Below are 54,951 nucleotides of genomic sequence, written 5' to 3'. Positions count from 1 at the left end.
GCCGGCGAGGTCGCCGCGCTTCAACTGATTCGTCTTCGCGCCCGTGCCGTGCTGCGCGACGCTCTGCAGCAGGCTGTTCATCACGAACGCGTTGCGCGGCGTGATCGCGAGCGGCGCGCTTTGCTGCGCGACGAGCGGCTGCGGATGCGACACGACGCGGCCGTAAGGATCGGTGATATCGGCGATCAGATACGGATTCACGCGATAGCCGCCGTTCGCGAACACCGCGTAGCCCGCGGCCATCTGCAGCGGCGTCACGAGACCAGCGCCGAGCGCCATCGGCAGATAGGCGGGATGACGGTCCGCATCGAAGCCGAAGCGCGTGATGTAGCCCTGCGCGTACTTCGTGCCGATATGACTCAGGATGCGGATCGACACCATGTTCTTCGAGCGCTGCAGCGCTGAGCGCATGGTCATCGGGCCGTCGAAGCCGCCGCCGTAATTCTTCGGCTCCCACGCCTGGCCGCCGGTCTCGGCGGCGCTGAAGAAGAGCGGGCCGTCGTTGATGATCGTCGCGGGGGAAAGACCTTTTTCGAGCGATGCCGAGTAGATGAACGGCTTGAAGCTCGAACCCGGTTGACGCCATGCCTGCGTGACGTGATTGAACTTGTTCTTGTTGAAGTCGAAGCCGCCGACGAGCGCACGGATCGCGCCGTCCTGCGGCACCATCGACACGAGCGCGCCTTCGACTTGCGGCAGTTGCGTGATGATCCAGCTGCCGTCTTCGTCCTTCGTGAGCCGCACGATCGCGCCGGGGCGAATGCGCGCGTTCGGCTGCGCCTTCGAACTGAGCGCGAACTGCACGAAGCGCAGATCGCTGCCGCTGATGGTCGCCGTGTTGCCGTCGATGAAGCTCGCCTTGACTTCCTTCGGATTCGCCGACGTCACGACCGCCGCGACGATCTCGCCGTTGTCGGGATGCTCGGCGAGCGCGTCGTCGATGGCCTGCTCGCGGTCATCGTCATTCGCCGGCAGGTCGATATAACCTTCCGGCCCGCGATAGCCGTGGCGATGCTCATAGTCCATCAAGCCCTTGCGCACCGCGCGATAGGCGGCGTCCTGATCGGCGGAATCGATCGTCGTCACGACGTTCAGGCCGCGCGTATACGCTTCCTCGCGGTATTGCGCGTACATCATCTGACGCACCATTTCCGCCACGTACTCGGCGTGCACGCTGAACTCGCGACCCTGTCCCTTCACGACGAGCGGCTGCTTCAAGGCCTGCTCGTAGTCGGCCTGCGTGATGAAATTCAGCTCGCGCATGCGTTGCAGGATGTACTCCTGCCGCACCTTCGCGCGCTTCGGATTGACGACCGGGTTATATGCCGACGGCGCCTTGGGCAGACCCGCGAGCATCGCGGCTTCGGCGAGCGATACGTCCTTCAGATCCTTGCCGAAGTAGACCCGCGCGGCGCTCGCGAAACCATATGCGCGCTGGCCGAGATAGATCTGATTCATGTAGACCTCAAGAATCTGATCCTTGGTCAACGCGCGCTCGATCTTGTACGCGAGCAGCATCTCGTAGATCTTGCGCGTGTAGGTCTTCTCGCTCGACAGGAAGAAGTTGCGCGCGACCTGCATCGTGATCGTGCTCGCGCCTTGCGACGCGTGGCCGTTGGTCAGCGCGACCGAGCCCGCGCGCAGAATGCCGGTGAGATCGACGCCGCCGTGATCGTAGAAGCGCGCGTCCTCGATCGCGAGCACGGCTTTTTTCAGATGATCGGGCACGTCCTGAATGCGCACGACGCTGCGGCGCTCTTCGCCGAATTCGCCGATCAGAACGTGATCCGCCGTATAGATGCGCAGCGGCACTTTCGGCTTGTAGTCCGTGAGCGCCTCGAGCGAAGGCAGATTCGGCATCGCGACGACGAGCGCGTAGCCGAGCACCAGGCCTGCGCAGACGACGAGCGCAAACAGGCTGACGAATAATCCGAGCATGAGCCTCGCCCACCATGGGCGCTTGGCTTTTTTCGGCCTCTCGGGCGGCGTGGACGGCGGGTTGGACGGGGAAGAGGATTGCATAGCACCACCAAAAACAGTCACGCGATTATAGCTGCCCCGATTTAGGACTTTTCCTGACGCTAAAAGCGCACCCGCCTGTCGAGTGTGCTTTCGCATACGTCTGCCGCTGTCTTCAAGATACGCGCGATCGTGTGCGGAAGCATCTTTCTGTCGCGAGCGTTGGCCATTTGGCCGAGTGTTCGCCGCACCCTCGGCTCGCGACAATCTTTCCAACGTCAAGCGCCCGAACGGTTCGGCGCGCGAGCGAATGGAAGGAGTGGGTCATGAGCAGGGAAAACACGTTGCGCGGCACGATGCTGACGGTCACGCGGCGCTATGCGGCGGGCATCGACGTAGGCGAGGATGCGGTGCGGCTCGCGGTCGTGAGCAGACGATTGCGTGCGAATGCGGCGGTGTGCGTCGAACATCTGGAGTCGGCGGCGTTGCCGTCGGGTGCGGTGATCGATGGCGATTTCGTCGATCGCGCGCCGATCGTCGCCGCGTTGCGCGAGGTGTTCGGGCGTCTGCCGGAAAGCGGCGCGTGGCGGGCGCTGCGCTGTGCAATGGGCCTGCCCGCTTCGGCGACGCTCACGACGCAGATTCCGCTCGCACGGCTGATCGACACCCATGGGCCGCTCGCGGCCGCGAGCGGCGGCGATCCGCGCGGCATGCTCGAACCGGCGGTGCTCGCCGAAGCCGAGCGGGTGGCGGGCATCGAACGCGGCGCGCTGGCGGTCGACTGGTCCGTGCAGGCGCGGGAAGACGGTGAGGCGCTGGTTGCGATCGCGGCAACGGCGCGGCGGCACGTCGAGGCGCGCGTGGAAACGGCGGCGGAGGCGGGCGTCGCGCTATCCGCCATCGACGGTGAGCCGGCCGCCGCGTTGCGCGCGATGCGCCGTACCGGTTCCGCCGAGTTGGGTCCAGACGCGCGCTATCTCGTCTGCTGGCTGGAAAGCACCGCCCTGCACGGCTGGCTCGTTGGCGCGCGCGGCGTCGAAAACGAGGTTCGATATCCCGCGCCGGAGCATCGGAGCATCGCCGACGCATTGCACGAGCTCGCAGGCCAGGACGCGCCGCCCGATTGCATCTACGTGGGCGGGCAGATCGAGCTGATGGCGCACGCGAGCCTTCCGCTTCCCGTGCTGGGCAAGACCTTCGGCTGCCCGGCGCTGCCCTTCGAGGCCGCGCCGTATTGCAACGGAGCGGCCGAGATCCAGGCGGCGCACAAGCATTCACCGCGCTTCGCTGTCGCATTTGGGCTGGCCCTGCGCGAGGTGATGCAATGAATGCCGCCATGCTCGATGGATTCAACCTGCTTCCTTATCGCGCGCGAAAACGACGTGAGTTACGGCGCCAGCGGCTCGCGCTGATCGGCGCGGTGAGTCTGGCAGGCTGCGCGGCCGTCGCCGCCGTGGCCGGCTGGGATTCGTTCGAGCGCGCTCGTCTGGATGAGCGGCGCATGGCGCTCGAAGTGTCGCTGCATGCTTCCAGCGCGCAGATCGATGAACACGCGCGGCTCTTGCGCGCCGAAAGAGATCGGCGGCGCGCGCGTGAGGCCGCGCAGCCACTGGCGTTGCCGCGCGACCGCTTCCTGGCGCTGCTCGAAGCGCTTGCCGATGCGCCCGCCCAGCGCGGCGTCGCGCTTGCCCGCGTCTCGCAGCGCACGAACGAGGTCGAGCTTGCCGCGCTCGCGCCCGATTCGCAGGCGGCCGCGCAATGGCTCAAGCGACTGGAGCGTCTGCGTGGCGTGCAGGCGGTGGAAGTGATCGAAATGAAACGACGTGCCGATGCCGCGCCGTCGGCGAAGCGCGGCCCATCGGCGCCGGTCGCAGGGCGTTCCGCACATTTCGAGTTCGTCGCGCTCGTGCGTTACGCGGCGGATCATTCATACGATGAAGCGGCGTCGCGGCAGCCGCACCCGGTCTCGACGACAGCACAGGGGCAACGCCGATGAGCACGATTCCGATGAATATCGCCGTGAAGACGCGCACGCGCGGTGCGCGGTCCGTCTTTCGCCCGCTCGACGAATGGTCGTGGCGCCGGACGGCCGGTGTCGCGCTTGCGTTGGGGTTGCTCGTCTTCGGCTTCGGCGTGCGAGCGTGGCGGATGTCGGACGCGAGCCAGCTCGAAACGAGCCGCGTGGCGTGGACGGCTACACAAGCGAAAGCGCGGGACGCAACGCGCATCGCCAGCGAATTGCCTGGTCTGCGAGCGCGAGCGTCGTCGGGACGTCTGGACCCGGAGCGCTGGAGCGCTGCCGATGCGTTGCGCGCCGTCGCGGATCTGGCCGCGCAGAGCGGTTTGCGGGTCGCGGGAATCGAGCCTGTCGGCGTTAAGGGCGGTGAGCCGATCCCGGAGCGCGCGCTCAAGGTGCGCGCCGACGGCGCGTTCGCCGAGATGCGACGCTTTCTCGACGCGCTCGCCGGTCTGCCGCGGCTCGTCGTGCCCGAAAACGTGCAGATCAAACGACAGGCGGGCGTGCTCGCCATCGAAGCGACCTTGCGCATCTTCGAAACGTTGCCGGCGGTTTCACCCTCGGCGCCGCTGCGCGCGAACGCGTTCGTCGTCGATCCGTTCGGCAGCGCGGAGGCCGCCGCGCAGGGCGGTGACATGCTGCTCGTGGGCACCTTCGTCGGACGCCGTCGCGCGATGGCGCTTCTGCAGAACGGCCCCGACATCGATGGTTTCGCGCCGGGGCAGACGGTCGGCGACGAACGGATCGGGCGCATCGTGCCGCGCGCAATCGAACTCGCTCGCAAAGACGGCGTTTCGCACACAGTGACATTAGCGGAGGATCGCAAGTGAGCGGGTTCTTGACGTTTTCACGCAAATTCGCGGGAATGGGCGCGGCGCTGTTGTTGTCCGCGCACGCGGTTTTGGCCGCCGACAGCGCCGATACGATCATCGCGCCGCTTCCGCCGCTGCCCGAGTCGTTCGACGCAGAGCCTGTCGATCAGCCCGCGCCCGAAGTGCCCGTCGTCAAGAGCGCGGACGCGGCTCCGCTCGCAAAGCCCGCGGCGGACACGGCGGACGCGCTGGAAGGGCCGCCGGTGCCTCTGCCGCAACCCGAACGGCTGAGCGGGGCATCGCAGACCAGCGACGACGGCAAGCCGATCACGCTCGATCTGAAGAACGCAGACCTCGGCGCCGCGCTGCATGCCTTCGCGCGGTTCACGGGGCTGAACATCGTCGCGAGCGAAAAGGTGCGCGGACAGGTGTCGATGAACCTCGCCGCCGTGCCGTGGCGGCGCGCGTTCGACACGTTCCTCGAAGTCCACGGTCTCGCGATGGAACAGCACGGCAATGTGATCTGGGTCGCGCCGCTGACCGAACTCGCCGCGCGCGAGAAGCTGCGCTACGAAGCCCACGCGCGCGCCGCGGACCTCGAGCCGCTCGCGAGCCGCACGTTCGTGCTGCGCTATGCGCGCGCGGAAGATCTCCGCAAGATGCTGTCCGGCTCGGGCAATCAGCGCGTGCTGTCGAAACGCGGTTCCGCCATCTCCGATGCGCGCACGAACCTGCTCTTCATCACCGATCTCGACGCCCGCGTTCAGCAGATCGCGGAACTCATCGCGCTGATCGACAAGCCGACGCCGCAAGTGATGATCGAGGCGAAGATCGTCGAGGGCGAGGCGGGACTGTCGCGCAATCTTGGCGTCAAGCTGAGCGTGGCGTCGCAGAACGATCCGTCGACCGGGTTCACGGGCGGAAAGGACGGCGTGGTATACGATCTGTCGGCGGGGCCGATCAACGGATTCGACGCGGCGACCGCCGGGCTCACGCTATTCGTCGCGCAGGCGACGCGTCTGCTCAATGTGGAATTGAGCGCGCTGGAGGCCGAGGGGCGCGGACAAATCGTCTCGCGGCCGCGCGTCGTGACGGCGGACCGGGTGAAGTCCGTCGTCGAGCAGGGCATGGAAGTGCCTTATCAGGCGAAGGTCGGCAACGGAATGTCGGGCGTGCAGTTTCGGCGCGCAACGCTCAAACTGGAGGTCGAGCCGCAAATCACGCCGCATGGCCACGTCATTCTCGATCTCGACATCACGAAAGACAGTCTCGGCGAGCAGACGGCGAACGGGCCGGCCATCCATACCAAGCATGTTCAGACGCGCGTGGAAGTGGAAAATGGCGGCACCGTGGCGATCGGCGGCATTTATTCCGATGACGAGCGGGAAGACACGACCGGCGTGCCGGGATTGTCGAAACTGCCGCTGATCGGCTGGCTGTTTCGTCACGACGCGCGGCGCAGCTCGAAGAGCGAGCTTGTCATTTTGATTACGCCGCACGTGATCGCGTCGAGCGGGTAAGCCCGCCACGAGGGCTGCGCGACTCGACAAAGCGGGCGGTTTGCCCTTAAGCTGCCGCACGAACAAATTGCATCGAACTGGAAGGAAACCGAGTTGCAGGAAGGGCACGCGAACGCGAACATTTTTTTCGTCGGACTCATGGGGGCAGGTAAAACCACCGTGGGCCGTGCGGTTGCGCGCCGTCTGCAGCGCTCGTTCATCGATTCGGATCATGAGATCGAGGCGCGCACGGGCGCTCGCATCCCCGTGATCTGGGAACTCGAGGGCGAAGCCGGTTTTCGCCAGCGCGAGGCAAACGTGATCGACGAGCTGTCGCAGCGAAGCGGCATCGTGCTCGCGACCGGCGGCGGCGCAGTGCTGCGCTCCGAGAACCGGGAACATCTGAAGAATCGCGGCATCGTCATCTATCTGCGCGCCAATCCGCACGATCTCTGGCAGCGCACGCGGCGAGACAAGAATCGTCCGCTGCTGCAGACCGAGGATCCGCGCGGCAAGCTCGAAGCACTCTTTCAGGCGCGCGATCCGCTGTATCACGAATGCGCGCATTTCGTCGTGGAAACGGGGCGGCCGACCGTGAACGCGCTCGTCAATATGGTCCTGATGCAACTGGAGGTCGCCGGCGTCGTCAAGCCGGCGTAAGTCAAATGTCCGCCATGATTACCGTCAACGTCGAACTGGGCGAGCGCGCCTATCCCATTCATATCGGTGCGGGCCTGATCGGCCGCACGGAACTCTTCGCGCCGCATATCAAGGGCGCGTCCGTGGCGATCGTCACGAACTCGACCGTCGATCCGCTTTACGGCGACGCGTTGCGCGCGGCGCTCGAACCGCTCGGCAAGAAGGTGACGACCGTCGTCCTGCCGGATGGCGAGGCGCACAAGAACTGGGAAACGCTCAATACGATCTTCGATGCGCTCCTCACCGAACGCGCCGATCGCAAGACGACGCTGATCGCGCTCGGCGGCGGCGTCGTCGGCGACATGACGGGCTTCGCTGCCGCGTGCTACATGCGCGGCGTGCCGTTCATCCAGGTTCCGACCACGCTGCTTTCGCAAGTCGATTCATCGGTCGGCGGCAAGACGGGCATCAATCATCCGCTCGGCAAGAACATGATCGGTGCGTTCTATCAGCCGCAGGCGGTGATCGCGGACATCGGCGCACTGCACTCGCTGCCGGAGCGCGAACTGGCGGCGGGCATCGCGGAAGTCATCAAGACGGCCGCCATCAAGGATGCCGGGTTCTTCGACTGGATCGAAACCAATATCGACGCGCTGAATCGCCGCGACGACGGCGCGCTCGCGCACGCGGTAAAGCGATCGTGCGAGATCAAGGCGTCGGTGGTGGCGTCGGATGAGCGCGAAGGCGGCCAGCGCGCGATTCTCAATTTCGGCCACACCTTCGGCCATGCGATCGAAGCCGGACTCGGTTACGGCGAATGGCTGCACGGCGAGGCCGTCGGTTGCGGCATGGTGATGGCGGCGGATCTGTCCGTGCGCCTCGGCAAGCTCGACGAAGCCGCGCGTCAGCGCCTCGTGCGCGTGATCGAGGCGGCGAAGCTGCCGGTCACGGCGCCGAAGCTCGGCGACGACCGCTATGTCGATCTGATGAAGGTCGACAAAAAGGCCGAAGCCGGCGAGATCAAGTTCATTCTGCTAACCCGCTTCGGCGCGACCGAAATCACGAGCGCGCCCGATCAGGCCGTGCGCGCGACGCTCGCAGCCAGCGTCTGATCCGCGCGAGCGGCGGCTAGAACCACGACGAAGCGGAGCAGCCGGTGAGCGAAAAAGACCAGCAACTTCCGGCGGCCACGCCGTCGACGCTCGCGCTCGAAGCGCATCTCGCGCCGTATGCCGCGCACGCGTCGCAATCGCGCGGACGGCGCTTCGCCGAAACGCCGCCGGCGGCGCGCACCGAGTTTCAGCGCGACCGTGACCGCATCGTGCATTCGACTGCTTTTCGCCGGCTCGAATACAAGACGCAGGTCTTCGTCAATCACGAAGGCGATCTGTTCCGCACGCGCCTCACGCATAGCCTCGAAGTCGCGCAGATCGCGCGTTCCGTCGCGCGCAATCTGCGGCTGAACGAGGATCTCGTCGAGGCCATTTCGCTCGCGCACGATCTCGGTCACACGCCGTTCGGCCACGCCGGACAGGACGCGCTGCACGAATGCATGCGCGATCACGGCGGCTTCGAGCACAATCTGCAAAGCCTCGCGGTGGTCGATCAACTGGAAGAGCACTACGGCGCATTCAACGGCCTGAATCTGTGCTTCGAGACGCGCGAGGGCATTCTCAAGCATTGCTCGCGTGAGAATGCGCGCAAGCTCGGCGATCTCGGCGAGCGCTTTCTCACGGGCAAGCAGCCGTCGCTCGAAGCGCAGATCGCGAATGTCGCCGACGAAATCGCGTACAACAATCACGACGTGGACGACGGATTGCGCTCAGGGCTCATCACGCTCGAACAGCTTTCCGAAGTGAGCCTCTGGCACACGCATTTCGATGCGGCGCGCGCCGACTATCCGGACATCGAAGGGCGCCGGCTGATCCACGAAACCATCCGTCGCATCATCAATACGTTGATCGTCGATCTGATCGAGACGACGAGCCGCAATCTCGAACGCATCGCGCCGCAATCGCTGGACGATGTGCGCAATGCACCGCCGCTCGTCGCGCATAGCGACGAAGTCGCGGCCCAGGCGGCGCAGCTCAAGCGTTTCCTGTTCAAGAACCTGTACCGGCACTATCGCGTGATGCGTATGGCCAACAAGGCGAAGCGCGTCGTGACGGGCCTTTTCGAAGCCTTCACCGACGATCCTCGTCTCTTGCCGCCCGCCTATCAGGCGCGCGGGCCGGTGACGGAGGAATCGGCGAACGACGCGCCGTCATCGAGCCACGACAGTTCGCAGGCGCGGCTGATCGCGCATTACATCGCGGGCATGACCGATCGTTACGCTTTGAAGGAGTATCAACGCCTGTTTGTCATCGACAACAACTAATATCGCGCGTTTCCAAGCGCGAAATTCTCAGAAGGAGACTCATCGATGAGCTGCAAGCCCTTGTTCCGCACGATCTCGGCCGCGGCCGTTCTGGCCTTCGGCGCCAGCACCGCCGCGCAAGCCGCAACGGAAATCCAGTTCTGGCATGCGATGGAAGCCGCGCTCGGCGAGCGCGTGAACGACATCGCCAACGATTTCAACAAGTCACAGAGCGATTACAAGATCGTCCCCGTGTTCAAGGGCACGTACGACCAGGCGCTCGCGGCGGGCATCGCGGCGTATCGCAGCGGCAATGCACCCGCGATCCTGCAGGTCTACGAAGTCGGCACCGCAACGATGATGCAGGCGAAGAAGGCAGTCATCCCGGTCTACGACGTGTTCAAGCAGGCCAGCGTGCCGTTCGATGAAAAGGCCTTCGTGCCGACGATCGCGGGCTACTACAGCGACGCGAAGACCGGCCATCTGATCTCGATGCCGTTCAATAGCTCGACGCCCGTTCTCTATTACAACAAGGACGCGTTCAAGAAGGCCGGCCTCGATCCGAATCAGCCGCCGAAGACCTGGGCCGATGTCGAAGCCGACGCGAAGAAGCTGAAGGCCGCGGGTTACTCGTGCGGCTACTCGTCCGGCTGGCAGAGCTGGATCCAGCTCGAAAACTACAGCGCGTGGCACGCCGCGCCGTTCGCGACGAAGAACAACGGCTTCGACGGCCTCGACGCCAAGCTCGAATTCAACAAGCCGCTTCAGGTCGCGCACATTCAGTTCCTGCAGAACATGGCGAAGGAAGGCACCTTCACGTATGTGGGCCGCAAGGACGAGCCGGTGTCGAAGTTCTATAGCGGCGACTGCGGAATCATCACGAACTCGTCGGGCTCGCGCGCGACCATCGCGAAATTCGCCAAGTTCGATTACGGCGTCGGCATGATGCCGTACGACGCGAGCGTGAAGGGCGCGCCGCAGAACGCGATCATCGGCGGCGCGAGTCTGTGGGTGTTGTCGGGCAAGGACCCGGCCGTCTACAAAGGCGTCGCGAAGTTCCTCGCGTATCTGTCGACGCCGGAAGTCGCGGCGAAGTGGCATCAGGACACGGGCTATCTGCCCGTCACGCAAGCCGCGTATGAGCTCACGCAAAAGCAGGGCTTCTACGACAAGAATCCCGGCGCCGATATTGCGATCAAGCAGATGCTGAACAAGCCGCCGCTGCCCTACACGAAGGGCCTGCGTCTCGGCAACATGCCGCAGATCCGCACGATCGTCGACGAAGAGCTCGAGCAGGTCTGGGCCGACAAGAAGACGCCGCAACAGGCGCTCGATGCGTCGGTGCAACGCGGCGACGAGCTGCTGCGCCGCTTCGAGAAAGCCGGCAACTAAGCTCACGCGCCCGCGTGTAAGAGCGCGGGCGCATCGGGAAATCAAAGCATGGAAAAACGCTCTCGTTTCGATACGAGCGTCCTGCCGTATCTGCTCGTCGCGCCGCAACTCGCGATCACCGCGCTGTTCTTCCTGTGGCCTGCCGGCGAAGCGCTCTGGCAGGCCACGCAAAGTCAGGATGCGTTCGGCACGTCGAGCGAGTTCGTCGGGCTGGCGAACTTCCGGCAGTTGTTCGCGGACCCGCTCTATCTCTCGTCGTTCAACACGACGATGATTTTCTGCGCGCTCGTCACGGTGTCGGGCCTCGTGATCTCGCTGCTGCTCGCCGCATGCGCCGATCGCGTGACGCGCGGCGCGAAGGCGTATCAAACGCTGCTCATCTGGCCGTATGCGGTCGCGCCCGCCATCGCCGCCGTGCTGTGGTCGTTTCTGTTCAATCCGAGCATCGGGCTCGTGACCTACGCGCTCGGCAAGCAGGGCATCGTCTGGAATCACGCGCTCAATGGCACGCAGGCGATGTTCCTCGTCGTGCTCGCGTCGGTGTGGAAGCAGGTCAGCTACAACTTCCTGTTCTTCTACGCGGGACTTCAGGCGATCCCGCAATCGCTGATCGAAGCCGCCGCCATCGACGGCGCCGGGCCCGTGCGACGCTTCTTCGGGATCGCGCTGCCGCTCTTGTCGCCGACGTCGTTCTTCCTGCTGGTCGTGAATCTGGTCTACGCGTTCTTCGATACCTTCCCGGTCATCGATGCCGCCACCGGCGGCGGTCCCGCGCAGTCGACCAAGACGCTCATCTACAAGATCTTCGCGGAAGGCTTCCAGGGACTCGACATCGGCAGCTCCGGCGCGCAGTCGGTCGTGCTGATGGTGATCGTCGTCGTGTTGACGGTGATCCAGTTCCGCTTCGTCGAACGCAGGGTGCAATATTCATGATCGAGAACCGTCGCGGCTTCGATATCTTCTGTCACGCGGTGCTGCTGCTCGGTGTCGCGCTGATCGTGTTTCCGGTGTACGTCGCGTTCTGCGCGGCCACGATGAACGCGAAGGAAGTGTTCAGCGTGCCGCTCTCGCTCGTGCCGAGCACGCATCTCTTCGAGAACATCGCGTATATCTGGACGCACGGCAGCGGCAACGCGGCGGCGCCTTTCGGCCGCATGCTGGCGAACAGCCTCGCGATGGCGCTCGTGATCTCGATCGGCAAGATCGCCGTGTCGATCGTCTCCGCGTATGCGATCGTGTTCTTCCGCTTTCCGATGAAGAACCTCGCGTTCTGGCTCATCTTCATCACGCTGATGCTGCCGGTCGAAGTGCGCATCTTTCCGACGGTGCAGGTCGTGTCGTCGATGCATTTGTCGAATACGTATGCGGGATTGACGCTGCCGCTGATCGCCTCCGCAACGGCGACCTTCCTCTTCCGTCAGTTCTTCATGACGCTGCCCGATGAACTGATGGAAGCCGCGCGCATCGACGGCGCAGGGCCGCTGCGCTTCTTCTGGGACGTCGTGCTGCCGCTTTCGAAGACCAACATCGCGGCGCTCTTCGTCATCACGTTCATCTACGGCTGGAACCAGTATCTCTGGCCGATTCTCATCACCAACGAAGTGTCGCTGCAGACGGCGGTCGTCGGCATCAAGAGCATGATCGCGTCGGGCGATACCGCGACCGAATGGCATTACGTGATGGCGGCGACGCTGCTCGCGATGCTGCCGCCGCTCGCGGTCGTCCTGACCATGCAACGCTGGTTCGTGCGCGGACTCGTGGACTCAGAGAAATAACGGAGAAGGCTGATCGATGGCCGCATTGAATCTCAAAAGCGTCAAGAAAACGTACGACGGCTCGAACTACGTGCTGCATGGCATCGATGTGGCGATCGAGGACGGCGAGTTCGTCGTGATGGTCGGTCCGTCCGGCTGCGGGAAGTCGACGCTGCTGCGCATGGTCGCGGGTCTCGAAAGCGTGTCGGAAGGCGCGATCGAAATCGGTGGCAAGGTGGTGAACAAGCTGGAGCCGAAAGATCGCGATATCGCGATGGTCTTTCAGAACTACGCACTTTATCCGCACATGAGCGTCGCGCAGAATATGGCGTACGCGCTGAAGATCGGCGGCGCGGACAAGAAGACCATCGACTCGCGCGTCGCCAATGCCGCGCGTATCCTCGAACTCGAACATCTGCTTGCGCGCAAGCCGCGCGAACTGTCGGGCGGTCAGAGGCAGCGCGTCGCGATGGGCCGCGCGATCGTGCGCGAACCGGCCGTGTTCTTGTTCGACGAACCTTTGTCGAATCTGGATGCGAAGCTGCGCGTGCAGATGCGGCTCGAAATCCAGCGGCTGCATGCGCGTCTCGCAACCACGAGTCTCTACGTGACACACGATCAGATCGAAGCGATGACGCTCGCGCAGCGCGTCATCGTCATGAACAAAGGCCACGCCGAACAGATCGGCGCGCCGACCGAAGTGTACGAACGTCCGGCGACCGTTTTCGTTGCAAGCTTCATCGGCTCGCCGGCGATGAATCTGCTCGAAGGCCGCCTGTCCGACGACGGATCGAGCTTCGAGGTCGCGGGCGGGGGGCCGAAGCTGCCGGTCGCGGGCGCGAGCGGCGTGACGGGCGCAATGCACGGGCGGGAGTGGATCGTCGGCATCCGTCCGGAACACATGACGCCCGGCGGCGAGAACGCGCCGGGCGCGACGCTCGACGTCGATTCCGCTGAACTGCTCGGCGCGGACAATCTCGCGCATGGCAAGTGGGGCAAGCACGATGTGGCGGCGCGCTTGCCGCACGAGCATCGTCCGCAGCGCGGCGAACGGCTCAGCGTGTCGGTGCCCGCGCGGCATCTGCATTTCTTCGATCCGGCAACGGGGCTGCGCGCCAACTGAATGGAGCATACGCGATGAGAATCTGGCCTTATCCCGCGATCGTCGCGCATCGCGGCGGCGGCAAGCTCGCGCCGGAGAATACGCTCGAGGCGATCGACGTCGGCGCGCGCTTCGGCCACAAGATGATCGAATTCGACGCGAAGCTCTCCGCCGACGATATCGTCTTCCTGCTGCACGACGATGCGGTAGATCGTACGTCGAACGGGCGCGGTGCGGCGAAAGCGATGACCTATGCGCAGTTGCGCGCGCTCGACGCGGGCGCGTGGTTCAGCGCCGAGTTCGTCAACGCGCGCATGCCGACGCTCGTGCAGGTCCACGAGCGATGCATGAAGCACGGGTTGGCGGCGAATGTCGAGATCAAGCCGAGTCAGGGCCGCGACGTGGAAACCGGCGTGCTCGTCGCGCGTGAGGCGGCGCGCTTGTGGGCGGATGCTGAAGTCGCGCCCCTACTGTCATCGTTTTCATACGCGGCGCTGGAGGCGGCGCGCGATGTCGCGCCCAACCTTCCGCGGGGCATGCTGTACGAGCGCGTGCCCGCGGACTGGCGCGCGCAGACTTCGGCGCTCTCGTGTGTATCGTTGCACGCGAACCATCGGACGCTCGACGAAACGCTCGTCGCGCAGATCAAGGATGCGGGTTTGCGCATCCTCGCCTACACGGTGAACGACCCGGCGCGCGCGCTTCTGCTCGCGCAATGGGGCGTCGATGCGATCTGCACGGATCGCATCGACATCATCGGCGCGGATTTTCTGGAAGCGCCGTCCGGCTGAAACGTCAGCGAACGCGAGCGAGCAGGACGCCCGCGACCAGCGCCAGCCCACCGACGAGCGCAATCGTCTGCCAGGGCTTTTCGTGGAGGTAGGCGTCGGCGTCTTCGAATGCGGCGCCGGCGCGCTCGCGTAGCGCAGCGTGGGTGTCGTTCAGACGTGCGCGGGCGCTGTCGATGCGATCGCTGATTTGCGCGCGAAGCGCAGCCGCGTCGGCCGATGTGCCTTCGGATAGCGTGCTTTCGAGTTCGCTCAGAAGCGTGCGGAGTTCGGAGCCGATATCCTCGGCTGCTTCACGGCCATGCCGTGCCATGCGGCGTGCACGGCGGCTCGTCGTGGTCCATGAATCTCCGATGGCGTCTCGCGTATTAGGCAGTGCGTTCATAGATCGCTCCGTCGATGGATGAGTCGTGGATAGCCCGCGTGAATCGGCGGGAAAACCCATCATGCAGCAAATTCAATGCCGGTGCCCCGACCTTGCGCATAGTTTCGGTAAGCGCGACCGCGAATGATTTTTCGCAGCGCGTCGACGCGTAAGAACTGCAAGCAATTCCTTCTTTCGAAGGTCACATTTACAAGCGCGATGAAAAGATAACGCCGGCATGTATGAATCATGCCGGCGTTATCTTTCTTTTTTGCAATGACGCTTTTATCGTCGTTGGATGTCTGTGAGCAGTTTGATTTTAGAAACGATAGCCTACTCGCAAATATGTGACGATCGGGTTGAGCGTGATTTTTGCCTGCGACTGGACATTGAGTGTGCCGACAGGCGTTTGAGCCTGTGTGCTCAGTTTCGCGGTGGCCTTCAAAGGAATGAAGGACACGGAAAATCCGGCGAACCAGTGTTCTGTGAAATTGTACGTCGCGCCGACATTAAACACGGGCGCCCACGAACTATCCGTGTCGACGGTGGTCGGACCATGCAAGACCGAGCCTTCGAATTGCTCATTGGTGATCTTCGCGTCGGTGAACCACGTGCGCGTCACGCCGATGCCCACGAAAGGACGGAACTTCGCCGTGGGCGCGTTGAAGAAGTATTTGAAGAGCAGCGTCGGGCTCCACTGCTTCGCGCTGCCGACCTTGCCGTACTGGGAGAAGGTACCGGTGCCTTCGAGGTCGAACGTGGGGGGAATACCCATTTCGAGTTCGGCGGCAATGTGGTCGGTGGCGAAGTAGCCTACGGTGAAGCCGGCGGTATCAGCGCTCGAGATGCCTGCGCCCGAACCGGGAACATCGATATTGACCGGAGATCCGCCTACACTTGTTTCTTTGAGCGGACCACTGCTGTCTTGCGGGGCGAAGTGAAACCAGCCGGCTGTTGCATAGAAGGACCCGGCAGATTGCGCATGTGCCGCAGTGGACACACACGCTAATGCCGCGATCCCCGTGATGACTTGTTTTATTTTCAATTTGTGCTCCTCCGAAAAAGCACGCTCATTATGAACACAACATTTCACATAAACCATAGCGTCGCCGTAGAGCATTTTCCCTAGGGCAGAGAGCGGCTTAGGGGCCTCGTTGCACGGCAATTGCATGTGTTTGTTCACGCTGCCGCAACGGCTCCGAAAGGCCCCCGATCGGGGTAACACAAACGCGACCAACGGAATATCCAGAATGGCACGGCTTGCACGACTCTACGTTCCCGAACAGCCGCAGCATGTCATCCTGCGTGGTCTCGACCAGCAACCCGCCTTCGTCGACGACCAGGACTACGAGCTCTTCATCGACTGCTTGAGGACTGCTTCACGTGATCATCACCTCTCGATTCACGCTTATGCGCTGATGCCGCAAGCGGTGCATCTGCTCGTCACGCCGCGTGACGAATCCAGCTTGCCCAAGGCGATGCAGGCGGTCGGACGTCGCTACGTAGCGCATTTCAATCGCCGTTACATGCGGCGCGGCACGCTCTGGGAGGGCCGCTATCGCGCGACGGTCATCGAAGGCGAACGCTATTTCTTGCTCGCCACGCGCGTCGTCGAAATGGCGCCTGTGCGCGCGCAACTCGTCGCGGCGCCGCAGGACTACAAGTGGTCCAGTTTCCGTCATCACATCGGGCTCGCGCTCGATGGCCTCATCACCGACCATCCGCTCTTCTGGTCGCTCGGCAACACGCCGTTCGAACGACAGCACGCGTACAAGGAATTGTGCGAACAACCGCTCGACGAGCGCGAGGCCAACCGTCTCCTGCAAGCGACACTCAAAGGCTGGGTGCTGGGCAGCGACGCCTATCGCGAATGGGCGTCGCATGCGGCCAATCGTCGGGTGTCGCCGCTGCCGCGCGGCCGTCCGCGCAAGATCCGCGAAACCCCGCAGCCGCAATAACGGCGTTCGACTGCACTCCCGAAGCACAAAACGAAACGGCGTTTCGATTTTTTCGAATCACGCCGTTTCTTTTTAACACATAATGATGCGACCCCAATATGATGGGGCGTGTTTGCACCATATCGATAATTGGTGCCATATCATCAAGTTTTATTTGCCATCACTTTGATTCGTCGCGTATATTTCGATTTCCGGCGTTTGCCGCGGTGCAGCGTGCCGCGCACGACCGTGCTTCGTGACACATCAGGTTGAAAAAAGTCGTCGCAAGCGACAAGAAAATGGTTCAACGGCCGAGCGAGTCGGCCCCTCACAGTAGAGACGGTGTCCCCATGAACGATCATCAGCAACCGGCAGCCGGTTCGCTTCCCGCCGCGCAGGGCATGTACGACCCTGCGAACGAACACGACGCCTGCGGCGTCGGCTTCGTCGCCCATATCAAAGGGAAAAAGAGCCACGAGATCATTCAGCAGGGTCTCAAGATTCTCGAAAATCTCGATCACCGTGGCGCGGTCGGCGCCGATCCGCTGATGGGCGATGGCGCCGGCATCCTGATTCAGGTGCCGGACGGCTTCTATCGCGAGGAAATGGCCAAGCAGGGCGTGACGTTGCCGCCGGCTGGCGAATACGGCGTCGGCATGATCTTCCTGCCGAAGGAGCACGCATCGCGTCTCGCGTGCGAGCAGGAGCTCGAGCGCACGGTGAAGGCGGAAGGCCAGGTCGTGCTCGGCTGGCGTGACGTGCCCGTCGATTCCAGCATGCCGATTTCGCCCACGGTGAAGGCGAGCGAGCCGCTGATCCGCCAGATCTTCATCGGTCGCGGCAAGGACATCGTCGTGACGGACGCGCTCGAGCGCAAGATGTACATCATCCGCAAGACTGCGAGCCATCGCATCCAGGCGTTGAAGCTCAAGCACGGCAAGGAATACTTCGTGCCGTCCATGTCGTCGCGCACGGTCGTCTACAAGGGCCTGCTGCTGGCCGGTCAGGTCGGCGTGTATTACCGCGATCTGCAGGACGAGCGCGTCGTGTCGGCGCTCGCGCTCGTGCACCAGCGCTTCTCGACCAACACGTTCCCGGCGTGGGAGCTCGCGCACCCGTATCGCATGATCGCGCACAACGGTGAAATCAACACCGTGAAGGGCAACGTCAACTGGCTGAACGCGCGTACCGGCGCGATCGCGTCGTACGTGCTCGGCGACGATCTGCCGAAGCTCTGGCCGCTGATCTATCCGGGCCAGTCGGACACGGCATCGTTCGACAACTGTCTCGAACTGCTCGTGATGGCCGGCTACCCGCTCGTCCACGCAATGATGATGATGATCCCGGAAGCGTGGGAACAGCACACGCTGATGGACGACAACCGCCGCGCCTTCTACGAATACCACGCCGCGATGATGGAGCCGTGGGACGGCCCCGCCGCGATCGCGTTCACGGACGGCCGCCAGATCGGCGCCACGCTGGACCGCAACGGCTTGCGTCCGGCGCGCTATCTCGTCACCGACGACGATCTCGTGATCCTCGCGTCGGAATCGGGCGTGCTGCCGATTCCCGAATCGAAGATCGTCAAGAAGTGGCGCCTGCAGCCGGGCAAGATGTTCCTGATCGACATGGAGCAGGGCCGCATCATCGAGGACAAGGAGCTGAAGGACAACCTGTCCAACGCGAAGCCGTACAAGAGCTGGATCGATGCCGTGCGCATCAAGCTCGACGAAATCGAGCCGAAGGCGGAAGACGTCGAGACGCAACGCCGCGAAGCCGCCGCGCTGCTCGACCGTCAGCAGGCGTTCGGCTACACGCAGGAAGACCTCAAGTTCCTGATGGCGCCGATGGCGCAATCGGGCGAGGAAGCCGTCGGCTCGATGGGCAACGACTCGCCGCTCGCGGTCATGTCCAACAAGAACAAGACGCTCTACAACTACTTCAAGCAGTTGTTCGCGCAAGTGACGAACCCGCCGATCGATCCGATCCGCGAAAACCTCGTCATGTCGCTCGTCTCGTTCATCGGCCCGAAGCCGAACCTGCTCGACACGACCAACATCAACCCGACGATGCGCCTCGAAGTGTCGCAGCCCGTGCTCGACTTCAAGGACATCGCGAAGATCCGCGCGATCGACAAGTACACGGGCGGCAAGTTCAGCTCGTATGAGCTGAACATCTGCTACCCGGCGGCGTGGGGCAAGGAAGGCATCGAGGCGCGCATCGCGTCGCTGTGCGCGGAAGCCGTCGACGCCGTGAAGTCCGGCTACAACATCCTGATCGTGTCCGATCGCAAGATGGACCGCGACAACGTCGCGATCCCGGCGCTGCTCGCCACGTCCGCGATTCACTCGCATCTCGTGCAGCACGGCCTGCGCACGAGCACGGGTCTCGTCGTGGAAACGGGCTCCGCGCGCGAGACGCATCACTTCGCGCTGCTCGCGGGCTACGGCGCGGAAGCCGTTCACCCGTACCTCGCGCTGGAAACGCTCGCCAACATGGCCGAAGGCCTGAAGGGCGATCTGTCGGCGGACAAGGTCATCTACAACTTCACGAAGGCGGTCGGCAAGGGCCTGTTGAAGGTCATGTCGAAGATGGGCATCTCGACGTACATGTCCTACACCGGCGCGCAGATTTTCGAAGGCGTCGGTCTGTCGTCGGAGCTGGTCGAGAAGTACTTCAAGGGTACGGCGACGAAGGTCGGCGGCATCGGCATCTTCGAAGTGGCGGAGGAAGCGATTCATCTGCACCGCGAGGCGTTCGGCGACAACCCGGTCCTCGCGAACATGCTCGACGCGGGCGGCGAATATGCGTACCGCGTGCGCGGCGAAGAACACATGTGGACGCCGGACGCGATCGCCAAGCTGCAGCACTCGGCGCGCAGCAACTCGTATCAGACGTACAAGGAATACGCGCACATCATCAACGACCAGACGAAGCGTCACATGACCTTCCGCGGTCTGTTCGAGTTCAAGGTCGAGCCGACGAAGGCAATTCCGCTCGACGAAGTCGAATCGGCGAAGGAAATCGTCAAGCGCTTCGCCACCGGCGCGATGTCGCTCGGCTCGATCAGCACGGAAGCGCACGCGACGCTGGCTGTCGCGATGAACCGCATCGGCGGAAAGTCGAACACCGGCGAAGGCGGCGAGGACGAAACGCGTTATCGCAACGAGCTGCGCGGCATCCCGATCAAGAACGGCGACACGCTGCAATCGATCATCGGCAAGGAAGTCGTCACCGACATCCCGCTGAAGGAAGGCGATTCGCTGCGCTCGAAGATCAAGCAGGTGGCGTCGGGCCGTTTCGGCGTGACGGCGGAGTATCTGTCGTCGGCGGATCAGATCCAGATCAAGATGGCGCAGGGCGCGAAGCCCGGCGAAGGCGGTCAGTTGCCGGGCCACAAGGTGTCCGATTACATCGGCAAGCTGCGTTATTCGGTGCCGGGCGTCGGCCTGATTTCGCCGCCGCCGCACCACGACATCTATTCGATCGAAGACCTCGCGCAACTGATTCACGATCTGAAGAACGTGAATTCGTCGTCGAGCATTTCGGTGAAGCTGGTGTCGGAAGTCGGCGTCGGCACGGTTGCCGCAGGCGTCGCGAAGGCGAAGGCGGATCACGTCGTGATCGCCGGTCATGACGGCGGCACGGGCGCGTCGCCCTTGTCGTCGCTCAAGCATGCGGGCACGCCGTGGGAACTCGGCCTCGCCGAAACGCAGCAGACGCTGGTGCTCAACCGTCTGCGCGGCCGTATCCGCGTGCAGGCCGACGGTCAGATGAAGACCGGCCGCGACGTCGTCATCGGCGCGCTGCTCGGCGCGGACGAATTCGGCTTCGCGACGGCGCCGCTCGTCGTCGAAGGCTGCATCATGATGCGCAAGTGTCATCTGAATACGTGCCCGGTCGGCGTCGCGACGCAGGATCCGGTGCTGCGCGCCAAGTTCTCCGGCCAGCCGGAGCATGTCGTCAACTTCTTCTTCTTCGTCGCGGAAGAAGTGCGCGAAATCATGGCGCAATTCGGCATCCGCAAGTTCGATGACCTGATCGGCCGCGTCGATCTGCTCGACATGAAGAAGGGCATCGAGCACTGGAAGGCGAAGGGTCTCGACTTCTCGCGCATCTTCTATCAGGTGCCGGTGGGCGAGGACGTCGCGCGCAAGCATGTCGACGTGCAGGATCACGGTCTCGACAAGGCGCTCGATCACACGCTGATCGAGAAGTCGAAGGCGGCGATCGAAAAGGGCGAGCACGTGTCGTTCATCCAGCCGGTGCGCAACGTGAACCGCACGGTGGGCGCGATGCTGTCCGGTCTGATTGCGAAGACGCATGGCCACGACGGCCTGCCCGACGACTCGATTCACATCCAGTTGAAGGGCACGGCGGGCCAGAGCTTCGGCGCGTTCCTCGCGAAGGGCGTGACGCTGGATCTCGTCGGCGACGGCAACGACTACGTCGGCAAGGGCTTGTCGGGCGGGCGCATCATCATTCGCCCGACCAACGACTTCCGCGGCAAGTCCGAGGAAAACATCATTTGCGGCAACACGGTGATGTACGGCGCGATCGAAGGAGAATCGTATTTCCGCGGCGTCGCGGGCGAGCGCTTCTGCGTGCGTAACTCGGGCGCGACGGCGGTCGTCGAAGGCACGGGCGATCACGGCTGCGAATACATGACCGGCGGCACGGTGGTCGTGCTCGGCGAGACGGGCCGCAACTTCGCGGCGGGCATGTCGGGCGGCATCGCGTTCGTGTACGACCCCGAAGGCGCGTTCGCGGGCAAGTGCAACAAGTCGATGGTCGCGCTCGATCCGGTGCTGCAGCAGGCCGAACAGGAGCGCACGGTGGATCGCACGCTGTGGCACACCGGCAAGACCGACGAAGCGCTGTTGAAGGGCCTGATCGAGCGTCACTTCCAGTTCACCGGCTCGCCGCGTGCGAAGTCGCTGCTCGAGAACTGGGACTCGGCTCGCCGTCAGTTCGTCAAGGTGTTCCCGACCGAGTACAAGCGCGCGCTCACCGAGCTCGGCGCGAAGAAGGGCAAGGAAGCGGTCGCGGCGTAAAGCCCGGTCTCACAAGTCATAGAAAGGCTCTCCGGTGCGCGTGCATCGGAGAGCGCGATCCTCACCAAATACAGAGAAAGAAATGGGCAAGGCAACCGGTTTTCTCGAGTTCGAACGCCGCCACGAGGCGTACGAAGCACCGCTGACCCGCGTCAAGCATTACAAGGAATTCGTCGCCGCGCTGACCGATGAAGACGCGAAGATTCAAGGCGCGCGCTGCATGGACTGCGGCATTCCGTTCTGCAACAACGGCTGCCCGGTCAACAACATCATTCCGGACTTCAACGATCTCGTGTTCCAGCAAGACTGGAAGAGCGCGATCAACGTGCTGCACTCGACCAACAACTTCCCGGAATTCACGGGCCGCATCTGCCCGGCGCCGTGCGAGGCGGCGTGCACGCTCGGCATCAACGACGATCCGGTCGGCATCAAGTCGATCGAGCACGCGATCATCGACAAGGCTTTCACGGAAGGCTGGGTCGTGCCGCAGCCGCCGAAGCACAAGACGGGCAAGAAGGTCGCCGTCGTCGGTTCGGGCCCTGCCGGTCTCGCGGCCGCGCAGCAGCTGGCGCGCGCGGGTCATGAAGTCGTCGTCTTCGAGAAGAACGATCGCATCGGCGGTCTGCTGCGCTACGGCATCCCCGACTTCAAGCTGGAGAAATGGCTGATCGACCGCCGCATGCGTCAGATGGAAGCGGAAGGCGTGTCGTTCCGCACCAACGTGTTCATTGGCAAGGATGCGCTGCCGGACTACATCGCGAATACGGCGAAGGAAACGATCACGCCGGACGAGCTGAAGGAACAGTTCGATGCGGTCGTGATCGCGGGCGGTTCGGAAACGCCGCGCGACCTGCCGGTGCCGGGCCGCGAGCTCGAAGGCATCTATTACGCGATGGAATTCCTGCCGCAGCAGAACAAGGTCAACGCGGGCGACAAGCTCTCGTACCAGTTGCTCGCGAAGGGCAAGCATGTCGTCGTGATCGGCGGCGGCGATACGGGTTCGGATTGCGTGGGCACGTCGAACCGTCATGGCGCGAAGGACGTGACGCAGTTCGAGTTGCTCGCGCAACCGCCCGAGGAAGAGAACAAGCCGCTCGTGTGGCCGTACTGGCCGATCAAGCTGCGCACGTCGTCGTCGCATGAAGAAGGTTGCGAGCGCGACTGGTCGGTCGCGACGAAGCGCTTCGAAGGCAAGAACGGCAAGGTCGAGAAGCTGATCGCGGTGCGCGTCGAGTGGAAGGGCGGCAAGATGCAGGAAGTGCCGAACTCCGAATTCGAACTGAAGGCGGATCTCGTGCTGCTCGCGATGGGCTTCACGCAACCGGTTTCGCCGGTGCTGGATGCGTTCGGCGTCGAGAAGGATGCGCGCGGCAACGTGCGCGCCGCGACCGAGGGCGACAAGGCGTATTACACGTCGGTGGACAAGGTGTTCACGGCGGGCGACATGCGGCGCGGTCAGTCGCTGGTCGTCTGGGCGATTCGGGAAGGACGCCAGTGCGCGCGGTCGGTGGATGCGTATCTGATGGGATCGAGCGAGTTGCCGCGGTAACGGTCCGGCGCGTCATGAAAGCGAAAAGGCCACGCGAATTGCGTGGCCTTTTTGTTTCGGACTCAGGCGACGCGCATCCGGTGGCGAATCTTCTTTTCGAGCGCGATTTTTGCATCGATCGAGTCGACCATGTCGTTCGCGGCATTCATGAGTCGGCGCAGGTCGACACTAGGAATTGCGCTGGCATCTTGAAAGACCACGATCGAGTCGAAGCGCTCGATGTACTGGTCTATGTGTTGCAGCACGATGGTCGCGGTGCGCGCGCGTTCCTGATTCGGAACGCCGAATACGAATAGCGGCGTTTGCGAGCCTTTCAGAAAAAAGTCGATTGGATAATCGGCCGCATGGGGGACTTCCGGCGCCCGGTAGTTTTCGATGACACTTTCGGCGCCGACGATTTCCGTGAGATTCAGCTTGAGATCGTCGAAGAAGGTCGATGCAACGCGTGCTTTGCTCCAGCTTCTGAGATCGTTGACCCGGAGCAGCGCTTGTCCATAACGCAAAAGCGAAATGCCGAGAAGCGGCTCATCCGTTTCCGACACTATCTGGCCGTCGTCGGCGAGCCGTGCGCCATACTCGGACAGCATCTTGTCGAGCAGTACGCGCCTCGGACCGCGCATCAAGGCAGAAGTATCCGAATCGTATGAGATGCGCATCAACGTAGCGCCGGCGTCTTCGAGACGCCAGCCGCCCATTGTCTGCCGCAGCCACACGGTCACGTAATCGCCGTCGGGCTCGAGCAATGGCATGGAAAGCCGCAGGGCGTCGCCGTCTCGCGCGACTTCGAGTTCGGAACACCACGATTCGCACAGCAGCCGCTTCACCGCCTCGGGTGTGTCGTGCACCATGTCAGAACTCGAGCTCGGGTTGAAATGGGTTGAATGCGTGCGGTGCGATTTCGAAATCCCTGCAGAGCGAATCGAACGCGCTTTCAACGGAATTGTAGTGTGAGACGGGCTCGGCGTATCCGTCCGCATCGAGTCCGGCTTCGATATAGCGATGTGTGGCGAGATGCCTGTGACAGCCAGCCGGAACCTTCGTACGCTCGACGATGTTTCTATGCGGATGATACGGGCCGTTATAACGGACCAGGACGAGTGTCGCTTCGGGCGACCAGACCCGCGCGAGTCCCACCGAGTACACGGTTTCGTTGGTTTCTGAAATGCGCACGAAGAGTCGATATGCCTGCGTGGCATCGCGAGCGTCGTGAAGCGTGAAATTCTTCTCCCGATGTCCGCCCTTGCGCACCCATCGCGCGCGCGGGTTGACGATCACCTTCGGCGCACGACGCATTGCATCGAGATCGTCGTCGGTCAAGAGTTCGAGGTCCATCTGCAGTCTAGAGTGACGAAGATCCGACAGTCTAGGACGCGACAAGTCGATCAGATCAACCGCAACGACAAATAGGAAAAACCGCACCGATGATTGCTCAGGGGTGCGGTTTATCGATCGAATCACGGAGCGAAAAAAGCTTCAAACCTCGGCCATCGCCCTCTCGATCTCGATCTTGTAATCGTGGAACATCGCCACCGACTCGCGATGCGCCACGCTCAGGATCGCCGCCTTCGGCAGCCGCTCGACGAGCGTGTTGTAGATATGCAGCTCGTTCTCGGCATCGAGCGCGCTGGTGGCTTCATCGAGGAACGCGAAGTCCGGCTTGTGCAGCAGCACGCGCGCCGCAGCGAGCCGCTGCTGTTCGCCCGGCGACAGGCTCCGCGCCCAATGCGCGCTTTCCTCCAGCCGATCCACATAAGCTTCGAGATTGCACAGACGCAGCACTTCACGCGATTCGTCGTCGCCGAACGTGCCGCCAGGCGAGGGATACGCAAGCGCCGCGCGCAGCGTGCCGATCGGCAGATAGCTCATCTGCGGGATGAACATCATCTTCGCGTCGACGGGGGCGTCGATCGTGCCGTCGCCGAACGGCCACAAGCCCGCGAGCGCGCGCATCAGCGTGCTCTTGCCCGATCCCGAAGGACCGACGACCAGCCAGCGCGATCCCGGTTCGATCGACACATTCGCCACGCGCGAAAGCGGCGTGCCGTTGGGCAGCGCGAGCATGAGGCCTTTTGTGGTGAGCGACGGCGTGCTCGTGAAATGCAGGTTGATGCCGCCGTGCTCCGTCGCCGGCGACGTTTCCTCGCGGATGTGCGTCGAGCGCATCACGCGCTTGAATTCGCGAAGACGATTGACGGTGGCGCGCCATTCGACCAACGTCGAATAACTGTTGATGAACCAGGAAAACGAATCGCTGACAGTGCCGAACGCCGATGAAATCTGCATCAGCACGCCGAACGAAAACGCGCCCGCGAAGTAGCGCGGCGCGGCGACCATGATCGGAAAGATGATCGCGATCTGTCCGTAGAAGGAAAGCACGAAGGTCATGCGCTTCGTGTACTTCATGATCATCCACCAGTTGTCGCGGATGCGCTGGAAGATGGTCTTCGCGTTCGCGGTTTCGGTGGCGATGCCGTCGTAGAACGCGATCTGCTCGGCGTTCTCGCGCACGCGGATCAGGCCGAAACGGAAATCCGCCTCGACCTTCTGCTGCTGATAGTTGATCGACACGAGCGGATGGCCGACCTTCTGGATGATCAGCGAGCCGAGAATCGCATAGAGCGCGGCGGCCCACACCATGTAGCCCGGAATCGTGATCGGCGTGCCGCCGAGCGAGAAGGTCAGCGCGCCCGCGATGGTCCAGAGAATCGTGATGAAGGTGACGAGCGTGACGAGCGTCGAAAGCAGGTCGAGGGACAGCGAAAGCGTCGTGGTGGCGAAAGACTGCAGGTCGTCGGAAATACGCTGGTCGGGGTTGTCGGCCAGGCGGTCGCGCTCGATGCGGTAAAACGCCTTGTCCCCGAGCCATTGCTCGAGAAACCTGTTGGTGAGCCATTGCCGCCAGCGGAACGCGAGCATCTGCCGCAGATATCGCCCGTACACAGCGAGCAGGATGTACGCGAACGCGAGGCCCGTGAAGATCAGCAGCAGATGCGGAAAGTCCTTGACGTTCTTGTTCTGCAGCGCGTTGTAGAAATCCGCGTTCCAGCTGTTGAGCCGGACGTTGATCCACACGACCGTCATGTTGATCGCGATGATCGCCACGAGCAGGCCCCAGGCGATTCCGCGCTCCTCCGACACCCAGTAGGGCTTGATGAGGCTCCAGGCCGAGACTTCGTCGGCTTTCTGCTGCGTGCTTTCGGTACGAGTGTTGATCATGAGTTTCCTGCTGATGCGTCTTCGAGGCGCCCGATTGTTCCGTCCGCGGCCGGGCCGCGCGCGGCCTTGTCCGGCCCGGCAAATTGTTCCGGGGTTCTCTTAACGCTCACTTAATTTCGCGCAATCGTTCGGAGAACCATGTTCGCGGCATTGTGCCAGAGTGCCGCCGCGCACGATAAAAGGCGGGCAATCCCGGTTTGCAGCCGCTTCGCCTTTCATGTTTTAATGGTCCTCGACGAAACAGGGGTGCTTCGCGTGCATCGGCGGCCGGAACGGTCGGCAGCGCGGCGAGGCTGAGAGAGACCCTTTGCACCCGATCCGGGTAATACCGGCGAGGGAAGTTTCCGGAGAACGCGCGATCCTCGCGCCATTCCTCCAGTCTCTTCCAGTACTTTCTTTCCGCCCGGCGCGTTTCATTCGATGTCGGGGCCGGTCTCTCCGCTGATTTCGTCCTTGTGATGTGGCGCCGCGCCAGCACGGTCGAGATCGCGTACTTCGTCTCCTTCGTGCGGTGCAGCGCCACGCGTACGGAGACATCGAATTGATCAAGAGAATCGAACAGGGCGCCGTGCGCGGGCCGGATTTCGCAGTCATCGGCGGCGGGCTCGTCGGGCGGCTCGTCGCCTGGCAACTCGCGGGCACGGGCCACGACGTCGCGCTCTACGAACGCGGCGACGCGGCCGGCACGCAATCGGCCGCTTGGGTCGCCGCCGCCATGCTCGCGCCGCTCGCGGAAGCCGCGAGCGCGGAGCCGCTCGTCGTCGGGCTCGGAGCGGCGTCGCTGGAGCGCTGGCCGCGCATCGTCGGGCAATTGCCCGAACCGGTCTTCTTTCAGCGCAACGGCACGCTCGTCGTCTGGCACGGCGCCGATCGCGCGGAAGCGCCGCTCTTTGAGCGCCGTCTGAAGGCCAACTCCCCCGCCGATCTGCTCGATGGCGGGTTCGTCAAGCTCGCGGGCGCGCAGGTCGCGCAAGCCGAACCGGCGCTCGGGACGCGCTTCGCACAGGGCTGGCTGCTGCCGAACGAAGGGCAACTGGATAACCGCCAGGCCCTGAGCGCGCTCGCAGCCGGACTTGCGGCGCGGGGCGTGCGCACGCACTGGAATACCGCCGTCGACGCGATGCCCGATGCCCGCTGGATCATCGATTGCCGCGGTCTGGGCGGCAAGCCCGCGTGGCCCGCGCTGCGCGGCATTCGCGGCGAGGTCGCGCGCGTGCATGCGCCGGGCATCGGTCTGACGCGGCCCGTGCGGCTGCTGCATCCGCGCTACCCGCTCTATATCGCGCCGAAGCAAGACGATCTGTACGTGATCGGCGCGACGGAGGTGGAGGGCGAGGACATGTCGCCGGTGAGCGTGCGCTCGGCGCTCGAACTTCTCAGCGCCGCGTTCGCGGTGCATCCGGGCTTCGGCGAGGCGCGCATCCTGGAGTTGAACGCGCATTGCCGGCCGACCTTGCCGGATCATCGGCCGGCCATCGTCTGGGACGGAGCGCGAACCTTGCGCGTGAACGGACTGTACCGGCACGGCTTCATGATCGCGCCGGAAGTGGCGGATGCCGCGTGCCGTCTGGCCGACGCGCTCGTTTCCGGCGACGTTGCCGATGCCGACACTTTTTCCGATTTCCGCGGCGCCGCGCGCTGGCCAGAACTGCTGCACGGCGAGTTCGCCGTCGCGCCCGCGCTTTCGCAATGAGCAAGAGACAACAGACATGAACATCCACATCAATCAGCGCGCGTTCGATTTGCCCGACGCCGCCACGGTCACCGAAGCGCTCACCGCGTTCGGCGCGAAGCCGCCGTTCGCGGTCGCGTTGAACGGGCAGTTCGTCGCGCGCGGCGAGCACGCCACGAAAACGCTCGCCGCCGGCGACAAGCTCGACGTCGTGTCGCCCGTCGCGGGCGGCTGAATTCAGAACCGAAGGATCCCACCATGACCATCTCCACCGCTGACGTTCTCACGCTCTACGGCGAGACGTTTCCGAGCCGCGTGCTGCTCGGAACCTCGCGTTATCCATCGCTGCAATCGCTTTCCGACTCCATCGACGCCGCGCGGCCAGGCATGGTCACCGTCGCGCTACGGCGCCAGTCGGAGACCGGCGAGGCCGGTTTCTTCGATGTGTTGAAGCGCCACGGCGTCGCGCTCCTGCCGAACACGGCGGGCTGCCAGAGTGTCGACGAAGTGCTGACGACCGCGCACATGGCGCGCGAAGTCTTCGAGACGCCGTGGATCAAACTGGAGCTGATCGGCGACGACTACACGCTGCAGCCCGATCCGATCGGCCTCGTCGAAGCCGCGGCGAAGCTGATTCGCGAAGGTTTCAAGGTGCTGCCGTATTGCACGGAGGATCTGGTCATCGGCCGGCGCCTGCTCGATGCCGGCTGCGAGGCGCTGATGCCGTGGGGCGCGCCGATCGGCACCGGCAAGGGCGTGACCAACCCGTACGGATTGCGCACGTTGCGAGAGCGTCTGCCGGATGTGCCGCTGATCGTCGATGCCGGTCTCGGCGTTCCGTCGCATGCGTGTCAGGTCATGGAGTGGGGCTTCGACGGCGTGCTGCTCAACACGGCCGTATCGCAGGCGACTTTTCCGCCGCAGATGGCGCGCGCCTTCGCGCTCGGCGTCGAGGCGGGGCGCACCGCGTTCCTCGCCGGCCCGATGGCCGAGCGCGACAGCGCGCAGGCGAGCACGCCGGTCGTCGGCATGCCGTTCTGGCACCAGGACGGAGGCGCGGCATGAGCTTGCTGAATCGCGAAGTTTTCTGGCCGCCCGCCGATGAACTGATCGAAGTCGCCGAGCGGATTCGCGCGCGTCTGGGCGAATGGCCCGCGGCCGAAACGCGCTGGCGCATCTGCCTGACCGCGCCGGAATCGCCCAAAGCGGACGATCTGATCGTGTTCACCGAGCCGCATGACGCGGATACCGAGCGGCTCGCGAAAAGCGGCGCGGCGGCGCTCGAAGCGCGCGACGGCCGCGTCACGCTGCGTCGCGGCGACGAGCGTTTCGCGCTGGAAGGCGAATGGTCGGACGATTGGCTCTCGGCGCTCGCCGCCTTTCTCGATTGCAACTTCGAGCCACACGACGCGCTCACGCTCGCGCTCGCCTGGCGCGCGGGCGACGAGAACAAGGTCGACGCCTGGCCGGTCGATTTCGCGACGTTCCCGCGCGTCGCCGATTTGCCGGCGGCGCCCAAAAACGGCTTCCCGGCGTGTCCCGACCGGCTCGGCCTGTACCCCGTGCTGCCGAGCGCCGACTGGGTCGAGCGCGTTCTGGATGTGGGCGTGGGCACGACGCAACTGCGGCGCAAAACGACCGACACGACCGATTTGCAACGCGAGATCGCACGCTCGGTCGAAGCGGGAAGCCGGCACGGCGCGCGGGTTTTCATCAACGATCACTGGCGCGAGGCGGTCGCGGCAGGCGCGTACGGGGTGCATCTGGGCCAGGAGGACGTGCAGACGGCCGACCTGAACGCGATCGCGAAAGCAGGCGTGCGGCTTGGTTTGTCGACGCACGGCTATTACGAAATGTTGCGCGCGCTGCATTTCAGGCCGAGCTATCTCGCGCTGGGCGCCGTCTTTCCGACCACGACGAAAGTCATGCCGACGAAGCCGCAAGGCCTCGCGCGCCTCACGCGCTACGTGCAGTTGCTGTCCGGCCGCGTGCCGCTCGTCGCGATAGGCGGAATCGATGCGAACGTCATGCCCGACGTGCTGGCGACGGGTGTCGGCAGCGCGGCGGTGGTGCGTGCGGTCACCGAAGCGCCGGACACCGCCGCGGCGGTCTTTTCGCTGCAACAGATGTTTGCAAGTCAACGGTGAATATTCCCAAAAACAAGGAGAGGCAGGACTAGGCAAAGCACCGATTGCGCGCAGGCCCTATAATTCGGCGTTTTGCGTCAACCGAATCTCTCACCCAGTGCCTGCTTCCTCCGAGACTCTGCTAGAGCTGCGCGACGTCGATTTCGGCTACGGCGACCGGCTTGTTCTGTCGAACCTGAACATGCGTTTCACGCGTGGGCAGGTTGTCGCGGTCATGGGCGGCTCAGGCTGCGGCAAAACCACGACCTTGCGTTTGATCGGTGGCCTCGTGAAGGCGAGCCGCGGCCGGGTCATGTTCGGCGATCAGGACGTCGGCGCGCAGACACGCGACGGCCTGTACGCGCTGCGCCGAAAAATGGGCATGCTGTTCCAGTTCGGCGCGCTGTTCACGGACCAGACCGTGTTCGAGAACGTGGCGTTTCCGCTGCGCGAGCACACCGACTTGCCCGAAGCCTTGCTTCGCGACCTCGTGCTGATGAAGCTGAATGCGGTCGGCCTGCGCGGCGCGCGCGATCTCGCGCCGTCGGAGATTTCGGGCGGCATGGCGCGCCGTGTGGCGCTCGCTCGCGCAATCGCGCTCGATCCCCAACTGATGATGTACGACGAGCCTTTCGCCGGTCTCGATCCCATCTCGCTCGGCATCACCGCGCAACTCATCCGCACGATCAACGACGCGCTCGGCGCTACTTCCATTCTCGTCACGCATGACGTGCCGGAGTCTTTCGCGATTGCGGACTACGTATATTTCATCGCGAACGGCGGGATTCATGCCGAGGGCACGCCGGCGCAACTGCGCGCATCGCAGGATCCGACCGTGCGCCAGTTCATCGACGGCACGCCGGACGGCCCGTTCAAGTTCCACTACGCGAGCACGCCGCTCGCCGCGGATTTCGGCATCGGAGGGCAGGCATGATCAGCGCGCTCGGACGCTGGGTGCTCGACGGTTTCGGCACCGCAGGCTACGCGACGCGCATGTTCCTGCGCCTCGTGCTCGAATTTTTCCCGCTGCTGCGTCGCCCGCGCCTCGTCACGAAACAGATCCACTTCGTCGGCAATTATTCGCTCGTCATCATCGCGGTGTCGGGGCTGTTCGTCGGTTTCGTGCTCGGCTTGCAGGGCTATTACACATTGAGCCGCTACGGTTCGGAACAGGCGCTCGGCCTGCTCGTCGCGCTGTCGCTCGTGCGCGAGCTCGGGCCGGTCGTCACGGCGCTGCTGTTCGCGGGGCGCGCGGGCACGTCGCTCACGGCCGAGATCGGCTTGATGAAGGCGGGCGAGCAACTCACGGCGATGGAAATGATGGCGGTCGACCCGCTCAAGGTGGTCGTCGCGCCGCGCATGTGGGCGGGCATCATCGCCATGCCGGTGCTGGCGGCGATTTTCAGCGCGGTCGGCATCATCGGCGGCTATATCGTCGGCGTGATGCTGATCGGCGTCGATCCTGGCGCGTTCTGGTCGCAAATGCAGGGTGGCGTGGATGTGTGGCGCGACGTCGGCAACGGCGTCATCAAGAGCATCGTGTTCGGCTTCGCGGTGACGTTCATCGCGTTGTTCCAGGGCTACGAGGCGAGACCGACGCCGGAAGGCGTGTCACGCGCAACGACGAAAACCGTCGTGTACGCGTCGCTCGCCGTGCTCGGGCTCGATTTCCTGCTGACCGCACTGATGTTCAGCTAATGGACCAAGCGCAGGCGCCGCGCAAGGCGCGTGCGTTGTGAAAGGCACAGACCCTCACACGCCATCTGCGAAAAGATTCTCTTTGGGAAGACGATGAAAAAGACTGCTCTCGACTTTTGGGTCGGCCTCTTCGTGGTGCTCGGTTTCGTGGCGCTGCTCTTTCTCGCGCTGAAGGCGGGCAACATGAGCTCCCTTTCGTTTCAGCAAACCTACGCGGTGAAACTCAAGTTCGACAACATCGGCGGATTGAAGGCGCGCGCGCCCGTGAAAAGCGCGGGCGTGACGGTCGGTCGGGTCGGCGACATCGGCTTCGACGCGAATACGTACCAGGCCGTCGTCACGATCGATATCGACAAGCAGTACCAGTTCCCGAAGGACTCGTCCGCGAAGATCCTCACATCGGGCCTGCTCGGGGAGCAGTACATCGGCCTCGAGCCGGGCGGTGACGACCAGATGCTGAAGAACGGCGACACCATCACGATGACGCAATCGGCCGTGGTGCTCGAAAACCTGATCGGCCAGTTCCTCTACAACAAGGCTGCGGATTCCGGCGCGTCGAAATCATCGGCGGCACCGGCCGCGCCCGCGCCGGCGTTCCCGGGAGCGGCGAGCGCGATGGGCGCCTCGGGTGCGGCGGGCGCGAACGCCGCCTCGAGCACGGCTCAATAAGGAGAAGAAGATGCAGGCCAAGGGGATTCGGCGTGCAATCATCGTGGCGGGCGTCATGACGCTCGCCGGTTGCGCGACCGTGACGACGCCGACGAAAGGAGACCCCTTCGAGAGCTACAACCGGACCATGTTCACGATCAACGACACCGTCGATCAATACGCGGTAAAGCCGGTGGCGAAGGGTTACGTGTGGGCCGTGCCGGAGCCGGTGCGCAACAGCGTGACCAACTTCTTCTCGAATATCGGCGACGTGTACATCGCCGCGAACAATCTGCTGCAATTGAAGATTGCGGACGGCGTGTCGGACATCATGCGCGTCGCGATCAATACGGTGTTCGGCGTCGGCGGCCTGTTCGACGTCGCGACCATCGCGAAGCTGCCGAAGCACGCCGGCGATTTCGGCCTGACGCTCGGCCACTACGGCGTGCCGTCCGGTCCGTATGTCGTGTTGCCGCTGCTCGGCCCGAGCACGGTGCGGGATTCCGCGGGCCTCGTCGTCGACTATTTCGGCAACCCGCTGACCTACGTGAGCCCGGATTCCGTGAGCTGGGCGCTCTACGGCGTGAATCTCATCAACACGCGTGCCAATCTGCTGGGCGCGACCGACGTGCTTGCCGACGCCGCGCTCGACAAGTACTCGTTCGTGCGTAACGCCTACCTGCAACGTCGTCAGTTCCTGATCTCGGGCGGCGAAGGCAACATGCCGGACTACGGCGACGCGCCTCTGCCGAACTACGGCGATGAAGGTGTGACTCCGGCTGAAGGCGCGTCGGCAGCGGCGGCGCCTGTCGCGCCCGCATCCACGGCTCAAGGTGCGGCGCCTGCTTCGGGCACGGCGGCTGAGCCCACTCCGGCCAGTGGCACCGGCAACACGGTCCCGGGCAACCAGTATGTTCCCCCGCGCGCACCGCCTGGTTTCCCTTCATTCCGCTTGCGTTGAGCGAGCGGTTACTAACGCGCGGTAACATATCTAACGACATTTCTTACGCTTTGGATGCTGTGCCGCCTGAACTCGATTCGGGCGGCGCGCTCAAACCGAAGCCTCTACTTTTGCAGGGTCAGTGATGAAAAAACTTTTGCTTCTTCCCATCTTCGCGATGTTCATGGCGATCTGTGGCGCGGCGTCGGCGCAGAGCGTCGATGCGAGCTCGCCCGACGTATTGATCAAGACCGTGACGCAGCAGGTTCTCGACGAGATCAAGTCAGACTCGAAGATCCAGTCGGGCGACATCAACAAGATCACCGAGCTCGTCAACCAGAAGATCCTGCCGTACACCGATTTCACGCGCACGACGCGTCTCGTGATGGGCCGGAACTGGAACTCGGCGACGCCGGAGCAACAAAAGCAGATCGTCGAGCAATTCAAGATGCTCCTGATCCGCACGTACTCCGGCGCGCTCGCGCAAGTGCGCAACCAGACGGTCCAGTACAAGCCGTTCCGCGCGAATCCGGACGACACCGACGTCGTGGTGCGCTCGGTCGTGATGAACAACGGCTCGCCGGTCGAACTCGACTATCGTCTGTACAAGACGGCGCAAGGCTGGCGCGTGTACGACATCAACGTGCTCGGCGCCTGGCTGATTCAGGCGTATCAGCAGCAATTCAACGAGCAGATCTCGCAAAACGGCGTGGGTGGTCTGCTGCAGTTCCTGACCCAGCGTAACCAGCAACTGGCTTCCGGCAAGGCATCGTGAGCACGCCGGCCACGGGCGGCCGCTTTCAGACGGCCGCAACGCTGACCCACGAGAGCGCGAAGGCCGCGCTCGACGCGGGTCTGTCGCGCATCGCGGCTGGCGCGACCGAAGTCGACTGCGCGCCGCTCACGCAATTCGATTCCTCCGCGCTCGCCGTGCTGCTCGCATGGCAGCGCGCGGCATCCGCGCGCGGCGCCGCTCTGGGCGTCGTCAACCTTCCTTCCGGGCTCGTCAGTCTCGCTCGAGCCTACGGCGTCGATACGCTCATCTCGTTCCGACATTGATCCTGTTCTGACTCCCCGCAGAACGCGGCGGCGTGATTCGCTGCCGCAATCAGGATCGCTCCGAAGTCGGCCTCAGCCGCTTTGCCCTATAATCAAACGTTTTTTTCGGGCCCGAACCCGGCCCTTTTTGTCTGAGCCCGGGTCCGTCAAGCGAAACTCCGCACATTCGAGGCGCGGCCGCGCGAGGCGCGCGCACTGTCTACATGTCAGCCATAGAAATCCGAAACGTCCGGAAGCGCTACAAGGATCTGCAGGCGCTCAAAGGCGTGAGCCTCACCGTGGAAGAGGGCGAGTTTTTCGGCTTGCTCGGCCCCAACGGTGCGGGCAAGACCACGTTGATCAGCATTCTGGCCGGTCTGGCGCGCGCCGATAGCGGCACGATCACTGTGCGCGGCCACGATGTCGTCAGCGACTTCCGGGCGGCGCGGCGCGCGCTCGGCGTCGTGCCGCAGGAACTGGTGTTCGATCCGTTCTTCACGGTGCGCGAGTCGTTGCGGATCCAGTCGGGCTACTTCGGCTTGCGCAACAACGACGACTGGATCGACGAGGTCATGGCCAATCTCGATCTCACTGAGAAAGCCGACGTCAACACGCGCGCGCTCTCCGGCGGGATGAAGCGCCGTGTGCTCGTTGCTCAGGCGTTGGTGCATCGGCCGCCCGTGATCGTGCTCGACGAGCCCACCGCCGGCGTCGATGTCGAACTTCGCCAGACGCTGTGGAAATTCATTTCGCGCCTGAATCGCGAGGGCCACACGATCGTGCTGACCACGCACTATCTCGAAGAAGCCGAATCGTTGTGTCATCGGCTCGCGATGCTTCGTCGCGGTGAAGTCGTCGCGCTCGAGCGCACGAGCACGCTGCTGCAGCGCTTCTCGGGCATGCAACTGTATTTGCGTTTGTCGAACGGCGCGTTGCCGGCGGACTTGCGCGCGCTCGAAGTCGATCCTCACGCGGTGTCGGGCACGCAGCATCTGCTGCGCCTCGCGAGCTACGACGAAATCGAACCGATTCTCGCGAAATGTCGCGCGGCCGGCTGCACGTTCGATGAAATCGAAGTGCGCAAGGCGGATCTGGAAGACGTGTTCGTGCAGGTGATGAACGAGCCGGAAGTGGTCGAGGGACTTTCATGAGCGGTTTCCAGACGTTGTTCTACAAGGAGCTGCTGCGCTTCTGGAAGGTCTCGTTTCAGACCGTGCTCGCGCCGGTCGTCACGGCGCTGCTGTATCTGACCATCTTCGGCCACGCGCTGTCGGGCCACGTGCAGGTGTATCCAGGCGTCGGCTACACGAGCTTTCTCGTGCCCGGCCTCGTGATGATGAGCGTGCTGCAGAACGCGTTCGCGAACAGTTCGTCGTCGCTGATCCAGTCCAAGATCACCGGCAATCTGGTATTCGTGCTGCTGCCGCCGATCGCGCATTGGGAAATGTTCTTCGCGTATGTGCTGGCCTCGGTCGTGCGCGGCCTGTGCGTCGGCCTGGGCGTGTTCATCGTGACGATATGGTTCATCCCGATGTCTTTTTCCGCGCCGTTCTACATCATTGCGTTCGCCATCCTCGGATCGGGCATTCTCGGCACGCTGGGCCTGATCGCGGGCATCTGGGCCGACAAGTTCGATCAACTGGCCGCGTTCCAGAACTTCCTGATCATGCCGCTCACGTTCCTTTCCGGCGTGTTCTACTCGACCCATACGCTGCCGCCCGTGTGGCGCGCGGTGTCGCATCTGAATCCGTTCTTCTACATGATCGACGGCTTTCGTTACGGCTTCTTCGGCCTGTCCGACGTCGACCCGCTGATGAGCCTCGGCATCGTCGGGGGATTCCTGGCCGTGCTGGCGCTGATCGCCGTGCGACTGCTCGCGAGCGGCTACAAGCTGCGTCACTAATTCTCAAGGAGACTTCCACCATGTTGCCGACTCCGGAGCAGGTGAAGGATTACATCGCCAAAGGCCTCGCTTGCCAGCATCTCGAAGTGGAAGGCGACGGCCAGCATTTTTTCGCGACCATCGTGAGCGACGCGTTCGTCGGCAAGCGGCTGATCGCGCGTCATCAACTGGTTTATGCGGCGCTCGGCGAGCGCATGCGCGAGGAGATTCATGCGCTCAGCATGAAGACCCTCACCCCCGACGAGTGGAAATCGGCCTGAGTCCACCCGGCGAAGCCAATCAGGTCATACGACTCAACCAAGTAACACCGGCATCACCGGCAGACAAAGGCAGTAAAGAGTGCGATTCATTCAAGACAACCGCGGCGCTGAAAACGGCTCCGCAGCAGGAAGCTCGGTCGAAGGACAAGCAATGGATAAACTGGTCATCACGGGAGGCGCGAAGCTCTCCGGCGAAATCACTGTATCGGGCGCGAAGAATGCGGCATTGCCCATTCTTTGCTCGAGCCTTCTCACCGCAGACGACGTCCATCTGTCGAACGTGCCGAATCTTCAGGACGTGCGCACGATGGTCAAGCTGTTGCGCCAGATGGGCGTGCAGTCCGAAGTGTCCGGCGACGGGCGCGTGAGCCTCAATGCATCGAAGGTCGACAAGCTGGTCGCGCCGTACGAAATGGTCAAGACCATGCGCGCGTCGATTCTCGTGCTCGGTCCGCTCGTCGCGCGTTTCGGCGAGGCGAAGGTGTCGCTGCCCGGCGGCTGCGCGATCGGCGCGCGTCCGGTCGATCAGCACATCAAGGGCCTGCAGGCGATGGGCGCCGAGATCAACATCGAGCACGGCTTCATCGAAGCGCGCGCGAAGCGTCTGAAGGGCGCGCGCATCATCACCGACATGATCACCGTCACCGGCACCGAAAACCTGCTGATGGCGGCGGTGCTGGCCGAAGGCGAAACGGTTATCGAGAACGCGGCGCGCGAGCCGGAAGTGAGCGATCTCGCGCATCTGCTGGTGAAGATGGGCGCGAAGATCGACGGCATCGGCACGGACCGGCTCGTGATTCAAGGCGTCGACAAGCTGCACGGCGCGAAGCACGACGTCGTGCCGGACCGTATCGAGGCGGGCACGTTCCTGTGCGCGGTCGCGGCGGCCGGCGGCGATGTCACGCTGCGCCGCGTGAGTTCGCATCTGCTGGATGCAGTGACCGCGAAGCTGCGCGAAGCGGGCGTGACCATCGAGGAAGGCGATGACTGGATGCGCGTGCGCATGGACAAGCGCGCCGATGCGGTGAGCATTCGCACGTCCGAATATCCCGCGTTCCCAACGGACATGCAGGCGCAGTTCATGGCGCTGAACTCGATCGCGAACGGCACGTCGCAAGTCGTCGAGACGATCTTCGAAAACCGCTTCATGCACGTGCAGGAACTGAATCGTCTGGGTGCGCGCATCACTATCGACGGCAACACGGCGCTCGTCGCCGGCGTCGAAAAACTGTCCGGTGCGAAGGTCATGGCGACCGACCTGCGCGCGTCGGCGAGCCTCGTGATCGCGGCGATGTGCGCGGACGGCGAGACCCTGATCGACCGCATCTACCATCTGGATCGCGGCTACGACCGCATGGAGTCGAAGCTGACGGCTGTCGGCGCGAACGTACGCCGCATCAAGGGCAGCGGGAGCGAGCAATGAGTTCGCTGCCGCAGACCTCGTCGTCGGTGGAGCCGAGCGCGCCCCTCACGCTCGCGCTGTCGAAAGGGCGTATCTTCGAGGAAACGCTGCCGTTGCTCGCAGCCGCCGGCGTGCAGGTGGCCGAAGATCCGGAGAGTTCGCGCAAGCTGATTCTTCCGACCACGAACCCGAATCTGCGCGTGATCATCGTGCGCGCGACCGATGTGCCGACCTACGTCGAATACGGCGCGGCGGATTTCGGCGTCGCGGGCAAGGACGTGCTGATCGAGCACGGCGGCAGCGGTTTGTATCAGCCGATCGATCTCGACATCGCGCGTTGCCGGATGTCGGTCGCGGTGAAGAACGGTTTCGATTACGCGAGCGCGGTGCGCCAGGGCGCGCGCCTGCGCGTCGCGACGAAATACACCGAGACCGCGCGTGAGCATTTCGCCGCGAAGGGCGTGCACGTCGACCTGATCAAGCTGTATGGTTCGATGGAACTCGCACCGCTCGTCGGTCTAGCGGATGCGATCGTCGATCTGGTCAGCTCGGGCGGCACGTTGCGGGCGAACGATCTCGTCGAAGTCGAAGAGATCATGCAGATTTCATCGCGCCTCGTCGTGAATCAGGCGGCGCTCAAGCTCAAGCGCGCGGCGCTCAAGCCGTTCCTCGACGCCTTCGAGCGCGCCACGGCCGCAACCGGAAATTAGGCGAGCCGCAGCCGCGGCGCGCCATCAGCAAAACGGAAAACCAGCATGTCTATCAAGATTCGCAAACTCGATTCCAGCACCGATGGTTTTCAAAAGGCGCTGCGTGCGGTCCTCGCGTTCGAAGCGAGCGAGGATGAGGCGATCGAGCGCTCGGTCGCGCAGATTCTCGCGGATGTGAAGGCGCGCGGCGACGAAGCCGTGCTCGAATACACCAACAAGTTCGATCGGCTGAAGGCGAACAGCGTCGCGGCGCTCGAACTGCCGTTCTCGGAGATGGAAGCCGCGCTCGAGGGACTGGAGCCGAAGCGCCGCGCAGCGCTCGAAGCGGCCGCGGCGCGCGTGCGCGGTTATCACGAGAAGCAGCGCATCGAATGCGGCAGCCATAGCTGGCACTACACCGAAGCCGACGGCACCGTGCTCGGCCAGAAAGTGACGCCGCTCGATCGGGCCGGCATCTACGTGCCGGGCGGCAAGGCGGCGTATCCGTCGTCGGTGCTGATGAACGCGATTCCGGCGCGCGTCGCGGGCGTGAAGGAAATCGTGATGGTCGTGCCGACGCCCGACGGCGTGAAGAATCCGCTCGTGCTCGCGGCGGCGCTGCTGGGCGGCGTGGATCGCGTATTCACGATCGGCGGCGCGCAGGCGGTCGGCGCGCTCGCGTACGGCACGCAAAGCGTGCCCGCCGTCGACAAGATATGCGGCCCGGGCAACGCGTATGTCGCATCGGCGAAGCGTCGCGTGTTCGGCATCGTGGGCATCGACATGATCGCGGGGCCGTCGGAGATTCTCGTGATCTGCGACGCCACCACCGATCCGCGCTGGGTCGCGATGGACCTCTTCTCGCAGGCCGAGCACGACGAACTCGCGCAATCCATTCTGCTGTGCCCGGACGACAACTTCATCCAGCGCGTGGAAGACGCGATCGTCGAGCTGCTCCCGTCGATGCCGCGTCGCGACGTCATCCAGCGTTCGCTCGAAGATCGCGGCGCGCTCATCAAGGTGAAGGACATGGCCGAAGCGTGCGCGATCGCGAACGATATCGCGCCGGAGCATCTCGAGATTTCGGCGCTCGATCCGCATCAGTGGGCCGCGCAGATTCATAACGCAGGCGCGATGTTCCTCGGCCGCTACACGAGCGAAAGCCTCGGCGATTATTGCGCGGGCCCGAATCACGTGCTGCCGACCTCGCGCACGGCGCGCTTCTCGTCGCCGCTCGGCGTGTACGATTTCATGAAGCGCTCCAGCGTGATCGAAGTCAGCGCGGACGGCGCGCAGACGCTCGGCGAGATCGCGGCGGAACTGGCGTACGGCGAAGGTTTGCCGGCGCACGCACGCAGCGCCGAGTATCGGATGAAAAACATCGGCTGAGCCGGAAACGAACGAGGCGGCCTCAGAGCCGCCATCTAGAACCGGCGAGAGAGACGCCGGGAAAACATGACGACATCACAAGACATCATCCGTCCCGACGTGCTCGCGATGACGAGCTATCCCGTGCCTGACTCGACGGGCCTGATCAAGCTCGACGCGATGGAAAATCCCTACAGCTTGCCCGACGATCTCGCCAGGGCGTTGGGCGCGCATCTCGCCGGCGTTGCGCTGAACCGCTATCCCGCGCCGCGGCCGGCCGAGCTGCTCGCGAAGATCAAGCGCGCGATGAACGTTCCCGAGGCCTGCGACGTGTTGCTCGGCAACGGCTCGGACGAGCTGATCAGCATGATGTCGGTCGCGTGCTCGAAGCCGGGCGCGAAGGTCGTGGCGCCCGTGCCGGGCTTCGTGATGTACGAAATGTCGGCGAAGTTCGCGCATCTGGAATTCATCGGCGTGCCGCTGAAGGCGGACTTCACGCTCGACGCCGACGCGCTGATTCGCGCCATCGATGAACACGCGCCCGCGCTCGTCTATCTCGCGTATCCGAACAACCCGACCGGCACGCTGTACGACGACGCCGACATCGAACGCGTGATCGCGGCGGCATCGAAGAGTCTCGTCGTGATCGACGAGGCGTATCAGCCGTTCGCCGAAAAAAGCTGGATGGCGCGCGCGGCTCAGTTCGACAACGTCGTCGTGATGCGCACGGTCTCGAAACTCGGGCTCGCCGGCATCCGGCTCGGTTACATGGCGGGCCGGCCTTCGTGGATCACGCAATTCGACAAGGTTCGCCCGCCGTACAACATCAACGTGCTGACGCAGGCGACCGCCGATTTCCTGCTCGATCACCTCGACGTGCTCGACGCCCAGGCCGCCGAACTGCGCGCGCAACGCGCGAATCTCGCACGCGAAGTGGCCGCGTTGCCCGGCATGACGGTTTTTCCGAGCGCGGGCAATTTCCTGCTCGTGCGGGTGCCGGACGCCGCCATCGCTTTCGAAACCCTTCTGACTTCGCGGGTTTTGATAAAAAACGTGGGTAAAATGCACCCATTGCTGGCTAATTGCGTGCGGTTGACTGTCGGATCGGCCGAGGAAAACGCGCACATGGTCGCGGCGCTGAAAAAGCTCGCGCCGAACTGAACCCCACTTTTCGAAAGTCTCAAGGAATCACCATGCGCATTGCGGAAGTCGTTCGCAACACCAGCGAAACGCAGATCCGTGTGAAGCTCGATCTGGACGGCACCGGCAAGCAGAAGCTCGCCACAGGCGTCCCGTTTCTCGATCACATGCTCGACCAGATCGCCCGTCACGGGCTCATCGATCTCGACATCGAAGCGCATGGCGACCTCCATATCGACGACCACCATACCGTCGAAGACACCGGCATCACGCTCGGAATGGCGATTGCAAAGGCCATCGGCGACCGCAAGGGCATTCGCCGCTACGGGCACTCGTACGTTCCGCTCGACGAAGCGCTGTCGCGCGTCGTGATCGATTTTTCGGGCCGGCCGGGTCTCGAGTTTCATGTGCCGTTCACGCGCGCGCGTATCGGCACGTTCGACGTCGACCTCACCATTGAGTTCTTCCGCGGATTCGTGAATCACGCGGGCGTGACGCTGCATATCGACAACCTGCGCGGCATCAACGCGCACCATCAGGTCGAAACCGTGTTCAAGGCGTTCGGCCGCGCGCTGCGCATGGCGTGCGAAGTCGACGAACGCGCCGGCGGGCAGATTCCTTCCACCAAAGGCAGTCTCTGACCGGCACACCGCGCTTCGACGCTCGCGCGCCGGGAACACGATGGATTTGTTCAAGTCGTTCATATCGCTGCTCGCGCTGATCAATCCGATCGGCGCGATACCGTTTTTTCTCAGCCTGACCTCGCAGCAATCGGACATCGAACGACGCAACACGATTCGCGTCGCTTCGATCTCGGTTTTCTGCGTGATCGCGGTGACGGCGCTGCTCGGGCAGCAGATCATCGCGTTCTTCGGAATTTCGGTCGGGTCGTTCGAAGTGGGCGGCGGCATCATCATGCTGCTCATGGCGATCAGCATGTTGAACGCGCAGGTCGGCAATGCGCGCTCGACGCCGGAAGAACGCATGGAAGCCGAGGAACGCAACAGCATCGCGGTCGTGCCGCTCGCGATTCCGCTGCTCACTGGCCCGGGCTCCATCAGCACGGTGATCGTTTATGCTGCCAATGCGCAGCACTGGTACGACCGCTTCGGGCTCGTCGTTCTGGGCGCGATCATCGCGGGCTTGTGCTTCGGCGCGCTGAATCTGGCCGAGCCGATCGCGCGTGTGGTCGGCAGAACGGGAATCAATATCGGCACGCGTCTCATGGGTTTGATGTTGTCCGCGTTGGCGGTGGAGTTCATCGTCAACGGGTTGAAGGCCTTGATGCCATCTTTGAAATGAATACTTCGATTGCGATTGTTGATTACGGAATGGGCAACCTGCGCTCGGTCTACCAGGCGCTCAAAAAGGCTGCGCCAGAGGCGAACGTGGCGATCGTCGATCAGCCAGAAGGCATCCACGCGGCGGATCGCGTCGTGCTGCCGGGTCAGGGAGCGATGCGCGACTGCATGGGCCATCTGGCCGAATCCGGCCTGCAGGAAGCGGTGATGCAAGCGGCGCGCGAAAAGCCGATGCTCGGCGTGTGTGTCGGCGAGCAGATGCTCTTCGACTGGAGCGAAGAGGGCGATACCAAGGGCCTCGGTCTTTTGCCCGGTAAAGTGGTGCGGTTCCAGCTCGACGGTCTCCTGCAGGACGACGGCTCGCGCTTCAAAGTGCCGCAAATGGGCTGGAACCGCGTTCGTCAGACGCAAGCTCACCCGATCTGGGACGGCGTCGCGGACGGTGCGTTCTTCTATTTCGTGCACAGCTACTACGTGGTGCCGGAGAATCCGGCGCACACTTCGGGCGAAACCGTGTACGGCAGCGCATTTACGTCGGCGGTGGCGCGGGACAATATCTTCGCGACCCAATTTCATCCGGAAAAGAGCGCGGACGCCGGTTTGCGCCTCTACCGGAATTTCGTGCACTGGAACCCGTGACATGGCGCGCGCGCTAGCGTTTTCGCTGATTACTACGGGCGCGTGACCGTTGCAAGACTTGTACTACACTAGCGAGACGGCCCGCGATACAGGCACGAAAGACCGCACGTGCGCCGTTTTGATCAACTTCACCCAGAAACTACGCGATACCTATGCTGCTCATTCCGGCCATCGATCTTAAGGACGGTCAGTGCGTGCGCCTCAAGCAGGGCGATATGGACCAGGCGACCATTTTCTCAGAGGAACCGGCGGCAATGGCCCGACATTGGGTCGATCGCGGCGCGCGACGGCTGCATCTGGTCGATCTGAACGGCGCATTCGCCGGCAAGCCGCGCAACGGCGACGCGATCCGCGCGATCCTCGACGAGGTGGGCAGCGAGATCCCCGTGCAACTCGGCGGCGGCATCCGCGATCTGGAAACCATCGAGCGCTATCTGGACGACGGCCTGTCGTACATCATCATCGGCACGGCCGCGGTGAAGAATCCGGGCTTCCTGCAGGACGCGTGCAGCGCGTTCGGGGGGCACATCATCGTCGGGCTGGACGCGAAGGACGGCAAGGTCGCGACCGACGGCTGGAGCAAGCTCACGGGGCACGAAGTCGTCGACCTCGCGCGCAAGTTCGAGGACTACGGCTGCGAATCGATCATCTACACCGACATCGGCCGCGACGGGATGCTCCAGGGCATCAACATCGACGCGACCGTGCGCCTCGCGCAGGCGGTGAAGATCCCGGTGATCGCGAGCGGCGGGCTGTCGAGCATCGCGGACATCGAGTCGCTCTGCGAAGTCGAGGACGAAGGCATCGAAGGCGTGATCTGCGGCCGCGCGATCTACTCCGGCGATCTCGATTTCAAGGCCGCCCAGACGCGTGCCGACGCGCTGCGCGAGGCCGACGGCGCCTGAAGCGCCTGAGCGCGAGCACATCTGAGCAGCACTCCGGGCGGCCGCGATGCCGCCCTTCCTCCGTAAGTGGCAAGAACATGGCTCTCGCAAAACGCATCATTCCCTGCCTCGACGTGACCGCCGGCCGCGTCGTGAAAGGCGTCAACTTCGTCGAACTGCGCGACGCGGGCGATCCGGTCGAAATCGCGCGTCGATACGACGACCAGGGCGCCGACGAACTCACGTTCCTCGACATTACCGCGACCTCCGATCAACGCGATCTGATTCTGCCGATCATCGAGTCGGTGGCGTCGCAAGTGTTCATTCCGCTGACCGTCGGCGGCGGCGTGCGCGCGGTCGAGGACGTGCGGCGTTTGCTCAACGCCGGCGCGGACAAGATCAGCATGAATTCATCGGCGGTCGCGAATCCGCAGCTTGTGCGCGATGCGTCGGACAAGCATGGGTCGCAATGCATCGTCGTCGCGATCGACGCCAAGCGCGTGTCGGCCGAGGGTGAAACGCCGCGCTGGGAAGTCTTCACGCACGGCGGCCGCAAGGCGACGGGCATCGACGCGATCGAATGGGCGCGCAAGATGGCCGAGTACGGCGCGGGCGAAATCCTGCTCACCAGCATGGATCGCGACGGCACCAAGGCTGGCTTCGATCTCGCGTTGACGCGCGCCGTGTCGGACGCGGTGCCGGTTCCGGTGATCGCGTCGGGCGGAGTCGGGTCGCTGCAGCATCTGGCGGATGGAATCGTCGAAGGGCACGCGGACGCGGTGCTCGCCGCGAGCATCTTCCACTACGGCGAGCACACGGTCGGCGAGGCCAAGCGCTTCATGGCCGACCAGGGCATTTCGGTGAGGAACTGAGTCATGACCGATCAAGCCGCCTGGCTCGACAAGGTGAAGTGGGATGCCAACGGCCTCGTGCCGGTCATCGCGCAGGAACACACCACCAACGACGTGCTCATGTTCGCGTGGATGAATCGCGAGGCGCTCGCGAAGACCATCGAGTTGAAGCGCGCGGTGTACTTCTCGCGCTCGCGGCAGCGCCTGTGGTTCAAGGGCGAGGAATCGGGCCACGTGCAGCACGTTCACGACGTGCGCCTCGATTGCGATGAAGACGTCGTGCTGCTCAAGGTCGAGCAAGTCTCGGGCATCGCGTGTCATACCGGCCGCCATTCCTGTTTTTTCCAGAAATTCGAGGGCACGGCGGAGCATGGCGAGTGGGTCGCCGTCGAGCCGGTCCTGAAAGACCCAGAAAGCATCTACAAATGACGCAAGCCAATACGCTGGACACGCTGCTGCGCCTCGCCTCCGTCATCGACAGCCGCAAGGGCGGCGATCCGGAACAATCCTACGTTTCCCGACTCTTTCACAAAGGTGACGATGCGATCCTGAAGAAAATCGGCGAGGAAGCGACGGAAGTCGTGCTCGCCGCGAAGGACGCGCGTCACGGCGGCGCACCGAAAGCGCTCGTCGGCGAAGTCGCCGACCTGTGGTTTCATTGCCTCGTAATGCTGTCGCATTTCGATCTGAGCCCCGCCGACGTCGTCGCGGAACTGGAACGTCGGGAAGGTCTGTCAGGGATCGAGGAGAAGGCACTGCGCAAGTCGCGTGAGCGCGAGCAGAACGGCGGCTGACGAGCCGTCTTGCATGTGAAGGAGAACAAGCATGAACCGGCAGTACGAACCTTATCCGCCGCCTGTCGTTCAGAATTCGAACGACCCTGAGCGTCTGCGCAGCATGCGCACGTTCACGCACGTCCTGTACGCGTTGTATGCGGTCTACTGGCTGACCGGCGGGTTGACCGGGCTGGTCGCCATCATCCTCGACTACATCAAGCGCGGCGATGCCGCCGGCACGCCGTACGAGGATCACTTCACCTGGCAGATCCGCACGTTCTGGTGGGCGCTGCTGGGTCATGTGATCGGTTTCGCGACGATCTGGATCGGCATCGGCTTCCTGATTCTCGGGGCGGTCAGCATCTGGACGCTGTATCGCATCATCAAGGGCTGGCTGTATCTCTACGAGAACAAGACGATCGAGCCGCGCGCGTGGTTCTGATCCAGCTGTGATCAATCGGGCCCGGCAACAGGAGACACGGGACATACATGAGTCAAGACAACTGCATTTTCTGCAAGATCGCTTCCGGGCAACTGCCGAGCACGAAGGTCTACGAGGACGATGAGTTCGTCGCCTTTAACGACATCAATCCCGCGGCGCCGGTGCACGTGCTGGTGATCCCGCGCAAGCATATTGAAACACTTTCCCATTGCACGGAAAGTGACAGTCCGCTACTTGGTAGAATGGTGAGTCTCGTCGGACGTTTGGCGAAAGATCTGGGTGTCTCTTACACGGGAGGCGACACCGGTTTTCGCACGGTAATAAATACCGGGCCGGGCGGCGGGCAGGAGGTGTATCACATCCACGCGCATTTGTTGGCCGGCGAGCGCCCGTGGCGCCGAATGGGGTAATGCTGCAATCTTTCTCGGCATTCTCCTTTCCAATGAAATATTGGGCGAGCAAAATCGATAGTTGACGCCGAGGCGGCATGCCTCGGCTGAGGCCGCAGGGCCGATCTTTCGTCCCCGGTACCCAAATCGGGGCGGAATCACGGAGAGTTTTCATTCATGGGTTCGTTAAGCATTTGGCATTGGTTGATCGTTCTGCTGATCGTGGCGCTCGTTTTCGGCACGAAGAAACTGCGCAATATCGGCGGGGACCTGGGCGGCGCGGTGAAGGGTTTCAAGGAAGGCATGCGCGAAGGCGACGGGCCGGCAAATTCGACCGATCAGCGCGAACTGCCGCGTAACGGCGCGGTGGACGTCGAGGCGAAGGACAAGTCCCGCTCGGGCGACTATCGCTGATCCGTCCGCGGACGATAACCTCCACTTCTCGTTCAATGCTCGATCTCGGTCTGACCAAAATGGCGGTCATTGGCGTCGTTGCGCTGGTGGTCCTCGGGCCGGAGCGCCTGCCCGGCGTCGCTCGCACGGCGGGTGCGCTCTTCGGGCGCGCGCAGCGCTACATCAACGACGTCAAATCGGAAGTCGCGCGCGAGATGGAACTCGATGAGCTGAAGAAAATGCGCACCGAGTTCGAAAACGCGGCGTCGAACGTCGAATCGACGATTCACGACACGCTCAAGCGCCACGAATCCGAACTGAACGACGCCTGGAAAGAGGGCACTTCGATTACGCCGAGCATTGCGGGCGGGGCGGCGGAATCGGCGGAAAGCGCTGCGTCGGACAAGCCTTGGGTCAGCACGTCTTCATCGACGTCGACCCGGCGCAAGAACTGGCGCGTGAAGCAGGCCGCGATTCCCAACTGGTACAAGCGCACGACCTCGCGTCGCACACGGGTTCAATCGGGCGCGGCGCGCGTCGCGCGCCATACACCCGCCACCCTGCGCCGGCAGACGAAGTTCTTCTGAGCGAGCCGCGATTCCTTCATCGATGATTTCTACCGAGGGCCGGCGTGAGCGACCCGCAACACACTAAAGAAGAGCCCGTCGAAGAGACGTTCATTTCGCATCTGGTCGAATTGCGCGACCGCATCATCCGCGCGGGTGCTTCGGTCATCGTCGTGTTCATCGGACTGGTTTATTGGGCGCCGGACATCTTCAAGCTGCTGGCGCGTCCGCTGATGCAGAACCTGCCCGCCGACGGCAAGATGATCGTCACCGACGTCACCGGCTCGTTCTTCGTGCCGATGAAGGTGACGATGCTCGTCGCCTTCGTGATCGCGCTGCCGTTGGTGCTGTATCAGGTCTGGGCGTTCGTCGCGCCGGGTTTGTATCAGCATGAGAAGAAACTCGTCGGACCGCTCGTCTTCAGCAGCTATACGCTTTTCCTTTGCGGCATGGCGTTCGCGTACTTTGTCGTATTCCCGACGATCTTTCGCGTCATGGCCCACTACAACGCGCCGCTAGGCGCGGAGATGACGACGGATATCGACAATTACCTGAGCTTCGTGCTGACGATGTTCATCGCGTTCGGCGTGACGTTCGAAGTGCCGATCGTCGTCGTGCTGCTGGCACGCATGGGCGTCGTGTCGATTCAGAAGCTCAAACAGATTCGTCCTTATGTGATCGTCGGCGCGTTCATCATCTCGGCGGTCGTTACGCCCCCCGACGTTTTCTCGCAGTTGATCCTTGCGATTCCGCTCGTCGTGCTCTACGAAGCGGGCATCATCGCGGCACGGCTTGTCGTCGGCAAGGAGCCGATCAAGAACGAGGAGCCGGCGGCGGAATAGGTGCGGCGAATTGTCGCGCCGAAAATCGGCTTGCTGAATACAAAAAAGGCAGCTTCGAGTGAATCGAAGCTGCCTTTTTCTTCTGCGGATGCCGCGTCTTATTCGTCGCCCTGGTCACCCTGATCGCCCTGGTCTTCGTCAGGCATCTGCGGTGCGCGCGGCGGTGCGGGACGTTTGCCGATCATTACGTTGACGTCCAGTTCCTTGTTCTTGCGCATCAGGTGAACCTTCACCGCCGTGCCCGGCTTGATCTGCGCGACCACGTTGAGCAGGCGCGTCGTGTCGGTGATGGTGTCGTCGTTGATGGACACGAGGATATCGCCCGGCTTGATGCCCGCCTTGTCCGCCGGACCGCCTTGCAGCACACCCGCGACGATCGCGCCGGACTTCTGGTCGAGCCCGAACGATTCGGCGATCTCGGGCGTCACGTCCTGCGGTTCGACGCCGATCCAGCCGCGCGTCACCGTGCCGGTGGTGATGATGCTCTCGAGCACGCTGCGGGCTGTCGACACGGGAATCGCAAAGCCGATGCCGAGCGATCCGCCACTGCGCGAATAGATCGCGGTGTTGATGCCGAGCAGATTGCCGTTCACGTCCACCAGCGCACCGCCCGAATTGCCGGGGTTGATGGCCGCGTCGGTCTGGATGAAGTTCTCGAACGTGTTGATGCCGAGGTGATTGCGCCCGAGCGCGCTGACGATGCCCATCGTGACCGTCTGGCCTACACCGAACGGATTACCGATCGCCAGCACGACGTCGCCGACGCGCGTCTGATCCATCCGTCCGAGCGTGATGGTCGGCAGATTGGTCATGTTGATCTTCAGCACGGCGAGATCGGTTTCCGGATCGACGCCGATCACCTTCGCGCTCGATGTGCGACCATCGGCGAGCGCGACTTCGATTTGATCCGCCCCGTCGACGACGTGCTGGTTCGTTAGAATGTAACCTTCCGAGCTGACGATGACACCGGAGCCGAGATTCGACGCTGGCGGCTCGTCGCTCTTGCGCTTGTTCTTGTCACCGAAGAAGTAGCGGAACAGCGGGTCTTTCGCGCGCGGGTCGGGCGGCAGGTTGCCGTCCTTGCTGGAGAACACGTTCACGACGGCCGGCATCGCCTTCTGCGCGCCTTCCGAGTAGGACGATTGAACCGGGCGCGAGCCGATGCTCGGCGCCACTTCCCGCAACGCGACGATCGGCTCGGCAAGCTGCTTGCCGAATTGGCCTTGACGTTGAAGCCACTGCGGTTTCAAGGTCGCGATGATGAACATCAGGGCCAAAAGCACGGTGACCGCTTGGGCAAAAAATAGCCAGAAGCGTCTAAGCATTTGAAGGGATAGAGGATTTCATGGATCGGATCGAACTCGAATTGTATCTGAACAATCTGCTGGAAATCGGCCGCTTCAAGGACTATTGCCCGAACGGCCTGCAGGTTGAAGGCGCGCGCCGCGTGCAGAAGATCGCGACCGGCGTGACGGCCTCACAGGCCTTTCTGGAGGCTGCGTTGGAGTGGGGCGCGGACACCGTGCTCGTGCATCACGGCTACTTCTGGCGCAACGAGGCGCCGCAGATCACCGGGCGCAAGCACCGAAGGCTGCGCACGCTGATCGCGAACGACATCAATCTCTTCGCTTACCATCTTCCGCTCGACTCGCATCCGGAGTTCGGCAACAACGCGCAAATCGGCGCACGGCTCGGTCTGATCTCGGACAGCCGGTTCGCTGATCAGGATCTCGGCTGGGTCGCGACGCTCGCCATGCCGCTGTCGCTCGAACACTTCAGCGCGATGGTGGAGAATGTGCTCGGCAGAAAGCCGCTCGTCTTCGGCGATACAGACAAGGAACTGCGGCGCGTGGCATGGTGCACGGGCGGCGCGCAAGGGTATTTCGAAGACGCCATCGCGGCGGGCGCGGACGTGTATCTGAGCGGCGAAGTCTCGGAGCAAACCATGCATATCGCGGCCGAATCGGGCGTGGCGTACATCGCGGCCGGCCACCATGCAACGGAGCGCTACGGCGTGCAGGCTGTGGGCGCGCACCTGTCCGAGCAATTTGATATCGAACATCTTTTTATCGATATCGATAATCCGGTTTAATACGCCATTAAGCCGTTGCGCGCATTATCGGCGCTTGCACTTGCCTTAAACGAACGCTTCACGAAGTTGCGCGAAAAACGTGGGGAAAACCCTGAAGCATCAATCACTTCGAGTGATTTTTGCTAGTCAGCCCTTGTAAATGCTAACTCCATTCGCGCACACTAACGGCGGAACAACTGATGTGACGGTATAAATCCAACTCAGAAGTGGGGCGTGTGATGCGAGACAAGGATGAAAAACGCGTCGACGGCGGCCGCCGTACCTGGCTGATTGCGACGACCGCAGCAGGTGGTTTCGGAGCAGTGGCAACCGTGGTTCCTTTTGTAGGTTCGTTTGCTCCATCGGAGAAGGCCAAGGCGGCGGGCGCGCCCGTCGAGGTCGATATCAGCGGACTCAAGCCGGGCGAGATGATGACCGTCGCCTGGCGTGGCAAGCCGGTGTGGATCGTAAACCGCACCGATGAAATGCTCGCCGACGTCAAGAAGGCCGACAACGAAGTTGCCGACCCGAAGTCCAAGATGGAATTCTCGATGCCGTTGCCGGAGTACTGCAACAACGAGTATCGATCGCGCGCCGATCACAAGAACATTCTCGTGGCGGTTGCCGTGTGCACGCATCTGGGTTGCACGCCGACGCCTCGTTTCCAGGAGGGTCCCCAAGCCAATCTCCCCGATAACTGGCCGGGCGGTTTCCTTTGCCCGTGCCACGGCTCGACCTACGACATGGCGGGCCGCGTCTTCAAGAACAAGCCCGCGCCGCAGAACCTGGACATTCCGCCTTTCATGTTCACATCCGCGACGCAACTCGTGATCGGCAAGGACGAAAAGGGAGAGGCGTAAATGGCAACCGCAGACAAGGAAGTAGAGACAACGGGCTTGACCGGTTGGATCGACCGCCGGTTTCCGCTGACCTCGACCTGGAAGAAGCACGTATCCGAGTATTACGCGCCGAAGAACTTCAATTTCTGGTACTTCTTCGGCTCGCTTGCGTTGCTGGTGCTCGTGAACCAGATCGTCACCGGCATTTTCCTCACGATGAACTACAAGCCCGATGCGACGCTCGCGTTCGCGTCGGTCGAGTACATCATGCGCGAGGTGCCGTGGGGCTGGCTCATTCGATATATGCATTCGACGGGCGCGTCGATGTTCTTCGTCGTCGTGTATCTGCACATGTTCCGCGGGCTGATGTACGGGTCGTATCGAAAGCCGCGCGAGCTCGTGTGGATCTTCGGCTGCGCGATCTTCCTGTGCCTCATGGCCGAAGCGTTCTTCGGCTATCTGCTGCCTTGGGGGCAGATGTCGTTCTGGGGCGCTCAGGTGATCGTGAACCTGTTCTCTGCGATTCCGTTCATCGGCCCGGATCTGTCGCTGTGGATTCGCGGCGATTACGTGGTGTCCGATGTCACGCTGAACCGGTTCTTCGCGTTCCACGTCATCGCGATTCCGCTCGTGCTGATCGGGCTCGTGGTCGCGCATCTGGTCGCGCTGCACGAAGTGGGCTCGAACAATCCTGATGGCGTCGAGATCAAGGCGAAGAAGGACGCGAACGGTATCCCGCTCGACGGCATCCCTTTCCATCCGTACTACTCGGTGCACGACTTCATGGGCGTGTGCGTGTTCCTGCTGATCTTCGCGGCGATCATCTTTTTCGCACCGGAAATGGGCGGCTACTTCCTCGAAGCCAACAACTTCGTGCCGGCCAACCCATTGCAAACGCCGCCGGAGATCGCGCCGGTGTGGTATTTCACCGCGTTCTACGCGATGCTTCGCGCCACCACGGACCCGTTCAAGATCGTGCTGATGATCGTGATCGCGCTGCTCGGCCTGCTGGCGCTGTTGAAGGCGCGCGGCAAATGGCGTCTCGGGCTGCCGGTGCTCGCGGTTCTCGTGCTCATCTTCATGGCGCTGACGGAATCGAAGTTCTGGGGCGTGGTGGTGATGGGCACGGCTGTCGTATCGCTGTTCTTCCTGCCGTGGCTTGACCGCAGTCCTGTGAAATCAATCCGCTATCGGCCGCTTTTCCACAAGGTCTTCTACGCGATTTTCGTTTTCGCGTTCCTGATGCTCGGCTTCCTGGGCACGCGACCGCCATCGCCAGCCGCGACGCTGATCGCGCAGATCTGCGCGCTGATCTACTTCGCGTTTTTCCTCGGCATGCCTTTCTGGACACCGCGCGGCAAATTCAGGACGCCGCCTGAGCGCGTGCACTACAAACCTCACTGAGCGCACGTCCGGAGACGAATACGATGAAAAAATGGCTCTCTACAATGGCGATGATCGGTGCGGCGCTGCTTGCGTTCGGTGCGGCGCCGGCGTTCGCGCAGGAAGAAGCGGTGCTCGATCGAGCGCCCGACAGTTCGGACAATCTCGCGTCTCTGCAGCACGGCGCCCAAGTTTTTGTAAACTACTGCCTGAATTGCCATAGCGCGACGCTGATGCGGTACAACCGGCTGACCGATCTCGGCATCAGTGAGAAGCAGATTCAGGAGAATCTGCTCTTCACGACCGACAAAGTCGGCAACACGATGTCCATCGCGATGCGCCCGGAAGACGCGAAAGCGTGGTTCGGCGCGTCGCCGCCGGATTTATCGGTCGAGGCGCGGGCGCGCGGCAAGGACTGGCTCTATACGTACTTGCGGAGTTTCTATCGTGATCCGACACGGCCGACCGGCTGGAACAACCGTGTCTACGAGAATGTTGGCATGCCGCACGTGCTGTGGACGCTGCAGGGCATCCGCGATGCGAAATTCGAGACCGATACGGACGAAAAGAGCGGCGAAAAGGTAAGAAGATTCATCGGTTACACTCAGGTTACGCCTGGTGCGATGTCGTCCGTGGATTATGATTCAACTGTGGCCGATCTCGTTTCGTACATGTCGTGGATGGCGGAGCCGGCGCAGCAGACGCGCAAACGGCTCGGCGTCTGGGTTTTGCTGTTCCTGGCGTTCTTGAGTTTCCTCGCGTGGCGCCTGAACGCGGCATACTGGAAAGATATCAAATAGCGCGCCTTCGAAGGCGTGGGTCGGCGCGACGGCGTTTTCCGCGAGGAAAACGTCGCGGCCGGCCCTTCGAGTTTACTGAAGGAACTTTAAAAACATGATGGTTCTGTATTCCGGCACTACTTGCCCGTTCTCCCAGCGCTGCCGGCTGGTGTTGTTCGAAAAGGGCATGGACTTCGAGATTCGCGACGTTGACCTGTTCAACAAGCCGGAAGACATCGCGGTGATGAACCCGTACGGTCAGGTGCCGATCCTCGTCGAGCGCGACCTGATCCTGTATGAGTCGAACATCATCAACGAATATATCGACGAGCGCTTCCCGCACCCGCAGCTCATGCCGGCAGATCCGGTGCAGCGCGCCCGCGCGCGCCTGTTCCTGCTGAATTTCGAGAAGGAATTGTTCGTCCATGTCGGCACGCTCGAGAACGAAAAGGGCAAGGCCGCCGAGAAGAACCACGAAAAGGCACGCAGCGCGATCCGCGATCGCCTCACGCAACTCGCCCCGATCTTCCTGAAGAACAAGTACATGCTGGGCGAAGAGTTTTCGATGCTCGACGTCGCGATCGCGCCGCTGCTGTGGCGTCTGGATCACTATGGCATCGAACTGTCGAAGAACGCAGCACCGTTGATGAAGTACGCCGAGCGGATCTTCAGCCGCCCGGCCTATATTGAAGCGCTGACGCCTTCCGAAAAGGTGATGCGTCGATAGTTTGAGTCGTTGGGACGCGGCGGCGCGGGTTTCGCGTGACCGCATTCCGGCAGAGGAAAGTTGATGCAAGAGATTTCCACCAAGCCGTATTTGTTGCGCGCACTGTATGAGTGGTGCACGGACAATGGTTTCACGCCCCACATCGCGGTTCGGGTCGATGCGGCCACGCGCGTGCCGCGTCAGTTCGTCCGCAACGACGAGATCGTGTTGAACATCAGCTTCGAGGCGACGAGCCAACTGCAGATGGGCAACGAGTGGATCGAGTTCAGCGCTCGGTTTTCGGGCAAATCGCACAAGATCGAAGTGCAGGTTGCGAATGTGCTCGCCATCTATGCGCGTGAGAACGGGCAAGGGATGGCGTTCCCGGTCGAGCAGTCGCATTCCGGCTCCGATTTGACGAGTGCGCCCGCCGCTTCGCGGCCGGCTGAGCGTGAGACCCGGCAGATCGAGGAGCCTGTTGGCGAGCGTATGGATTCCGCGTCGAAAGACGAGTCGCAAGCAGCAGAAGATGAAGCTTCGAAATCAGCCGCGAGGACTCACCTCAAAGTCGTTAAATGAAGTAGAATCTCGAGCTTCGCCGGCTTAGCTCATCTGGTAGAGCAGTTGATTTGTAATCATCAGGTGGCGGGTTCGAGTCCTGCAGCCGGCACCAAGACGCATGTCGACGGGTCGTGCGATGTCCGCACGACCCGTTTGCTTTGAGTCAGTTGGATGAGTAAGTCGAGTCAATAAGAAATGTTCTGAAAA

At 63.0% G+C, this 54,951-nt stretch carries 57 protein-coding genes, 1 tRNA gene and 1 riboswitch (1 of these 59 only partly in view); of the genes, 51 read left to right on the top strand and 7 right to left on the bottom strand.

Annotation, left to right across the window (positions count from 1 at the left end):
• Positions 1–2,022 carry the 5' portion of a penicillin-binding protein 1A gene (locus tag U4Y90_RS28800; RefSeq protein ID WP_321799764.1) on the bottom strand. The gene continues 387 nt to the left of window position 1, outside the view, so the window shows 2,022 of its 2,409 coding nt (coding positions 1–2,022); it begins with the start codon at positions 2,020–2,022; its stop codon lies off the left edge, out of view.
• Between the two features lie 263 nt (positions 2,023–2,285).
• Between U4Y90_RS28800 and pilM the strand changes: the two genes are divergently transcribed.
• From pilM to ugpQ, 12 genes are all read left to right on the top strand, one after another.
• On the top strand, positions 2,286–3,287 hold the full coding sequence (gene pilM, locus U4Y90_RS28795) for a type IV pilus biogenesis protein PilM (RefSeq protein WP_321799762.1): 1,002 nt from the start codon (positions 2,286–2,288) through the stop codon (positions 3,285–3,287).
• Positions 3,284–3,955: a fimbrial assembly family protein gene (locus U4Y90_RS28790; protein ID WP_321799760.1), complete on the top strand. Its 672-nt coding sequence runs from the start codon at positions 3,284–3,286 to the stop codon at positions 3,953–3,955. Before pilM ends, U4Y90_RS28790 begins: the two co-directional genes overlap by 4 nt.
• Positions 3,952–4,806: a type 4a pilus biogenesis protein PilO gene (gene pilO, locus U4Y90_RS28785; RefSeq protein WP_321799758.1), complete on the top strand. Its 855-nt coding sequence runs from the start codon at positions 3,952–3,954 to the stop codon at positions 4,804–4,806. Before U4Y90_RS28790 ends, pilO begins: the two co-directional genes overlap by 4 nt.
• 35 nt (positions 4,807–4,841) lie before the next feature.
• Positions 4,842–6,308, top strand: coding sequence for a type IV pilus secretin PilQ (locus tag U4Y90_RS28780; protein ID WP_321799820.1), 1,467 nt, complete (start codon positions 4,842–4,844; stop codon positions 6,306–6,308).
• Positions 6,309–6,446: 138 nt separating this feature from the next.
• Entirely contained in the window at positions 6,447–6,947 is a 501-nt protein-coding gene (locus tag U4Y90_RS28775) for a shikimate kinase (RefSeq protein WP_415749423.1), read from the top strand.
• 14 nt (positions 6,948–6,961) lie between these two features.
• Complete coding sequence (gene aroB, locus U4Y90_RS28770; RefSeq protein WP_321799818.1) at positions 6,962–8,038, top strand: 3-dehydroquinate synthase; 1,077 nt, start codon at positions 6,962–6,964, stop codon at positions 8,036–8,038.
• A gap of 44 nt (positions 8,039–8,082) precedes the next feature.
• Positions 8,083–9,303 (top strand): deoxyguanosinetriphosphate triphosphohydrolase, encoded by a 1,221-nt coding sequence (locus U4Y90_RS28765; protein ID WP_321799754.1) that lies wholly within the window; start codon positions 8,083–8,085, stop codon positions 9,301–9,303.
• A 45-nt stretch (positions 9,304–9,348) separates the two neighbouring features.
• A complete protein-coding gene (ugpB, locus tag U4Y90_RS28760; protein ID WP_321799752.1) occupies positions 9,349–10,674 on the top strand; it encodes a sn-glycerol-3-phosphate ABC transporter substrate-binding protein UgpB in 1,326 nt (441 codons plus the stop codon).
• A gap of 48 nt (positions 10,675–10,722) precedes the next feature.
• On the top strand, positions 10,723–11,607 hold the full coding sequence (gene ugpA / locus U4Y90_RS28755) for a sn-glycerol-3-phosphate ABC transporter permease UgpA (protein WP_321799750.1): 885 nt from the start codon (positions 10,723–10,725) through the stop codon (positions 11,605–11,607).
• Positions 11,604–12,449, top strand: coding sequence for a sn-glycerol-3-phosphate ABC transporter permease UgpE (gene ugpE, locus U4Y90_RS28750; RefSeq protein ID WP_321799748.1), 846 nt, complete (start codon positions 11,604–11,606; stop codon positions 12,447–12,449). The genes ugpA and ugpE overlap by 4 nt, the downstream gene beginning before the upstream one ends.
• Positions 12,450–12,465: 16 nt before the next feature.
• On the top strand, positions 12,466–13,551 hold the full coding sequence (locus U4Y90_RS28745; RefSeq protein WP_321799747.1) for a sn-glycerol-3-phosphate import ATP-binding protein UgpC: 1,086 nt from the start codon (positions 12,466–12,468) through the stop codon (positions 13,549–13,551).
• 14 nt (positions 13,552–13,565) lie between these two features.
• A complete protein-coding gene (gene ugpQ, locus U4Y90_RS28740) occupies positions 13,566–14,321 on the top strand; it encodes a glycerophosphodiester phosphodiesterase (protein WP_321799745.1) in 756 nt (251 codons plus the stop codon).
• Positions 14,322–14,325: 4 nt separating this feature from the next.
• Here ugpQ and U4Y90_RS28735 read toward each other — a convergent pair whose 3' ends face one another.
• Together U4Y90_RS28735 and U4Y90_RS28730 are read right to left on the bottom strand one after the other, a co-directional pair.
• The gene (locus tag U4Y90_RS28735; protein WP_321799743.1) at positions 14,326–14,703 is read right to left on the bottom strand and encodes a DUF883 family protein; all 378 of its coding nucleotides are present in this window, start codon (positions 14,701–14,703) and stop codon (positions 14,326–14,328) included.
• Positions 14,704–15,001: 298 nt separating this feature from the next.
• Positions 15,002–15,727 carry an OmpW/AlkL family protein gene (locus tag U4Y90_RS28730; RefSeq protein WP_321799815.1) on the bottom strand — a complete coding sequence of 242 codons (726 nt, stop codon included), beginning with the start codon at positions 15,725–15,727 and terminating at the stop codon, positions 15,002–15,004.
• Between the two features lie 205 nt (positions 15,728–15,932).
• Between U4Y90_RS28730 and U4Y90_RS28725 the strand changes: the two genes are divergently transcribed.
• The 3 genes from U4Y90_RS28725 to U4Y90_RS28715 all read left to right on the top strand — a co-directional run bounded on the left by U4Y90_RS28725 (position 15,933) and on the right by U4Y90_RS28715 (position 23,222).
• The gene (locus tag U4Y90_RS28725; RefSeq protein WP_062259637.1) at positions 15,933–16,640 is read left to right on the top strand and encodes a transposase; all 708 of its coding nucleotides are present in this window, start codon (positions 15,933–15,935) and stop codon (positions 16,638–16,640) included.
• Between the two features lie 329 nt (positions 16,641–16,969).
• A complete protein-coding gene (locus U4Y90_RS28720) occupies positions 16,970–21,673 on the top strand; it encodes a glutamate synthase-related protein (protein WP_321799739.1) in 4,704 nt (1,567 codons plus the stop codon).
• Positions 21,674–21,755: 82 nt separating this feature from the next.
• Complete coding sequence (locus U4Y90_RS28715) at positions 21,756–23,222, top strand: glutamate synthase subunit beta (protein WP_321799737.1); 1,467 nt, start codon at positions 21,756–21,758, stop codon at positions 23,220–23,222.
• Positions 23,223–23,284: 62 nt separating this feature from the next.
• Here U4Y90_RS28715 and U4Y90_RS28710 read toward each other — a convergent pair whose 3' ends face one another.
• Genes U4Y90_RS28710 through U4Y90_RS28700 form a run of 3 tightly spaced genes read right to left on the bottom strand, consistent with a single transcriptional unit; the run spans position 23,285 to position 26,438 of the window.
• A complete protein-coding gene (locus U4Y90_RS28710; protein WP_321799735.1) occupies positions 23,285–24,157 on the bottom strand; it encodes a DUF1828 domain-containing protein in 873 nt (290 codons plus the stop codon).
• A complete protein-coding gene (locus U4Y90_RS28705; RefSeq protein WP_321799734.1) occupies positions 24,072–24,680 on the bottom strand; it encodes a hypothetical protein in 609 nt (202 codons plus the stop codon). Before U4Y90_RS28705 ends, U4Y90_RS28710 begins: the two co-directional genes overlap by 86 nt.
• A 15-nt stretch (positions 24,681–24,695) precedes the next feature.
• Positions 24,696–26,438 (bottom strand): ABC transporter ATP-binding protein/permease, encoded by a 1,743-nt coding sequence (locus U4Y90_RS28700; RefSeq protein WP_321799732.1) that lies wholly within the window; start codon positions 26,436–26,438, stop codon positions 24,696–24,698.
• A 232-nt stretch (positions 26,439–26,670) separates the two neighbouring features.
• Positions 26,671–26,795: riboswitch (TPP riboswitch) on the top strand.
• A 187-nt stretch (positions 26,796–26,982) separates the two neighbouring features.
• Here U4Y90_RS28700 and U4Y90_RS28695 point away from each other — a divergent pair.
• The 29 genes from U4Y90_RS28695 (at position 26,983) to tatC (ending at position 48,405) form a co-directional block, all read left to right on the top strand.
• Positions 26,983–28,131, top strand: a complete 1,149-nt coding sequence (locus U4Y90_RS28695) for an FAD-dependent oxidoreductase (protein ID WP_321799813.1) — start codon at positions 26,983–26,985, stop codon at positions 28,129–28,131.
• 16 nt (positions 28,132–28,147) lie between these two features.
• A complete protein-coding gene (thiS, locus tag U4Y90_RS28690) occupies positions 28,148–28,345 on the top strand; it encodes a sulfur carrier protein ThiS (RefSeq protein ID WP_321799730.1) in 198 nt (65 codons plus the stop codon).
• 23 nt (positions 28,346–28,368) lie between these two features.
• Positions 28,369–29,175 carry a thiazole synthase gene (locus U4Y90_RS28685; protein WP_187609301.1) on the top strand — a complete coding sequence of 269 codons (807 nt, stop codon included), beginning with the start codon at positions 28,369–28,371 and terminating at the stop codon, positions 29,173–29,175.
• Positions 29,172–30,257 (top strand): thiamine phosphate synthase, encoded by a 1,086-nt coding sequence (gene thiE, locus U4Y90_RS28680; RefSeq protein WP_321799727.1) that lies wholly within the window; start codon positions 29,172–29,174, stop codon positions 30,255–30,257. The genes U4Y90_RS28685 and thiE overlap by 4 nt, the downstream gene beginning before the upstream one ends.
• A 97-nt stretch (positions 30,258–30,354) precedes the next feature.
• On the top strand, positions 30,355–31,170 hold the full coding sequence (locus U4Y90_RS28675; RefSeq protein ID WP_321799725.1) for an ABC transporter ATP-binding protein: 816 nt from the start codon (positions 30,355–30,357) through the stop codon (positions 31,168–31,170).
• The gene (gene mlaE / locus U4Y90_RS28670) at positions 31,167–31,934 is read left to right on the top strand and encodes a lipid asymmetry maintenance ABC transporter permease subunit MlaE (protein WP_321799723.1); all 768 of its coding nucleotides are present in this window, start codon (positions 31,167–31,169) and stop codon (positions 31,932–31,934) included. Before U4Y90_RS28675 ends, mlaE begins: the two co-directional genes overlap by 4 nt.
• Before the next feature lie 93 nt (positions 31,935–32,027).
• A complete protein-coding gene (gene mlaD / locus U4Y90_RS28665; RefSeq protein WP_321799721.1) occupies positions 32,028–32,603 on the top strand; it encodes an outer membrane lipid asymmetry maintenance protein MlaD in 576 nt (191 codons plus the stop codon).
• 10 nt (positions 32,604–32,613) lie between these two features.
• Positions 32,614–33,543 carry a VacJ family lipoprotein gene (locus U4Y90_RS28660; RefSeq protein ID WP_321799719.1) on the top strand — a complete coding sequence of 310 codons (930 nt, stop codon included), beginning with the start codon at positions 32,614–32,616 and terminating at the stop codon, positions 33,541–33,543.
• 124 nt (positions 33,544–33,667) lie between these two features.
• Entirely contained in the window at positions 33,668–34,297 is a 630-nt protein-coding gene (locus U4Y90_RS28655) for an ABC transporter substrate-binding protein (protein WP_321799717.1), read from the top strand.
• Positions 34,294–34,581 carry a lipid asymmetry maintenance protein MlaB gene (locus U4Y90_RS28650; protein WP_321799715.1) on the top strand — a complete coding sequence of 96 codons (288 nt, stop codon included), beginning with the start codon at positions 34,294–34,296 and terminating at the stop codon, positions 34,579–34,581. The genes U4Y90_RS28655 and U4Y90_RS28650 overlap by 4 nt, the downstream gene beginning before the upstream one ends.
• Before the next feature lie 203 nt (positions 34,582–34,784).
• On the top strand, positions 34,785–35,711 hold the full coding sequence (locus U4Y90_RS28645; protein WP_321799713.1) for an ABC transporter ATP-binding protein: 927 nt from the start codon (positions 34,785–34,787) through the stop codon (positions 35,709–35,711).
• Positions 35,708–36,463, top strand: coding sequence for an ABC transporter permease (locus tag U4Y90_RS28640; protein ID WP_321799711.1), 756 nt, complete (start codon positions 35,708–35,710; stop codon positions 36,461–36,463). Before U4Y90_RS28645 ends, U4Y90_RS28640 begins: the two co-directional genes overlap by 4 nt.
• 20 nt (positions 36,464–36,483) lie before the next feature.
• Positions 36,484–36,723, top strand: coding sequence for a BolA family protein (locus tag U4Y90_RS28635; RefSeq protein WP_086969378.1), 240 nt, complete (start codon positions 36,484–36,486; stop codon positions 36,721–36,723).
• Between the two features lie 151 nt (positions 36,724–36,874).
• Positions 36,875–38,146 carry a UDP-N-acetylglucosamine 1-carboxyvinyltransferase gene (murA, locus tag U4Y90_RS28630; RefSeq protein ID WP_321799707.1) on the top strand — a complete coding sequence of 424 codons (1,272 nt, stop codon included), beginning with the start codon at positions 36,875–36,877 and terminating at the stop codon, positions 38,144–38,146.
• A complete protein-coding gene (gene hisG / locus U4Y90_RS28625; protein WP_321799705.1) occupies positions 38,143–38,835 on the top strand; it encodes an ATP phosphoribosyltransferase in 693 nt (230 codons plus the stop codon). The genes murA and hisG overlap by 4 nt, the downstream gene beginning before the upstream one ends.
• 45 nt (positions 38,836–38,880) lie before the next feature.
• On the top strand, positions 38,881–40,203 hold the full coding sequence (gene hisD / locus U4Y90_RS28620; RefSeq protein WP_321799703.1) for a histidinol dehydrogenase: 1,323 nt from the start codon (positions 38,881–38,883) through the stop codon (positions 40,201–40,203).
• A gap of 66 nt (positions 40,204–40,269) precedes the next feature.
• Positions 40,270–41,343 (top strand): histidinol-phosphate transaminase, encoded by a 1,074-nt coding sequence (hisC, locus tag U4Y90_RS28615; RefSeq protein WP_321799701.1) that lies wholly within the window; start codon positions 40,270–40,272, stop codon positions 41,341–41,343.
• Positions 41,344–41,375: 32 nt separating this feature from the next.
• Positions 41,376–41,963: an imidazoleglycerol-phosphate dehydratase HisB gene (gene hisB / locus U4Y90_RS28610; RefSeq protein ID WP_321799699.1), complete on the top strand. Its 588-nt coding sequence runs from the start codon at positions 41,376–41,378 to the stop codon at positions 41,961–41,963.
• Between the two features lie 40 nt (positions 41,964–42,003).
• A complete protein-coding gene (locus U4Y90_RS28605) occupies positions 42,004–42,624 on the top strand; it encodes a YchE family NAAT transporter (protein ID WP_061163612.1) in 621 nt (206 codons plus the stop codon).
• Positions 42,621–43,262, top strand: a complete 642-nt coding sequence (gene hisH / locus U4Y90_RS28600) for an imidazole glycerol phosphate synthase subunit HisH (RefSeq protein WP_321799696.1) — start codon at positions 42,621–42,623, stop codon at positions 43,260–43,262. Before U4Y90_RS28605 ends, hisH begins: the two co-directional genes overlap by 4 nt.
• Before the next feature lie 152 nt (positions 43,263–43,414).
• On the top strand, positions 43,415–44,167 hold the full coding sequence (hisA, locus tag U4Y90_RS28595) for a 1-(5-phosphoribosyl)-5-[(5-phosphoribosylamino)methylideneamino]imidazole-4-carboxamide isomerase (protein ID WP_321799694.1): 753 nt from the start codon (positions 43,415–43,417) through the stop codon (positions 44,165–44,167).
• Between the two features lie 77 nt (positions 44,168–44,244).
• Entirely contained in the window at positions 44,245–45,018 is a 774-nt protein-coding gene (gene hisF, locus U4Y90_RS28590) for an imidazole glycerol phosphate synthase subunit HisF (RefSeq protein WP_321799693.1), read from the top strand.
• A 3-nt stretch (positions 45,019–45,021) separates the two neighbouring features.
• Positions 45,022–45,426 carry a phosphoribosyl-AMP cyclohydrolase gene (hisI, locus tag U4Y90_RS28585; RefSeq protein ID WP_321799692.1) on the top strand — a complete coding sequence of 135 codons (405 nt, stop codon included), beginning with the start codon at positions 45,022–45,024 and terminating at the stop codon, positions 45,424–45,426.
• Positions 45,423–45,791 carry a phosphoribosyl-ATP diphosphatase gene (locus tag U4Y90_RS28580; RefSeq protein WP_321799690.1) on the top strand — a complete coding sequence of 123 codons (369 nt, stop codon included), beginning with the start codon at positions 45,423–45,425 and terminating at the stop codon, positions 45,789–45,791. The genes hisI and U4Y90_RS28580 overlap by 4 nt, the downstream gene beginning before the upstream one ends.
• Positions 45,792–45,822: 31 nt before the next feature.
• Positions 45,823–46,215, top strand: a complete 393-nt coding sequence (locus tag U4Y90_RS28575) for a hypothetical protein (protein ID WP_321799689.1) — start codon at positions 45,823–45,825, stop codon at positions 46,213–46,215.
• A gap of 47 nt (positions 46,216–46,262) precedes the next feature.
• Positions 46,263–46,625, top strand: coding sequence for a histidine triad nucleotide-binding protein (locus tag U4Y90_RS28570; RefSeq protein WP_008344145.1), 363 nt, complete (start codon positions 46,263–46,265; stop codon positions 46,623–46,625).
• Between the two features lie 156 nt (positions 46,626–46,781).
• Positions 46,782–47,018, top strand: coding sequence for a Sec-independent protein translocase subunit TatA (tatA, locus tag U4Y90_RS28565; protein ID WP_321799687.1), 237 nt, complete (start codon positions 46,782–46,784; stop codon positions 47,016–47,018).
• Positions 47,019–47,053: 35 nt separating this feature from the next.
• A complete protein-coding gene (tatB, locus tag U4Y90_RS28560; protein ID WP_321799685.1) occupies positions 47,054–47,584 on the top strand; it encodes a Sec-independent protein translocase protein TatB in 531 nt (176 codons plus the stop codon).
• A gap of 44 nt (positions 47,585–47,628) precedes the next feature.
• Complete coding sequence (gene tatC / locus U4Y90_RS28555) at positions 47,629–48,405, top strand: twin-arginine translocase subunit TatC (protein WP_321799684.1); 777 nt, start codon at positions 47,629–47,631, stop codon at positions 48,403–48,405.
• Positions 48,406–48,503: 98 nt separating this feature from the next.
• Here the strand turns inward: tatC and U4Y90_RS28550 are convergent, their stop codons facing one another.
• Complete coding sequence (locus U4Y90_RS28550; protein ID WP_321799682.1) at positions 48,504–49,730, bottom strand: S1C family serine protease; 1,227 nt, start codon at positions 49,728–49,730, stop codon at positions 48,504–48,506.
• Between the two features lie 20 nt (positions 49,731–49,750).
• Between U4Y90_RS28550 and U4Y90_RS28545 the strand changes: the two genes are divergently transcribed.
• The 7 genes from U4Y90_RS28545 to U4Y90_RS28515 all read left to right on the top strand — a co-directional run bounded on the left by U4Y90_RS28545 (position 49,751) and on the right by U4Y90_RS28515 (position 54,856).
• A complete protein-coding gene (locus U4Y90_RS28545) occupies positions 49,751–50,497 on the top strand; it encodes a Nif3-like dinuclear metal center hexameric protein (RefSeq protein WP_321799681.1) in 747 nt (248 codons plus the stop codon).
• A gap of 218 nt (positions 50,498–50,715) precedes the next feature.
• On the top strand, positions 50,716–51,336 hold the full coding sequence (gene petA, locus U4Y90_RS28540; protein ID WP_321799680.1) for a ubiquinol-cytochrome c reductase iron-sulfur subunit: 621 nt from the start codon (positions 50,716–50,718) through the stop codon (positions 51,334–51,336).
• Positions 51,337–52,719, top strand: a complete 1,383-nt coding sequence (locus U4Y90_RS28535; RefSeq protein WP_321799678.1) for a cytochrome bc complex cytochrome b subunit — start codon at positions 51,337–51,339, stop codon at positions 52,717–52,719. It abuts the gene before it with no gap.
• Positions 52,720–52,742: 23 nt separating this feature from the next.
• Positions 52,743–53,498, top strand: coding sequence for a cytochrome c1 (locus U4Y90_RS28530; RefSeq protein ID WP_321799677.1), 756 nt, complete (start codon positions 52,743–52,745; stop codon positions 53,496–53,498).
• 94 nt (positions 53,499–53,592) lie between these two features.
• A complete protein-coding gene (locus tag U4Y90_RS28525) occupies positions 53,593–54,204 on the top strand; it encodes a glutathione S-transferase N-terminal domain-containing protein (protein WP_008344155.1) in 612 nt (203 codons plus the stop codon).
• 63 nt (positions 54,205–54,267) lie between these two features.
• The gene (locus U4Y90_RS28520; protein ID WP_321799675.1) at positions 54,268–54,762 is read left to right on the top strand and encodes a ClpXP protease specificity-enhancing factor; all 495 of its coding nucleotides are present in this window, start codon (positions 54,268–54,270) and stop codon (positions 54,760–54,762) included.
• An 18-nt stretch (positions 54,763–54,780) separates the two neighbouring features.
• Positions 54,781–54,856, top strand: a tRNA-Thr gene (locus tag U4Y90_RS28515).
• Positions 54,857–54,951: the final 95 nt, after the last annotated feature.

This window comes from Caballeronia sp. J97 (assembly GCF_905220305.1).
Taxonomy (GTDB): domain Bacteria; phylum Pseudomonadota; class Gammaproteobacteria; order Burkholderiales; family Burkholderiaceae; genus Caballeronia.
Note: the sequence above shows the minus strand (reverse complement) of the source record. Positions and strands in the feature narration are given on the sequence as shown.

What these genes read in the sequence shown, in the direction of transcription:
- hisI (WP_321799692.1), top strand. Translation starts at nt 45,022, where the DNA reads ATGACCGATCAAGCCGCCTGGCTCGACAAGGTGAAGTGGGATGCCAAC.
- aroB (WP_321799818.1), top strand. Translation starts at nt 6,962, where the DNA reads ATGATTACCGTCAACGTCGAACTGGGCGAGCGCGCCTATCCCATTCAT.
- U4Y90_RS28715 (WP_321799737.1), top strand. Translation starts at nt 21,756, where the DNA reads ATGGGCAAGGCAACCGGTTTTCTCGAGTTCGAACGCCGCCACGAGGCG.
- hisF (WP_321799693.1), top strand. Translation starts at nt 44,245, where the DNA reads ATGGCTCTCGCAAAACGCATCATTCCCTGCCTCGACGTGACCGCCGGC.
- U4Y90_RS28525 (WP_008344155.1), top strand. Translation starts at nt 53,593, where the DNA reads ATGATGGTTCTGTATTCCGGCACTACTTGCCCGTTCTCCCAGCGCTGC.
- tatB (WP_321799685.1), top strand. Translation starts at nt 47,054, where the DNA reads ATGCTCGATCTCGGTCTGACCAAAATGGCGGTCATTGGCGTCGTTGCG.
- U4Y90_RS28530 (WP_321799677.1), top strand. Translation starts at nt 52,743, where the DNA reads ATGAAAAAATGGCTCTCTACAATGGCGATGATCGGTGCGGCGCTGCTT.
- U4Y90_RS28545 (WP_321799681.1), top strand. Translation starts at nt 49,751, where the DNA reads ATGGATCGGATCGAACTCGAATTGTATCTGAACAATCTGCTGGAAATC.
- hisH (WP_321799696.1), top strand. Translation starts at nt 42,621, where the DNA reads ATGAATACTTCGATTGCGATTGTTGATTACGGAATGGGCAACCTGCGC.
- tatA (WP_321799687.1), top strand. Translation starts at nt 46,782, where the DNA reads ATGGGTTCGTTAAGCATTTGGCATTGGTTGATCGTTCTGCTGATCGTG.
- hisB (WP_321799699.1), top strand. Translation starts at nt 41,376, where the DNA reads ATGCGCATTGCGGAAGTCGTTCGCAACACCAGCGAAACGCAGATCCGT.
- U4Y90_RS28700 (WP_321799732.1), bottom strand. Translation starts at nt 26,438, where the DNA reads ATGATCAACACTCGTACCGAAAGCACGCAGCAGAAAGCCGACGAAGTC.
- U4Y90_RS28640 (WP_321799711.1), top strand. Translation starts at nt 35,708, where the DNA reads ATGAGCGGTTTCCAGACGTTGTTCTACAAGGAGCTGCTGCGCTTCTGG.
- thiS (WP_321799730.1), top strand. Translation starts at nt 28,148, where the DNA reads ATGAACATCCACATCAATCAGCGCGCGTTCGATTTGCCCGACGCCGCC.
- U4Y90_RS28685 (WP_187609301.1), top strand. Translation starts at nt 28,369, where the DNA reads ATGACCATCTCCACCGCTGACGTTCTCACGCTCTACGGCGAGACGTTT.
- ugpA (WP_321799750.1), top strand. Translation starts at nt 10,723, where the DNA reads ATGGAAAAACGCTCTCGTTTCGATACGAGCGTCCTGCCGTATCTGCTC.
- hisC (WP_321799701.1), top strand. Translation starts at nt 40,270, where the DNA reads ATGACGACATCACAAGACATCATCCGTCCCGACGTGCTCGCGATGACG.
- U4Y90_RS28720 (WP_321799739.1), top strand. Translation starts at nt 16,970, where the DNA reads ATGAACGATCATCAGCAACCGGCAGCCGGTTCGCTTCCCGCCGCGCAG.
- hisA (WP_321799694.1), top strand. Translation starts at nt 43,415, where the DNA reads ATGCTGCTCATTCCGGCCATCGATCTTAAGGACGGTCAGTGCGTGCGC.
- U4Y90_RS28535 (WP_321799678.1), top strand. Translation starts at nt 51,337, where the DNA reads ATGGCAACCGCAGACAAGGAAGTAGAGACAACGGGCTTGACCGGTTGG.
- ugpB (WP_321799752.1), top strand. Translation starts at nt 9,349, where the DNA reads ATGAGCTGCAAGCCCTTGTTCCGCACGATCTCGGCCGCGGCCGTTCTG.
- murA (WP_321799707.1), top strand. Translation starts at nt 36,875, where the DNA reads ATGGATAAACTGGTCATCACGGGAGGCGCGAAGCTCTCCGGCGAAATC.
- ugpQ (WP_321799745.1), top strand. Translation starts at nt 13,566, where the DNA reads ATGAGAATCTGGCCTTATCCCGCGATCGTCGCGCATCGCGGCGGCGGC.
- pilM (WP_321799762.1), top strand. Translation starts at nt 2,286, where the DNA reads ATGAGCAGGGAAAACACGTTGCGCGGCACGATGCTGACGGTCACGCGG.
- U4Y90_RS28645 (WP_321799713.1), top strand. Translation starts at nt 34,785, where the DNA reads ATGTCAGCCATAGAAATCCGAAACGTCCGGAAGCGCTACAAGGATCTG.
- ugpE (WP_321799748.1), top strand. Translation starts at nt 11,604, where the DNA reads ATGATCGAGAACCGTCGCGGCTTCGATATCTTCTGTCACGCGGTGCTG.
- U4Y90_RS28725 (WP_062259637.1), top strand. Translation starts at nt 15,933, where the DNA reads ATGGCACGGCTTGCACGACTCTACGTTCCCGAACAGCCGCAGCATGTC.
- U4Y90_RS28780 (WP_321799820.1), top strand. Translation starts at nt 4,842, where the DNA reads ATGGGCGCGGCGCTGTTGTTGTCCGCGCACGCGGTTTTGGCCGCCGAC.
- U4Y90_RS28735 (WP_321799743.1), bottom strand. Translation starts at nt 14,703, where the DNA reads ATGAACGCACTGCCTAATACGCGAGACGCCATCGGAGATTCATGGACC.
- U4Y90_RS28575 (WP_321799689.1), top strand. Translation starts at nt 45,823, where the DNA reads ATGAACCGGCAGTACGAACCTTATCCGCCGCCTGTCGTTCAGAATTCG.
- mlaE (WP_321799723.1), top strand. Translation starts at nt 31,167, where the DNA reads ATGATCAGCGCGCTCGGACGCTGGGTGCTCGACGGTTTCGGCACCGCA.
- hisG (WP_321799705.1), top strand. Translation starts at nt 38,143, where the DNA reads ATGAGTTCGCTGCCGCAGACCTCGTCGTCGGTGGAGCCGAGCGCGCCC.
- mlaD (WP_321799721.1), top strand. Translation starts at nt 32,028, where the DNA reads ATGAAAAAGACTGCTCTCGACTTTTGGGTCGGCCTCTTCGTGGTGCTC.
- U4Y90_RS28790 (WP_321799760.1), top strand. Translation starts at nt 3,284, where the DNA reads ATGAATGCCGCCATGCTCGATGGATTCAACCTGCTTCCTTATCGCGCG.
- pilO (WP_321799758.1), top strand. Translation starts at nt 3,952, where the DNA reads ATGAGCACGATTCCGATGAATATCGCCGTGAAGACGCGCACGCGCGGT.
- U4Y90_RS28775 (WP_415749423.1), top strand. Translation starts at nt 6,447, where the DNA reads ATGGGGGCAGGTAAAACCACCGTGGGCCGTGCGGTTGCGCGCCGTCTG.
- hisD (WP_321799703.1), top strand. Translation starts at nt 38,881, where the DNA reads ATGTCTATCAAGATTCGCAAACTCGATTCCAGCACCGATGGTTTTCAA.
- U4Y90_RS28520 (WP_321799675.1), top strand. Translation starts at nt 54,268, where the DNA reads ATGCAAGAGATTTCCACCAAGCCGTATTTGTTGCGCGCACTGTATGAG.
- U4Y90_RS28635 (WP_086969378.1), top strand. Translation starts at nt 36,484, where the DNA reads ATGTTGCCGACTCCGGAGCAGGTGAAGGATTACATCGCCAAAGGCCTC.
- petA (WP_321799680.1), top strand. Translation starts at nt 50,716, where the DNA reads ATGCGAGACAAGGATGAAAAACGCGTCGACGGCGGCCGCCGTACCTGG.
- U4Y90_RS28580 (WP_321799690.1), top strand. Translation starts at nt 45,423, where the DNA reads ATGACGCAAGCCAATACGCTGGACACGCTGCTGCGCCTCGCCTCCGTC.
- U4Y90_RS28745 (WP_321799747.1), top strand. Translation starts at nt 12,466, where the DNA reads ATGGCCGCATTGAATCTCAAAAGCGTCAAGAAAACGTACGACGGCTCG.
- U4Y90_RS28550 (WP_321799682.1), bottom strand. Translation starts at nt 49,730, where the DNA reads ATGCTTAGACGCTTCTGGCTATTTTTTGCCCAAGCGGTCACCGTGCTT.
- U4Y90_RS28605 (WP_061163612.1), top strand. Translation starts at nt 42,004, where the DNA reads ATGGATTTGTTCAAGTCGTTCATATCGCTGCTCGCGCTGATCAATCCG.
- thiE (WP_321799727.1), top strand. Translation starts at nt 29,172, where the DNA reads ATGAGCTTGCTGAATCGCGAAGTTTTCTGGCCGCCCGCCGATGAACTG.
- U4Y90_RS28660 (WP_321799719.1), top strand. Translation starts at nt 32,614, where the DNA reads ATGCAGGCCAAGGGGATTCGGCGTGCAATCATCGTGGCGGGCGTCATG.
- U4Y90_RS28655 (WP_321799717.1), top strand. Translation starts at nt 33,668, where the DNA reads ATGAAAAAACTTTTGCTTCTTCCCATCTTCGCGATGTTCATGGCGATC.
- U4Y90_RS28570 (WP_008344145.1), top strand. Translation starts at nt 46,263, where the DNA reads ATGAGTCAAGACAACTGCATTTTCTGCAAGATCGCTTCCGGGCAACTG.